Origin of the sequence: Catenulispora sp. EB89, assembly GCF_041261445.1 — a bacterium.
GTDB lineage: Bacteria > Actinomycetota > Actinomycetes > Streptomycetales > Catenulisporaceae > Catenulispora.
In genome coordinates this window covers 57,672-114,534 of sequence record NZ_JBGCCU010000029.1, presented here as the reverse complement: position 1 = coordinate 114,534, position 56,863 = coordinate 57,672, and the positions used below count along the sequence as shown (strand labels likewise).

General features: G+C 71.7%; 51 protein-coding genes (2 of these 51 only partly in view). 18 read left to right on the top strand and 33 right to left on the bottom strand.

The window, feature by feature from the left end:
• Positions 1-32, top strand: the 3' end of a protein-coding gene (locus ABH920_RS41570) for a DUF3060 domain-containing protein (RefSeq protein ID WP_370354818.1). 937 nt of this gene lie to the left of the window's left edge; the window shows 32 of its 969 coding nt (coding positions 938-969); its start codon lies beyond the left edge, outside the window; the stop codon is at positions 30-32.
• 62 nt (positions 33-94) lie between these two features.
• Here ABH920_RS41570 and ABH920_RS41565 read toward each other — a convergent pair whose 3' ends face one another.
• On the bottom strand, positions 95-1,021 hold the full coding sequence (locus tag ABH920_RS41565; protein ID WP_370354817.1) for an alpha/beta hydrolase family protein: 927 nt from the start codon (positions 1,019-1,021) through the stop codon (positions 95-97).
• 29 nt (positions 1,022-1,050) lie between these two features.
• Positions 1,051-1,977 (bottom strand): alpha/beta hydrolase family protein, encoded by a 927-nt coding sequence (locus ABH920_RS41560; protein ID WP_370354816.1) that lies wholly within the window; start codon positions 1,975-1,977, stop codon positions 1,051-1,053.
• 161 nt (positions 1,978-2,138) lie between these two features.
• Between ABH920_RS41560 and ABH920_RS41555 the strand changes: the two genes are divergently transcribed.
• Positions 2,139-2,726, top strand: coding sequence for a TetR/AcrR family transcriptional regulator (locus tag ABH920_RS41555; protein ID WP_370354854.1), 588 nt, complete (start codon positions 2,139-2,141; stop codon positions 2,724-2,726).
• Between the two features lie 19 nt (positions 2,727-2,745).
• Here the strand turns inward: ABH920_RS41555 and ABH920_RS41550 are convergent, their stop codons facing one another.
• From ABH920_RS41550 to ABH920_RS41540, 3 genes are read right to left on the bottom strand one after another with little or no spacing between them, the layout of a single operon-like run.
• The gene (locus ABH920_RS41550; RefSeq protein ID WP_370354815.1) at positions 2,746-3,933 is read right to left on the bottom strand and encodes a glycosyltransferase; all 1,188 of its coding nucleotides are present in this window, start codon (positions 3,931-3,933) and stop codon (positions 2,746-2,748) included.
• Complete coding sequence (locus ABH920_RS41545) at positions 3,930-4,682, bottom strand: DUF2334 domain-containing protein (protein ID WP_370354814.1); 753 nt, start codon at positions 4,680-4,682, stop codon at positions 3,930-3,932. The genes ABH920_RS41550 and ABH920_RS41545 overlap by 4 nt, the downstream gene beginning before the upstream one ends.
• A complete protein-coding gene (locus ABH920_RS41540; RefSeq protein WP_370354813.1) occupies positions 4,683-6,140 on the bottom strand; it encodes a glycosyltransferase family 4 protein in 1,458 nt (485 codons plus the stop codon).
• Between the two features lie 192 nt (positions 6,141-6,332).
• Here ABH920_RS41540 and ABH920_RS41535 point away from each other — a divergent pair, with 192 nt between their 5' ends.
• Together ABH920_RS41535 and ABH920_RS41530 are read left to right on the top strand one after the other, a co-directional pair.
• Positions 6,333-6,680, top strand: coding sequence for a VOC family protein (locus ABH920_RS41535; protein WP_370354812.1), 348 nt, complete (start codon positions 6,333-6,335; stop codon positions 6,678-6,680).
• A gap of 95 nt (positions 6,681-6,775) precedes the next feature.
• The gene (locus ABH920_RS41530; protein ID WP_370354811.1) at positions 6,776-7,603 is read left to right on the top strand and encodes a DsbA family protein; all 828 of its coding nucleotides are present in this window, start codon (positions 6,776-6,778) and stop codon (positions 7,601-7,603) included.
• A gap of 28 nt (positions 7,604-7,631) precedes the next feature.
• On the opposite strand, the gene ABH920_RS41525 is transcribed toward ABH920_RS41530, so the two are convergent.
• Positions 7,632-7,835: a hypothetical protein gene (locus tag ABH920_RS41525; RefSeq protein ID WP_370354810.1), complete on the bottom strand. Its 204-nt coding sequence runs from the start codon at positions 7,833-7,835 to the stop codon at positions 7,632-7,634.
• A gap of 199 nt (positions 7,836-8,034) precedes the next feature.
• Complete coding sequence (locus tag ABH920_RS41520) at positions 8,035-8,514, bottom strand: hypothetical protein (protein WP_370354809.1); 480 nt, start codon at positions 8,512-8,514, stop codon at positions 8,035-8,037.
• Positions 8,515-8,816: 302 nt separating this feature from the next.
• On the opposite strand from ABH920_RS41520, the gene ABH920_RS41515 reads away from it, so the two are divergent.
• A complete protein-coding gene (locus ABH920_RS41515) occupies positions 8,817-13,403 on the top strand; it encodes an HAD-IC family P-type ATPase (RefSeq protein WP_370354808.1) in 4,587 nt (1,528 codons plus the stop codon).
• Between the two features lie 13 nt (positions 13,404-13,416).
• On the opposite strand, the gene ABH920_RS41510 is transcribed toward ABH920_RS41515, so the two are convergent.
• Positions 13,417-14,631 (bottom strand): hypothetical protein, encoded by a 1,215-nt coding sequence (locus tag ABH920_RS41510; protein ID WP_370354807.1) that lies wholly within the window; start codon positions 14,629-14,631, stop codon positions 13,417-13,419.
• A gap of 73 nt (positions 14,632-14,704) precedes the next feature.
• On the opposite strand from ABH920_RS41510, the gene ABH920_RS41505 reads away from it, so the two are divergent.
• The gene (locus tag ABH920_RS41505) at positions 14,705-15,406 is read left to right on the top strand and encodes a flavodoxin family protein (protein ID WP_370354806.1); all 702 of its coding nucleotides are present in this window, start codon (positions 14,705-14,707) and stop codon (positions 15,404-15,406) included.
• Between the two features lie 375 nt (positions 15,407-15,781).
• On the opposite strand, the gene ABH920_RS41500 is transcribed toward ABH920_RS41505, so the two are convergent.
• Entirely contained in the window at positions 15,782-16,039 is a 258-nt protein-coding gene (locus tag ABH920_RS41500) for a hypothetical protein (RefSeq protein WP_370354856.1), read from the bottom strand.
• Here ABH920_RS41500 and ABH920_RS41495 point away from each other — a divergent pair.
• Positions 15,965-17,920, top strand: coding sequence for a protein kinase (locus ABH920_RS41495; protein ID WP_370354853.1), 1,956 nt, complete (start codon positions 15,965-15,967; stop codon positions 17,918-17,920). The two genes, ABH920_RS41500 and ABH920_RS41495, sit on opposite strands and share 75 nt — an antisense overlap.
• Positions 17,921-17,978: 58 nt before the next feature.
• Here ABH920_RS41495 and ABH920_RS41490 read toward each other — a convergent pair whose 3' ends face one another.
• Complete coding sequence (locus tag ABH920_RS41490) at positions 17,979-18,692, bottom strand: TetR/AcrR family transcriptional regulator (protein ID WP_370354805.1); 714 nt, start codon at positions 18,690-18,692, stop codon at positions 17,979-17,981.
• Between the two features lie 108 nt (positions 18,693-18,800).
• On the opposite strand from ABH920_RS41490, the gene ABH920_RS41485 reads away from it, so the two are divergent.
• A complete protein-coding gene (locus tag ABH920_RS41485; RefSeq protein WP_370354804.1) occupies positions 18,801-19,325 on the top strand; it encodes a carbonic anhydrase in 525 nt (174 codons plus the stop codon).
• On the opposite strand, the gene ABH920_RS41480 is transcribed toward ABH920_RS41485, so the two are convergent.
• Positions 19,312-22,356, bottom strand: coding sequence for a hypothetical protein (locus ABH920_RS41480; protein WP_370354803.1), 3,045 nt, complete (start codon positions 22,354-22,356; stop codon positions 19,312-19,314). The two genes, ABH920_RS41485 and ABH920_RS41480, sit on opposite strands and share 14 nt — an antisense overlap.
• A 206-nt stretch (positions 22,357-22,562) precedes the next feature.
• Here ABH920_RS41480 and ABH920_RS41475 point away from each other — a divergent pair, with 206 nt between their 5' ends.
• The 3 genes from ABH920_RS41475 (at position 22,563) to ABH920_RS41465 (ending at position 26,214) form a co-directional block, all read left to right on the top strand.
• Complete coding sequence (locus tag ABH920_RS41475; protein WP_370354802.1) at positions 22,563-22,997, top strand: MarR family winged helix-turn-helix transcriptional regulator; 435 nt, start codon at positions 22,563-22,565, stop codon at positions 22,995-22,997.
• The gene (locus tag ABH920_RS41470) at positions 22,997-24,706 is read left to right on the top strand and encodes an MFS transporter (protein ID WP_370354801.1); all 1,710 of its coding nucleotides are present in this window, start codon (positions 22,997-22,999) and stop codon (positions 24,704-24,706) included. Before ABH920_RS41475 ends, ABH920_RS41470 begins: the two co-directional genes overlap by 1 nt.
• An 83-nt stretch (positions 24,707-24,789) precedes the next feature.
• Positions 24,790-26,214 carry an amino acid permease gene (locus ABH920_RS41465; RefSeq protein ID WP_370354800.1) on the top strand — a complete coding sequence of 475 codons (1,425 nt, stop codon included), beginning with the start codon at positions 24,790-24,792 and terminating at the stop codon, positions 26,212-26,214.
• Positions 26,215-26,243: 29 nt separating this feature from the next.
• Here the strand turns inward: ABH920_RS41465 and ABH920_RS41460 are convergent, their stop codons facing one another.
• The 21 genes from ABH920_RS41460 to ABH920_RS41360 all read right to left on the bottom strand — a co-directional run bounded on the left by ABH920_RS41460 (position 26,244) and on the right by ABH920_RS41360 (position 46,840).
• Positions 26,244-27,191, bottom strand: coding sequence for an alpha/beta hydrolase (locus ABH920_RS41460; RefSeq protein WP_370354799.1), 948 nt, complete (start codon positions 27,189-27,191; stop codon positions 26,244-26,246).
• Positions 27,192-27,300: 109 nt separating this feature from the next.
• Positions 27,301-28,041, bottom strand: coding sequence for an SGNH/GDSL hydrolase family protein (locus ABH920_RS41455; RefSeq protein WP_370354798.1), 741 nt, complete (start codon positions 28,039-28,041; stop codon positions 27,301-27,303).
• The gene (locus tag ABH920_RS41450) at positions 28,029-28,754 is read right to left on the bottom strand and encodes a 4'-phosphopantetheinyl transferase superfamily protein (RefSeq protein ID WP_370354797.1); all 726 of its coding nucleotides are present in this window, start codon (positions 28,752-28,754) and stop codon (positions 28,029-28,031) included. The genes ABH920_RS41455 and ABH920_RS41450 overlap by 13 nt, the downstream gene beginning before the upstream one ends.
• Positions 28,751-30,031 carry a PLP-dependent aminotransferase family protein gene (locus ABH920_RS41445; protein WP_370354796.1) on the bottom strand — a complete coding sequence of 427 codons (1,281 nt, stop codon included), beginning with the start codon at positions 30,029-30,031 and terminating at the stop codon, positions 28,751-28,753. The genes ABH920_RS41450 and ABH920_RS41445 overlap by 4 nt, the downstream gene beginning before the upstream one ends.
• Before the next feature lie 3 nt (positions 30,032-30,034).
• Entirely contained in the window at positions 30,035-32,119 is a 2,085-nt protein-coding gene (locus tag ABH920_RS41440) for an alpha-hydroxy acid oxidase (protein ID WP_370354795.1), read from the bottom strand.
• Positions 32,120-32,132: 13 nt separating this feature from the next.
• The gene (locus ABH920_RS41435; RefSeq protein ID WP_370354794.1) at positions 32,133-32,444 is read right to left on the bottom strand and encodes a phosphopantetheine-binding protein; all 312 of its coding nucleotides are present in this window, start codon (positions 32,442-32,444) and stop codon (positions 32,133-32,135) included.
• Positions 32,445-32,488: 44 nt separating this feature from the next.
• Positions 32,489-33,424: a 3-oxoacyl-[acyl-carrier-protein] synthase III C-terminal domain-containing protein gene (locus ABH920_RS41430; RefSeq protein ID WP_370354793.1), complete on the bottom strand. Its 936-nt coding sequence runs from the start codon at positions 33,422-33,424 to the stop codon at positions 32,489-32,491.
• Positions 33,421-35,148 carry a class I adenylate-forming enzyme family protein gene (locus ABH920_RS41425; protein ID WP_370354792.1) on the bottom strand — a complete coding sequence of 576 codons (1,728 nt, stop codon included), beginning with the start codon at positions 35,146-35,148 and terminating at the stop codon, positions 33,421-33,423. The genes ABH920_RS41430 and ABH920_RS41425 overlap by 4 nt, the downstream gene beginning before the upstream one ends.
• A complete protein-coding gene (locus ABH920_RS41420) occupies positions 35,145-35,960 on the bottom strand; it encodes an SDR family NAD(P)-dependent oxidoreductase (RefSeq protein ID WP_370354791.1) in 816 nt (271 codons plus the stop codon). The genes ABH920_RS41425 and ABH920_RS41420 overlap by 4 nt, the downstream gene beginning before the upstream one ends.
• On the bottom strand, positions 35,957-36,937 hold the full coding sequence (locus ABH920_RS41415; RefSeq protein WP_370354790.1) for an alpha-ketoacid dehydrogenase subunit beta: 981 nt from the start codon (positions 36,935-36,937) through the stop codon (positions 35,957-35,959). The genes ABH920_RS41420 and ABH920_RS41415 overlap by 4 nt, the downstream gene beginning before the upstream one ends.
• Positions 36,937-37,863: a thiamine pyrophosphate-dependent dehydrogenase E1 component subunit alpha gene (locus tag ABH920_RS41410; RefSeq protein ID WP_370354852.1), complete on the bottom strand. Its 927-nt coding sequence runs from the start codon at positions 37,861-37,863 to the stop codon at positions 36,937-36,939. Before ABH920_RS41410 ends, ABH920_RS41415 begins: the two co-directional genes overlap by 1 nt.
• A 271-nt stretch (positions 37,864-38,134) precedes the next feature.
• Positions 38,135-38,959, bottom strand: coding sequence for a DUF3050 domain-containing protein (locus ABH920_RS41405; protein WP_370354789.1), 825 nt, complete (start codon positions 38,957-38,959; stop codon positions 38,135-38,137).
• Entirely contained in the window at positions 38,959-39,876 is a 918-nt protein-coding gene (locus tag ABH920_RS41400) for a phytanoyl-CoA dioxygenase family protein (RefSeq protein ID WP_370354788.1), read from the bottom strand. The genes ABH920_RS41405 and ABH920_RS41400 overlap by 1 nt, the downstream gene beginning before the upstream one ends.
• Positions 39,873-40,967 (bottom strand): 4-hydroxyphenylpyruvate dioxygenase, encoded by a 1,095-nt coding sequence (gene hppD / locus ABH920_RS41395; protein ID WP_370354787.1) that lies wholly within the window; start codon positions 40,965-40,967, stop codon positions 39,873-39,875. Before hppD ends, ABH920_RS41400 begins: the two co-directional genes overlap by 4 nt.
• A 16-nt stretch (positions 40,968-40,983) precedes the next feature.
• On the bottom strand, positions 40,984-42,243 hold the full coding sequence (locus ABH920_RS41390; protein WP_370354786.1) for a beta-ketoacyl synthase: 1,260 nt from the start codon (positions 42,241-42,243) through the stop codon (positions 40,984-40,986).
• Positions 42,240-42,773 (bottom strand): hypothetical protein, encoded by a 534-nt coding sequence (locus ABH920_RS41385; protein WP_370354851.1) that lies wholly within the window; start codon positions 42,771-42,773, stop codon positions 42,240-42,242. The genes ABH920_RS41390 and ABH920_RS41385 overlap by 4 nt, the downstream gene beginning before the upstream one ends.
• A 101-nt stretch (positions 42,774-42,874) precedes the next feature.
• Positions 42,875-43,924: a beta-ketoacyl synthase N-terminal-like domain-containing protein gene (locus ABH920_RS41380; protein ID WP_370354850.1), complete on the bottom strand. Its 1,050-nt coding sequence runs from the start codon at positions 43,922-43,924 to the stop codon at positions 42,875-42,877.
• 626 nt (positions 43,925-44,550) lie between these two features.
• Positions 44,551-44,751 carry a hypothetical protein gene (locus tag ABH920_RS41375; RefSeq protein ID WP_370354849.1) on the bottom strand — a complete coding sequence of 67 codons (201 nt, stop codon included), beginning with the start codon at positions 44,749-44,751 and terminating at the stop codon, positions 44,551-44,553.
• Between the two features lie 54 nt (positions 44,752-44,805).
• The gene (locus tag ABH920_RS41370) at positions 44,806-45,075 is read right to left on the bottom strand and encodes an acyl carrier protein (RefSeq protein ID WP_370354785.1); all 270 of its coding nucleotides are present in this window, start codon (positions 45,073-45,075) and stop codon (positions 44,806-44,808) included.
• A 41-nt stretch (positions 45,076-45,116) separates the two neighbouring features.
• Positions 45,117-46,505: a class I adenylate-forming enzyme family protein gene (locus ABH920_RS41365; RefSeq protein WP_370354784.1), complete on the bottom strand. Its 1,389-nt coding sequence runs from the start codon at positions 46,503-46,505 to the stop codon at positions 45,117-45,119.
• A gap of 116 nt (positions 46,506-46,621) precedes the next feature.
• Positions 46,622-46,840, bottom strand: a complete 219-nt coding sequence (locus ABH920_RS41360) for a hypothetical protein (protein ID WP_370354783.1) — start codon at positions 46,838-46,840, stop codon at positions 46,622-46,624.
• 2 nt (positions 46,841-46,842) lie between these two features.
• Here ABH920_RS41360 and ABH920_RS41355 point away from each other — a divergent pair, with 2 nt between their 5' ends.
• From ABH920_RS41355 to ABH920_RS41325, 7 genes are all read left to right on the top strand, one after another.
• A complete protein-coding gene (locus tag ABH920_RS41355) occupies positions 46,843-47,994 on the top strand; it encodes a methyltransferase domain-containing protein (RefSeq protein WP_370354782.1) in 1,152 nt (383 codons plus the stop codon).
• Positions 47,991-49,181, top strand: a complete 1,191-nt coding sequence (locus ABH920_RS41350; RefSeq protein ID WP_370354781.1) for a glycosyltransferase — start codon at positions 47,991-47,993, stop codon at positions 49,179-49,181. Before ABH920_RS41355 ends, ABH920_RS41350 begins: the two co-directional genes overlap by 4 nt.
• Positions 49,165-49,929 carry an ABC transporter permease gene (locus ABH920_RS41345; protein ID WP_370354780.1) on the top strand — a complete coding sequence of 255 codons (765 nt, stop codon included), beginning with the start codon at positions 49,165-49,167 and terminating at the stop codon, positions 49,927-49,929. The genes ABH920_RS41350 and ABH920_RS41345 overlap by 17 nt, the downstream gene beginning before the upstream one ends.
• 18 nt (positions 49,930-49,947) lie before the next feature.
• Positions 49,948-50,907 carry an ATP-binding cassette domain-containing protein gene (locus ABH920_RS41340; protein ID WP_370354848.1) on the top strand — a complete coding sequence of 320 codons (960 nt, stop codon included), beginning with the start codon at positions 49,948-49,950 and terminating at the stop codon, positions 50,905-50,907.
• 2 nt (positions 50,908-50,909) lie between these two features.
• Entirely contained in the window at positions 50,910-51,929 is a 1,020-nt protein-coding gene (locus ABH920_RS41335; RefSeq protein WP_370354779.1) for a UDP-glucuronic acid decarboxylase family protein, read from the top strand.
• A gap of 5 nt (positions 51,930-51,934) precedes the next feature.
• Positions 51,935-53,293, top strand: coding sequence for a condensation domain-containing protein (locus ABH920_RS41330; protein ID WP_370354778.1), 1,359 nt, complete (start codon positions 51,935-51,937; stop codon positions 53,291-53,293).
• Between the two features lie 85 nt (positions 53,294-53,378).
• The gene (locus ABH920_RS41325) at positions 53,379-54,683 is read left to right on the top strand and encodes a condensation domain-containing protein (RefSeq protein ID WP_370354777.1); all 1,305 of its coding nucleotides are present in this window, start codon (positions 53,379-53,381) and stop codon (positions 54,681-54,683) included.
• Positions 54,684-56,114: 1,431 nt separating this feature from the next.
• On the opposite strand, the gene ABH920_RS41320 is transcribed toward ABH920_RS41325, so the two are convergent.
• On the bottom strand, positions 56,115-56,863 hold the 3' portion of the coding sequence (locus ABH920_RS41320; protein WP_370354776.1) for a hypothetical protein. 454 nt of this gene lie beyond the right edge of the window; only the last 749 of its 1,203 coding nucleotides appear in the window; the start codon falls outside the window, past its right edge; its stop codon occupies positions 56,115-56,117.

Below are 56,863 nucleotides of genomic sequence, written 5' to 3'. Positions count from 1 at the left end.
CCGGATCCGGCAACACCGTCCTCCACAGCTGATTCCGCGCGGGCAACGGTGGCGGGACCGGGTGTGACACCCGGTCCCGCCACCGATTTCACCGCTACTTCGAATCGATTCGCCCGACCGTGTCAGCATCCTGAGCCGCGGCCGTGCGCGCCGCCGCGAAGCTTCCCGCGTCCACGCCGAGCGCCGTGCGCAGGTAGGCGGTCGTCACGCGCTGGATGAGCGCGACGCGCTCGGGGTTCTCGTCGGTGGTCTCGGCCGAGGAGTAGCCGACGATGCCGCCGAGCGAGTGCTCGCCGCCGAACAGTGTGAGCAGGTGCTGCGCGCCGGGGCTCATGAAGTACGCGTCGGTGAACCAGTCCGGGCCGCGCGTGGAGAGCTGGGACTGGTCGTTGTCACCGGTGACGATGAGCGCGGGCGTGGTCAGGCCGCTGAAGTCCGGGCGCATGAAGGAGAAGTTCTCCGCCGCGAACGGGGACAGGCTCTCGCCGGTGCCGGTAAGGGACAGCAGGACGCCGGCCGTCACGCGCTTGTCGGCGAAGTCCTCACCCGGCGTACCCGAGGCGTCGAGGACGCCCGCGCCGAGCAGCGTGCTCGTCGTCTGCGCGCCCCAGGAGTGGCCGGCGACCGCGATGCGCGTGCCGTCGACGCGATCCGCCAGGCCGGGGACAGCGGCGACCAGCGTGTCGAAGTCGTCCAGGACGCGGGTCACGTCAGCGATGCGCAGGCGCCAGATGTTCGGGTAGCGCGGATCGTCCGGGGTGACGGCGAGGGTGCGGGAGTCCAGGTGCGTCGGTTGGAGGACGACGAAGCCGTGCGCGGCCCAGAAGTCCGCCAGCGGTGCGTACTTGTCCAACGAGCCGCCGAAGCCGTGCGAGAAGACCACGACCGGCAGCGCGTTGCCGCTCACCGGCGCGGACACCCGCACTTGCAGGTCGTCGCCGCGCTCCGGCGCGGCGTGGACGACCGGCTTGACCGATACGATCGCGGTCGCGGCGCCTATCGCAGAATCCAGATTCGTCATGATTGTGGTGCAGCCTTATCTCTAGGGAATCACTTACTGTCGACGCGCCCGAACGCGTCCGGCCCGGTGGTCAGCGCCTCTTGCGCCACCCGCCACGCGTCGTCGCCGGGGAACAGCTGCGAACGCAGGTAACCCGCCGTCAGCCGGACGACCGCCGCGACCATCTCAGGGTTCTCATCAGTGGTCTCCGCCGCGTCGTAACCGGCGATGCCGCCGAGGCCGTGCTCCGCGCCGAAGAGCGTAAGCAGGGTCTTGGGGCCGGGTGCCAGCGTGTACGGATCGACGTGCCACTCCGGGCCGATATCCGTGAAGTGCCGCGAGTCGTCCTTGTCCCCGGCGACGACCAGGGCCGGCGTGGTCATCGTCGCGAAGTCGACCGAGCGGAAGATCGGCACGATGGACGCCCGCGGACCGTTCAGCGCGTCGCCGCCACGCCCCGGGGCGGCCAGCAGCACGCCGGCCTTGATCCGCGGCTCGGCGAGATCCACCACTTCCCCGGTGCCGGGATCGACCTGAGCCCCCAACAGCAAACTGGCTGTGAAGCCGCCGAGCGAGTGCCCGGCGACGGCGACCTTCTCCGCGTCGAGCCGCCCGGCCAGCTGGGGCACGGTCTGCTCGATGACGGAGAGCCGGTCGAGGATGTGCGTCATGTCCTCAGCCCGCGACCGCCAGAACAACGGTCCGTCGGGATGGTCGGCGACCCGGTGGCTCAGGGTCCTGGAACTGAGATGCGTGGGTTGGATGACCACGAAGCCCTGCGCCGCCCAGGCGTTGGCGAGCGGCCCGTAGCCGTTGAGCGAGGACAGGTTGTTGGATCCGCCGTGTCCGTGGGACAGCAGGATCACCGGCAGCCCGGTTCCGACGGCGGGCGCCGAGACGCGGAGTTCGAGATCGACCGGGCGGCCGGGGACGGGCAGCACCACCGCGCTGTAGGAGAGGACGGGGAACGCACTCATGAGAAGACTCCCTTCTACGCGCTACCGCTCAGCTCGGCTAAGCTGAAACGGAACACTTCTCCGGTTAGTATCCGGAACCATGTTCCGCTTTGTCAACGCGCGTCGGAAGGAACCCTGTGCCCACTGAGCCCGCTGTGCCCCTTGAGCCCGCTGTGACGCCGGTGACTCCGGCGCCGCCGGCCCAGCCGGAACCCCGCAGCAAGCGCTCCGACGCCGCCCGCAACGAACAGACGCTGCTCGCGGCGGCGGCGGAGGTGTTCGTCGCCTCGGGCGTGGACGCCCCGATCCGGCAGATCGCGGCCAAGGCCGGCGTGGGCGTCGGCACGTTCTACCGGCACTTCCCGACCCGCGCCGACCTGATCACCGCCGTCTACCGGCACCAGATCGAGGAGTGCGCGGCGGCCGGCCCGACCCTGCTGGCCGAGGCCGACTCCCCCTTCGAGGCGCTGCGCCGGTGGATCGACATGTTCACCGACTTCCTGGTCACCAAGCACGGCCTGGCCGACGCCCTGCGCTCGGACGCCGGCACCTTCGCCGCGCTGCACACCTACTTCCTCGACCGCCTCGGACCGGTCGCCGCGTCGCTGGTCGAGGCCGCCGTCGCCGCCGGCGAGATCCGCACGGACATCAGTGCCTACGAGCTGATGCGCGGGGTCGGCAACCTGTGCGTCGGGCGGGATCTCGACCCGCGCTACGAGCCGCGCCGGCTGATTTCGGTGCTGCTGAACGGTTTGCGGACGCCTGTGTAGCTCCAGCGCGAGAACCGCCTCAACCGATCCTGCGCCGTCGCAGCCCCCGGCGCTTCAACCGACTCAGGTTCCGCTCCCGCGCGGCCAGCGACACGTGCACGTCCAGCATCGAGGCGACCGTCGCCGACCACGGGAACTGCTCGGCCCGGCGGCGCGCGGCAGCCCGCCGCTCCGCCTCCGGCCAGGCCAGGATCCCGGCGACGGCGCGGGCCATGTCCTCCCCGGTGCACGCCGCCGTCAGCCCGGCGCCGGCGGCCAGCAGTTCGCCAGCGCCGCCGGTGTCCGCCGTCACGACCGGGGTGCCGCAGGCCAGCGACTCCAGGACCGTCAGGCCGAACGTCTCCGCCGGTCCGGGCGCGATGACGACGTCCGCCGCGGCGATGCGCTCGGCCAGCTCGACGCGGTCGGACATGTGGCCGTGGAACGTGACCGGCAGGTCGGCGGCGAAGCGTTCCAGTTGCTGGCGCTGGGTGCCGGAGCCGTAGATGTCGAGGTGGACCGGGAGGTTGTCGGCGACCAGGGCCTTGACCGCGGCGATGGCCGCGATCGGGTTCTTCTCGATCGACAGCCGTCCGCTGTAGACCAGCTGCCAGGGGTGCTCTCCGGTCCCCCGGGGCACCTCGGAGCGTTCCGGGCTGGGGACCCGGCAGGGCCGGAAGGTGTCCAGATCCACGCCGAGCGGGATCTCGCGCAGCAGTCCGCCGTAGCCGTCGAACTCGCGCCCGGCGAAGGCCGAGGCGACGACGATCGCGTCGAACCGCATCGCCAAGCGCCGCGAGCGCCGGTGCAACGCGGGCTGCAGCGCGCGGTGGCTGGCGGCCCAGGCGTGCGGAAACCGGGCGGCGGCCACCGCGTCCAGCCGCTCGTGCGAGATCAGCACGGCGCCGACGCCGCGCTCGCGGGCCCAGGGGCCGGCGGCGGCGAGCGTCGCCTTGTCCGAGACCTCGACCGAGTCCGGCTGCAGTTCCTCCAGCAGGTCCTTCACCGGCGAGAAGCGGGGGATCATCCGGTACCCGCCGCTGACCGGCAGGCTGGGCAGCGTGACCACGAGCCCTGACTCGCCCTCCTCCCGCGAGTGGCGCTGGCCCGGGATGACCAGCACCCGCTCGTGCCCCGCCGCCATGTACCCCCGGCCCAGCGCGTCGACCACCGTACGCAGGCCGCCCGATGTGGGGCTGTAGGCGTTGGCGAGCTGGACGATCCTCACGGGATCGGAACCGCGGCACCGCGCATCATGAGGCCGGAGTAGGTACCGGCCCGGTAGCCGGCCGCCAGTGCCTCGTCGATGACGGCGAGCGTGGTCGCGCGCAGTCCCGGGTGCAGCAGGTCGTCCGGGTGCAGCGCGACCCGGAACGACCGGCCGCGCCGGGCCATGGCGGCGGCCGACTTGTGCATGAGGCGCGCGGCAAAGACCTCGCCGGTGCCGCCGGGGCGGTGCGAGAGCGCCGGGAGCGTGTATCGCCGTTCGGTGATCAGGTCGCGGACGAACAGGTGCGACGAGGAATACCGCAGCCCGACGCGCCGCAGCGCCTGGTACGCCCCCGGGGAGGCGAGCCAGCCCGGCGGGTGGAAGCCCACCGGTTCGATGTCGAGGGCGGCGAGCTCGGCCAGCCCGGCCGACAGCCGCGCGGTGGCCTCGGCGACGTCCAGCGCCGCGAACTCGGCCGCGCCGCGCGCGAGCAGCTGCGCGGCGGCACGGCGCAGCGGCGGGCCGGTCGGTCCGGCCTTGTGCTCCCAGCCGTGCAGCGCCAGCTCGTGGCCCCGGGACGCGGCGTCGTGCAGCGCGGCGACCAGATCAGGGCTCTGGCTCAGCCGGGAGCCGCGCCACGGTCCCGGGATCACCAGCAGGGTGGCCGGGACGCCGCGGGCGTCGAGGTCGGCCAGCCAGCGCTCGGTGGCCGAAGCGCTGGCCGGGGCGATGTCGTGGATGGAGACGAGTAATTGCGGGCGGGGCATTCACGCCGCCGTTTCGAGGCCGGCCGGCGACGCGGAGTCCTTGGCGGGTTTGGCGGGCTTGGCCGGGGCGCCGGTGCCGGAGCCAGCGCCGGAGCCGTTGCCGGTGCCGACGCCGGCGTTGCTCGCGGCGGTGGCCTTGCCGGGGACGGCCTTGCTTTCCGCGGGCACCATGCCCGCGGCGGCCATACCGGTGGTTGCCATACCCGCGGTTGTCATACCCGCAGCCGCGTTGCTTGCTGCCGCCTTGCCTCTCGCGGCCTTGCCCGCAGCCGCCTTGCCGGTCGCCGCCTTGCCCGCAGCGGCGTTGGCCTCGACGGTGGTGGTGATCATGGCGGCCTCGGCGGACGCCGCGACCCGGCCGCGACCGCTGACCACCGCGTCCAGGTGCGCCATCAGCTGGTCGCTGACGGTGTCCCAGGTGCGGGACTCGACCTCGGCGCGGGCGTTGGCCCCGTACTCGTTCCGCAGCTCGTGGTTCGCGGCCAGCCGCATCACGGCGGCCCGCAGCTCGGAGACCGAATCAGGGTCGTACAACACTCCGGTGCGGCCCGGGGTGACCAGGTCCAGCGGCCCGCCGGCGGCCGGTGCCACCACCGGGACCCCGCTGGCCATCGCCTCCTGCACCGACTGGCAGAAGGTCTCGTCGGCGCCGGTGTGGATGAAAACGTCCAGGCTGGCGTAGGCGCGGGACAGCTCGTGGCCGTCCAGGAACCCGGTGAACGTCGCGGTCGGCAGCGCCTCGCGCAGCCTGCCCTCGGCCGGGCCGTCGCCGACGACCAGCAGCCGCACGCCGGGCAGCCCGCTGAGGTTCGCCAGCAGCTCGACCCGCTTCTCCGGGGCCAGCCGGCCGACGTACCCGACGACGGTCTCCCGGTTCGGCGCGACCTCGTGCCGCAGCATCTCGTCCCGGTAGCGCGGGTGGAAGCGCTCGGCGTCGACCCCGCGCCGCCACAGCGCCAGGCGCGGGATCCCGTGCTCGTCCAACGCCTTCAGTGTCGCTGTCGACGGCACGAGGGTGAGGTCGGCCTGCGAGTGGATCCGCCGCAGCCACGACCAGATCACCTTGTCGGTGCCGCGCAGGCCGTAGCGCTTGACGAAACCCGCGATGTCGGTCTGGAACACCGCGACGCACGGAATGCCCAGCTTGCGCGCGGCGGTGGCGCCGGCCGACCCGAGGCTGAACGGAGAGGCGAGGTAGACGACGTCGGGCTGGAACTCGCGCAGCTTGCCGACCAGCCGCGCCATCGGCATCCCGACGACGAACGACCGGTATCCCGGCAGCGCGAACCCCCCGACGGAGACGACCTCGTGCCCGGCGTACCGCTCTGGCCCCGGCTTGGCCGCGATGACGAGCGCTTCGTGCCCTCGTGCGGCGAACTGCTCCAGGACGCGGCAGACCGAGTTCGTGACCCCGTTCACCCGGGGCAGAAACGATTCGGTGATGACGGCTATACGCACGCTGCTCACGATGAGGGCGCCAGATGGAACGCGGATATTAATAACACGAGGACACGCACAACCTGAGGTGAAAGATAGGGGCCGCGATCAGCCGCCCGGCCCGCTGTCACATCCGCGCGGCCCCGGGCGTCAGTGTGGCAGCGGCCCGAACCGGGCGCCGAACACACGGGAACACAGCGACAAGGAATCACCATGAAGCTCGCCAGCATCTCCGGCCTCACCTGCCAGTCCGCCGACCTGGACCGCACCGTCGCCTTCTACGAGAGCCTCGGATTCCGCGTCGGCAAGCGCGAGAACGACCAGGTGACGCTGTATGTGAACTGGTTCTGGATGACGTTCGTGGCCACCGACGGCCCGGTCGAGCCGGGCACGGCGTCGGCGGTCCACATCAAGGTCGACGACATCCAGGAGGCCTACGCGGAGGTCGTCGCGGCCGGGTACAAGCCGGCTGGCGAGCCGGCCAAGCGGGCCGGGGGCGGCTTGGAGTTCGAGCTGGCCGACCCGGACGGGTACCGGCTGGTGCTGTTCTACAAAAAGTGAGCGGGATCCGATCGCGGCATGCAACCTCCTGAGCCGAACCGTGGGTTCTGTCGTTGTGTGAGGTGTTTCGTGCCGCGATCGGAACAGGGTGGGCAATGAGTCAGAGGAACGCAGCCAAGAAGCAGTCCGCGCGCGAGCGCGTAGCCGCCGAACAGGAGGCCCAGCGCCAGCGCGTACGCCAACGCCGCCGCCTCGGCGTCCTGGCGGCGGTGCTGGTCGTCCTCGGCGTCGCCACCGGCGTCGGGGTCGCGGTGAGTGCGTCGTCGAGCAAGCCGCAGGCGTACAGCGTGCCGTCGAATGGGACCGTTGTCGTCGACACGTTCGCCGATCCGTCCAAGAAGCCGACGGCGCTGGCGTACGGCCCGGCCTCCGCGCCGCACACGCTGACCATCTATGAGGACTTCCGGTGTCCCTATTGCAAGGGGCTGGAAACGGATTCGTCATCGGTCTACAAGGCGTACGCCGCCGCCGGCACCCTGCGCGTCCTGTTCCATCCCGTCACGCTCATCGACTCCAACGACGCCGGCAGCGGCTCGTTGTGGTCCGGTGCGGCCTCGGTGTGCGCGGCGACCGTCGGGAAGTTCGACGAGTACCACGACGCGCTCTACGCCAACCAGCCCGACGAGACGGATGACGCCTACAACAACACCGCGAAGCTGATCGCCGTCGCGAAACAGGTACCGGGGTTGGACAGCCCGGCGTTCGAGTCCTGCGTCACGTCCGGTACGTACAAGGGTCTGGTCCAGCAGAACATGGCGGACTTCAATACCCTGCGACTCGGCGGGACCCCGACCTTGATGCTCGACGGCAAGCAGTTGAACCTGCCGGCGTCGCTGTACAAGGTCTCCGCTGACGGCAAGCAGGTGGTCGGGTCCAATCCCGCGGTGCTGAAGCAGGTGCTTCAGGCGGCGGGGCTGCCGTAGAAAAGAGCTGCCGTAGAAAAGAGACGGGTCAGCCGAACGAGATGCGCATCTCGCCTTCGCGCATCTCGACATCCACGCCGCGCGCCACCCGGACCGCGCCCGCGACCAGCACCTGCGCCAGCGGGCCGGCACCGGCCAGGGCCGCCGCCGCGACCAGACAGGGTTCGGCCAGGGCGGAGACGAGACGGGTCGCGTCACCGATCGTGGCCGGAAAGGTGAATGTGATCGACATGCGTCCTCTCCGCTTCGCTGTTCTACGAAGCAGTACAGACGCACCGGCGCGTGGCGGCCACCAGCTGCGGGTGAACGTTGGTGGGCCAGATCTCCAGCGCCGACCGACCAAATCGACATCGCCGACGAAGTTTGATGTCGGAAACGGCGATGACATCAATGATTAGTCGCTTCCGCCGTGGGGGTGCGGAAGCGGCGGACTAAGCGCTCTTTTTCGACGCCGGCTTCGATTCCTGCTTCGATTCCGGCTCCTGTGCCGGCTTCAGCGGACCCCACCGCCGCAGAGCCGCCAGGCTCAGCCCGCCGACCGCCGCGACCGGCCACTCCACGGCGCCGATGACCGCCAGGCCGCCGACGGCGACGTAGGCCGGGATGCCGTTCCTGTTCTGTGCGACCTTCTTGACCGCGGTGACCGGCAGCGTCGCGGCCTTGACCGCCAGGCCGAGGGCGGCGGAGTCCAGCGGGATCGTCACCGAGATGCGGTTCCCGGGCTCTTCGGTCTTCTGGTCCGTCTTCTGGCCGGTCTTCTGGTCGGTCTTCTGGGTGGACTGCACCGGCTTCTCGGCCTCCGCCTTTGTCGTGTCGCTCGTGGTGGCCTCGCTGGCCGTGTCGTTCTTGCTGGCCGTGTCGCTGTTGCTGGCCCTGTCGCTCTTGGCACTCGCGCTAGTGGTCTTCGACACGGTAGCCGTCGCAGCCGTCCTGACCGCCGGCTTCGGAGCACTTGTCGCCTTTGCCCCGTTCGCCGCGGCCACCGGCGTCTCAACGGCCTGCGTCTCGCCCTCAACCGCCGCACCGCTGGTCGGCGCAGCCGTTTTGGCCGTTCGGGTGCGCGGCTTGGCCGCTGTCGTCTTCTTCGCCACCGCCATTGCTTTCACCCCTTCTCAGTCGGGCTCCGGTAGAGCCGTAGACTCACCAAGTTATAGGCACTTCGTACGAGGCCCAACGTTAGGGTGAAAACCGTGTGACGAAAAAGGGAGTTGAGATGTTCTTCGGAATGGGCCGGGTCGCCGTGGGCGCCGCCCGCATCGCTGCCGCCTCCACTATGGGCGCGGTCGACGCGGTCGGGTCCCTGGCCGGCGGATCGCGCGGGGCGGTCGAGGCCGTCCGCGGGATGGCCGAGACCGGTCCGCGCCGCGCGCGCCGCCGCGTCTGGGCCGAAGACGGCCGGGCCCACATCGAAGTCAAGGGCCTGACCGGCGCCGGAGACCGGCACCACAGGCTGCGCGAACATCTCACCGGGACCCTGCGGGAGCTCAAGGGCGTGCGCTGGGCCGAGATCAACGCGGTGACCCAGCACATCCTGATCGACTTCGACGCGCAGGAGCTCGACGTCGAGGGCATCATCGAGGTCATCGAGGCGGCCGAGGAGGCGCACGAGACCGACGAGGAGACCTTCTCCCGCACCAAGCCCGAGCACCCCTCGGCCGACGCGCCGGTCAACCTCGCGATCATCTCCCTGGCCGCGGACGCCGTGGGCCTGAGCGTCGCGGTCGCCGGCCGCGTCATGCGCCTGCCGGCCGTCCCGCAGGCGCTGCGCGTGCCGCTGCTCATCGCCGAGACCACGCCGCGCATCCGGCACGTCGTCGAGGAGCGCATCGGCCGCACCCACACCGAAGCCCTGTTCGCGGTCAGCAACAGCACCCTCAACGCGCTGGCTCAGGGCCCTGAGCCGATCCTGATAGACAGCACGCACCACGCCCTGCGCTTCGCCGAAGCCCGCGCCCGACAGGCGGTCTGGCGCCGCCGCGAGCGCGAACTCGTCGGCGACGGCTCCGGCCTGCCGACCGAGGTCCGGCGCCGCTCCGAACGTCCCGCGCCCTATCCGGAAGGCCCCGTCGAAAAGCTCGGCGACCGCGCGGCCCTGGCCTCGCTGATGGGGGCCGCCGGCGTCCTGGCCGCCACCCGCGACCCGGGACGCGCCGGGGACCTGATGCTGGCCACGATGCCGAAGGCGGCCCGCCTGGGCCGCGAGGCGTTCGCCTCGATGCTGGACTGGGAGCTGTCGCGGCACGGCGTGGTCCCGATGGACGTCTCCAGCCTGCGCCGCCTGGACCGGATCTCGTTGGTGGCCGTCGATTCCTCGGCCCTGTGCACCGACCGCCCGCGCATCCTGAGCGCCGTGGCGACCGACCCGGCGACCACCGACCGGCAGATCTGGGCCGCGGCCGAACAGGCGCTCACCTCGCCCGACTTCACCGCCGCCGACCTCACCGCCCGCGCCGCGCCGCGCTTCACCGGCGCGGGCCCGTGGAGCATCGGCGAGTGGCGCTTCGAGAAGCCGCACGACGCGCTCGACGGCGCCATCGGCGGCCCGGTCGCGCTGACCCTGGACGTGTTGACTCCCGACGGCGAGCGCCGCGGCCGGGTCCGCGTCGGCGTCGAGACCGACCCGCTCGCCGACGCGCTGCTGGCCGCCGCGCGGGACGCGGCCGCGCACGTGGTCCTCACCGAGCACGACAGCGTCGGGGACCTGCTGCCCTGGGCCGACGAGGTGGTGGCGCCCGGTGCGCCGCTGGTGGACTACATCCGGCTGATGCAGCTCGGCGGCAGCGGCGTGCTGGTCATATCAGGGCACGATGACGACGCGTTGCACGCCGCCGACATCGGCGTCGCGGTGGTCGCCGAGGGCCGGCCGGTGTGCTGGTCGGCGGAGTTGTTGTGCGGACCGGGTCTGAGTCAGCCGTGGCGCGTGCTGCGGTCGGTGCAGACCGCGCGGCAGGTCAGCGAGCGCTCGGCGCGGCTGGCGGTCGGCGGGTCCGCGCTCGGCGCGCTGCTGGCGGTGACCGGACGACGCCGCCCGACACGTCCGCTGACGCTGAGCCCGGTGCACAGCGCGATGGCGGCGGCGATATTCGGCGGGACGTTGAGCGCGCTGCGCGTGGCGCGGCAGTCGCCGCCGGAGCCGTCGGTGCGCGGGAACTGGCACGATCTGACGGCGCGCGAGGCGTTCGAGCGCATAGAGCTGGCCCGATCACAGCAGTCGGTGGAGATCGCGCCACGCGGACGCGTCACCGCGCTCACCGACGCCGGACGCGAAACGGTGCGGCTGTTCACCGGTCTCCCGCTGGCATCGCAGACCACTCAGTTGGTCGGCGCGGTCGCCGAGGAGTTGCGCGATCCGCTGACTCCGGTGCTGGCGCTGGGCGCCGCGGCCTCGGCGATAGTCGGGTCCGGCGTGGACGCGCTGTTGGTGACCGGCGTGATGGCCGGCAACGCGGTGATCAGCGGGGCGCAGCGGATGCGTGCCGAGCAGGCGCTGCGGCGGCTGTTGATGGGTGAGCAGATCGTGGCGCACCGCGTCGAGTGGCAGCCTTCTGATATCGCTGTGCACGGCTCCGGCGACGCCTGGCTCGCAGGGCTCGACGACGCTCCGATCCTCGACGTGCCGGCCGACGGGCTCCGGGTCGGCGACGTCATCCGGCTCGGCCCGACCGACGTGGTGCCGGCCGACGTGCGCCTGCTGACGGCCCAGGACCTGGAGGCCGACGAGTCCAGCCTCAACGGCGAGTCGCTGCCGGTGGCCAAGCTCCCGGCCGCGACGCCGGGCGCGGACCTCGACGAGCGCGCGTGCATGCTCTACGAGGGCTGCACGATCCTGGCCGGCAGCTGCTTCGCGCTGGTCGTGGCGGTGGGTCAGGACACTGAGGCGGGACGCGCGGCGGCGGTCGCGGGCTCGGCCCCACCGCCGGCCGGCATCCAGGCCCGGCTGGCCGAGCTGACGCGGATCGCGTTGCCGGCGGCCGGGATCGGCGGGATCGCGGTGACCGGGCTGTCCGCGCTGCGCGGCGTGCCGCTGCCGCGCGCCGTGGCGTCCGGGGTGGCCGTGGCGGTCGCGGCGGTGCCCGAGGGGCTGCCGCTGGTGGCGACGGTGGCGCAGCTGGCCGCCGCGCGCCGGCTGTCGCAGCGCGGGGTGCTGGTGCGCTCGTCGCGCACGCTGGAGGCGCTGGGCCGCGTGGACACGGTCTGCTTCGACAAGACCGGGACTCTGACGCAGGGCCGGCTGTCGGTGACACGGCTCGCGGACCTCGACGGCGACCTGCCGCTGGACGGCGAGGAGGGCGGCCGGCTGCTGCGCTACGCGGCGCGGGCCTGCCCGGCGGTCGAGGAGGGGGCGGCGCGCCGGCTCGCGCACGCCACCGACGGCGCGGTCGTGGAGGCCGCGCACATGTACATCGGCCGGGACGAGCAGTGGAACCTCATCTCGGAGCTGCCGTTCGAGACCACGCGCGGCTACGCGGCGTCGGTCGGGACCAACAGCACGCGGCTGACGCTGGCGGTCAAGGGCGCGCCAGAGACGATCATGGACGTGTGCACGCAGCTGCGCTCGCGGGACGGCGGTGTCAGTCCCCTGACTGCCGCGCGCCGTCGCGACGCGGTGGCGGCGACGGCCCGGCTGACCGGCAAGGGCCTGCGCGTGCTGGCCATCGCCGAAGCCCACCCGGTGGTCGAGGACCTGGCCGAGCTCGACGTGGCCGCGCTGGTCACCGAGCTGACGCTGATCGGCTTCGTGGCCATCGCCGACACCCCGCGCCCCACCTCCGCGCGGGCGATCACGGACCTGACCGCGGCCGGCGTACGCATCACCATGATCACCGGCGACCACCCGAACACCGCGACCGCCATCGCCGAGCAGCTGGGCATCCCGGAGGCGCACCTGGTCCTCACCGGCCCGGAGTTCGACCGGCTGAGCAAGCGCGAACGCGCCGAGCGCGTCACGCACACCACGGTGTTCGCCCGGGTGTCGCCGGAGCAGAAGGTGCGCGTCGTCCAGGCGCTGCGCGAGGCCGGGCGCATCGTGGCGATGACCGGCGACGGCGCCAACGACGCCGCGGCGATCCGGCTGGCCGACGTCGGCATCGCGATCGCGGGCCACGGCTCGGCCGCCGCGCGCGCCGCCGCCGACCTGGTCCTGGCCGAACCGGACCCGGCGCGCATCACCGACGCCCTGCGCGAGGGGCGCACGCTGTGGGGGAACGTGCGCGACGCGGCGTCGATCCTGGTCGGCGGCAACGCCGGCGAGGTGGCGTTCACCGTCCTGGGCACCGCGATCTCGGGCCGCGCGCCGCTGGGCACCAGGCAGCTGCTGCTGGTCAACATGCTGACGGACATGCTCCCGGCCCTCGCGGTCGCCTTGGCCCCCGCACGCCCGAACAGCGGCGAGGACCCGCTGGCCTCCGGCCCGGTGGGCAACCTGTGGGACTCGGAGTTCCAGCGCACGCTAGCCGTCCGCGGCGGCGCGACAGCCCTCGGCGCGGGCCTGGCCTGGGGCATCGGCCGCGCATCGGGGCGCCCGCGCCGCGCGGAGACGATGGGGCTCGGCGCGCTGGTCGGCACGCAGCTGGGGCAGACGCTGCTGGCGGCCCGGCACAGCCCGCTGGTGATCGCCACGGCGGCGGTATCGGCGGTGGCGCTGATCGCGGTGGTGGAGACGCCGGGCGTGAGCCAGTTCTTCGGCTGCACGCCGCTGGGGCCGGTGGCTTGGGGGACGGTGCTGGCTTCGGCGGCCACCGCCACGGCGGCCGGTGTCGTGGCGCCTCGGGTGCTGGAGCGGGTGGGGTGGAAGGCGTAGCGCGAGCGGAAAGCTAGTCCTGCCAATAGAACAGCAGCTCAGCCACTGTCAGATCGCTCCGATGGCCGAAGTGGTACACGCACAGGTCGGTGACCCGGATCGCTGCGACATCCGCGTCGATCCATTGGAAGCCCGCGGTCTCCAGAGCTGTCCGGGCCGCGGGATCGGGATCGCCGGAGTACTCGGTCGCGTAGCGTCCCAGGGTGCTGACGGCCAGGTTGCCGCTTCCGACGGTGACGACGTGGTACGTCCCGTCGCCCTGGTGGTGGTGCTGACCGGCGCTGACCGGCGGCTGCGGCTCGAGCCCGGCCGCGGTCAGCGCCGCGAGAGCGTGGTTCAGCTCCGCGGCTTCCGCGGCCTCGTCGCGCTCCGGCGGCGCCTCGGTGCAGATCAGCTCGATCCGCCAGCGCGGGTCGGTCCGGCGCTGGGAGCAGCCGGCGTACTCGCGCACGATCACGCGGCGCATGTCCTCGTCCAGCCCCGGAACCTCGATGCGGGGACGGCCCAGTTCCTCGTACGTGGCGCGGGCCTCGTCCTGATCTTCCGTCAGCTGGTAGAGGCGGTAGGCGGCCCAGAGCTTCGCTTCGTCCGTCGGCGCCTCGTCGCGGTAGGCGCGGAGCCGGGCGACGTCCTCGACCAAGGCCTGGGCCGTGTACGCGACAGCGCGGTCCTCGTCCGCCAGCGCATAACTGACGTCCAGCCCGCCGGCGGCCTGCAAGCGCACCTGAGCGATGCGCGCCTCAGGACTCTGCCCACCGATGTCGGCGAGGATCGTCTCCAGGCCGTAGCGCTCCACCAGCGCGTCCACGCCGGCGCGACCGAGCCGGCCCTCGTGAGCCCACGGCGAGGCGGCGAGGAACACCAGCTGGGGGACGGCAGTCCGATCGCCGAGCCGGCCGCGCGCCTGAAGGACCGAGGGCTTGGAGGCCTGCGACAGCTTCCCGGCCTCGTCCCGCAGCCAGGGCAGCAGTTCCTCCCGGTCGGCCAGCGCCTCCAGGAGCGCGGCACGGACCTCATTGACCTCACCGAAATCGCGGACCCGTGCGATCAGGTCGCCGACGTAGTCCTCCGGCACCCGGCCGACCAGGGCCAGCGCGCACAGCTGCCGCTTCCACCAGCCGTTGGACGCGTCGGCGGCGTACCGCGCGAGCTCGGTCGCGTCCAGTTCGAGCAGGCCGGAGTAGTCGCGGATCGACGCATCCGCGAGAGCTTCCTCGATATTCCGCACCAGCAGATGGTATGTGCCCGGTGATCGAGAAGGTCTCGTGTAACGCCAGGCGGGCACGCCGACACCGAACCGCATGCGATTCGACGACCTCCGGGCCCTGTTCATCAACTGCACGCTCAAGCGCTCCCCCGAGCTCAGCCACACGCAGGGGCTGATCGACGTCAGCGCGCGCATCATGGCGAAGCACGGTGTGACCGTCTCGCACGTGCGCGCCGTCGACCACGACATCGCCACCGGTGTGTGGCCCGACATGACGGAGCACGGCTGGGCGTCCGACGCCTGGCCGGGCATCCAGGAGCAGGTGATGGCCACCGACATTCTGGTGCTCGCGGGTCCGATCTGGCTCGGCGACAACAGCTCGGTGACCAAGCGCGTCATCGAGCGTCTTTACGGCAGTTCCGGGATCCTCAACCCCGCCGGGCAGTATGCGTATTACGGACGCGTCGGGGGCTGCCTGATCACCGGCAACGAGGACGGCGTCAAGCACTGCGCCATGAACATCCTCTACAGCCTGCAACACCTCGGCTACGCCATCCCTCCGCAGGCCGACGCCGGCTGGATCGGGGAGGCCGGTCCCGGGCCCTCCTACCTGGACCAGGGCTCCGGCGGGCCGCAGAACGACTTCACGAACCGGAACACCACGTTCATGACGTGGAACCTGATGCACCTGGCGCGGATGCTGAAGGACGCCGGCGGGGTCCCGGCATACGGGAACCAGCGCTCGGCGTGGGACGCCGGGTCACGGTTCGACTTCGAGAACCCCGAGTACCGGTAGGACGCGACGCGGTCGGCGGGGCGCCCGGCGCGTAAACGCACCGCGAACCCGAAACACCCCGATGGGCGATAGGGTTGGAGGGCCATGAGCTCAGATCCGCTCCGATCTGTTCGCGTCGACCATGTGCCCGTGTGCGGCGGGGGAAGTAAGGGACCTGTTATGAACGCCGACCCCGAGCCGGGGCAGCCGACGACCGTGCCCGATCCGACCGCGTCTGAGAAGACCCCGCCTGAGAAGACCCCGCCCGAGGCGGCTGAGTCTGAAACCACAGAGTCGACTGAGCCAGAGTCAGTCGACTCTGAAACGACGGAGCCCGAGGCGGCGGCGGAGACATCGGAGACGGAATCGGATACGGAACCGGAGCCGGAGCGCGAGTCAGCGTCGGAGCCTCTTGACCTCGAAGAGCCTGAGCTTGTCGAGTTCGAACCGGAACCGGAACCGGAACCGGAACCCGAGCTCGAATTCGAACCCGAACCCGCGATCCCCACCCCCCGCGCCGCCTCCACCCCCCTCGTCGCCGGCCGCTACCGCCTGGTCGCCGAGATCGGCGGCGGCGCCATGGGCGTCGTCTGGCGGGCCCGCGACGAGGTCCTGGGACGTGATGTCGCCGTCAAGGAGTTGCGGCCCGACCATGGCATGAGCGGCGCGCAGGTCCGCACTTCGCATCAGCGCGCCCGGCGCGAGGGCCGCATCGCCGCGCGCCTCCAGCATCCGAACGCCGTCGTCATCTACGACGTGGCCGAGCACGACGGCCGACCCTACCTGATCATGGAGTACGTCCCCTCGCAGAGCCTCGGGGACATCCTCGCGACCGGCGCGGTGCTCACGCCGACCGAGGTGACCAGCATCGGCGCGCAGCTGGCCTCGGCATTGACCGCCGCGCACGAGCGGGGCATCGTGCACCGGGACATCAAGCCCGGCAATGTGCTGATGACCACCGACGGCACCGTGAAGCTCACCGACTTCGGCATCTCCCGGGCCGCCGGCGACGCGACCGTCACCGCGACCGGGGAGATCCTGGGCACCCCCGCGTACACCGCGCCGGAGGTCGCGCAGGGGCATCCGGTCGCGTTCCCGGCCGACGTGTTCTCGCTCGGCGCCACCCTGTACGCCGCGGTCGAGGGCACCCCGCCGTTCGGCGAGGACCACAACGCCATGGCCACGCTGCTGCGCGTGGTCCGCAACGAGATCCGGCTCCCGAAGCGCTCCGGGCCGCTGACCGACACGATCATGCGGATGCTGAGCCCGGAGCCGGTGGACCGGCCGACGATGAAGCAGGTCTGGCAGGGACTGGACGCGCAGTCGTTCAAGCCGCTGCCGGTCGCCGACATCCGGGTTTCGGCCCCGGTGACGAAGGCGTTCGAGGCGCCGTCGCCGACGCTCGTGGTGACGGATCCGTTGTCCGCGAAGCGCATGGCGGCCTCGTCCGAGACGGCCTCGAAGGCGCCGTCCGCCGGCGCGGCGCCGGTACCGACACCAGTGCCGATCCTGGAGCCGCTGCCGACTCCCACGCCGACCCCGAGCTCGATATCGTCCCGGGTCACGGCGCCGAACGCGCCCTCGGACCCGACCGAGGACCCGACCTCAGCCTCGGCCCCGGCCGCGGCGTCGACCGCCCCGCCGACCTCGGCCCCGTCGACGTCCACGACGCCGACCACCTCGTCGGCCAAGCCCTCGGCCACGTCGTCGTCGGCGGCCGTCCAGGGCGCCACACCGACCTCGGCCATGACCGCGCCGCCGACCCGGAACACCGCGAAGTCGGCGCCGGCACCCACCCCGGCGCTCACCGGCGCGGAGTCCGCCGCGAACACCCCGCCGCCCCCGACCTCCGACCACCCGGCCGTGAGCCCGACGTCGCCGCCGCCCGAGGGCCGCTCGCGCAGCCGGATGCCGCTCGCGATCGCGATCTGCGTCGTCGGCACGGCGGTCTTGATCGTGGCCATCGTCGTCGCGATGAACTCCGGCGGCGACTCCTCGCAGAACCAGCCGGTCGCGCACGGCGCGACCACGTCGAAGCCGTCGAGCCCGACCAAGCCGACGACGAGCTCGGGCCAGGCCGCGGCGCCGTCCGGCACCCCGTCGGGCCCGCCGACCTCGGGCTCGACCGCCGGCTCGACCTCGGCCTCGACGTCCGGCTCCGCGACCACGTCGTCGTCGACCCCCACGTCCTCCGCCTCCACCCCGTCGACCGCGCCCACCGACGTCGCGACCCAGCTGAGCCAGTTCGTCACGAACTACTACGGCCTGCTCCCGGGCAACCTCAACGCGGCCTGGCCGCAGATGACAGCCGCCTACCAGACGAACGTGGCCCGGGGCTTCGGCAACTACCAGTCCTTCTGGAACGGCTACCAGCAGGTCACGATCTCGGATGTGGTGGCCACGCCGCCGTCCACGGTCGTCGCGACCATCCACTACGTCTCGAAGGACGGCACGCACAGCGACGAGCGCACGTCCTTCGGCCTGGTCAAGGACGGCACCAGCTGGAAGATCGACACCAGCCACGTCATCGGCTAGCCGATCAGGCGCCTGACCCGCAACCGGTCAGGCGCCTGATTCGCAGGCGACAGGACCGTCAGGCGCCTGCTTCAGGAACCCCCGCCAGCAGGCTCTCGGCGATGAACCCGAGCACCTTGTCGGTCAGCAGCCGAACGTCCTCCTCCGGCGCCACCCGCAGCGGCCCCTGCTCGATCAGCACCGCCAGCCCGTGCACCGTCGACCAGACCGGGAACTCGACGCCCTCCCGCCGCCGCGGGTCGAGCAGGCCGGCCTCGACCAGTTCGTCCAGCACGTCCCGCAACTGGCCCAGCGGCGTCCGGTCCGAACCCGCCGCGTTCTCCGGGACGAAATAAGGGTGCTGCTCCGGCACGGCGAAGGCCGTGGCGAACAGCTTCGGCTCCTCGCGCGCGAACGCCAGATACGCCGTGCCGACCGCCGCCATCCGCCCGAACGCGGCATCGGCGTCGCCGCGCTCCCCCGGCACGGCGGCCACCGCCGCGGCCATCCGCGCGCCGAGCTCGGCCATCGCCGCCGCGCACACCGCCGCCAGCAGCTCGTCGCGGTCGGCGAAGTGCCGGTAGGCGGCGTTCGGCACGACCCCGACGATGCGGGTCGCCTCGCGCAGCACCACGGCGTCCGGGCCGCCGGCCCGGGCCAGCTCCAGGCCGGCGGCGATCAGGCCCTCGCGGACCGCGCCGCGCGGGCGCCGCGCCGTGGTCCGGGGTCCGGGGGCAGTCCGGGAACCGGCCGTCGAGCTGGGGTTCTCGGCGGCTGATCGCTCGGTGCTCATGCGCTCACGATATCAATGTGGACAGCGTCCACCTCACCGAGTTAACGTGGACAGTGTCCACAACAGGCTCGCCCCGACTCCGACCGAACGGAGATCACCGTGTCCAGAATGGCTCCCCTCCTGGAGAACAACGAATGGTCCGCGCACGGCTTCACCCCGGTGCCGCTCAGCCCGCCGGCCGCCCAGGTCATCGTCGTGACCTGCCTGGACCACCGGCTGGACCCGGCCCGGATCCTGGGCCTGAACCCCGGTGACGCCCCGGTCATCCGCAACGCCGGCGGACGCGTCACCGAGTCCGTCATCGCCGACGTCGCCTACCTCGGCTTCCTGGCCCGGCAGGTGTTCGGCGTCGAAGGCCCGCTGTTCGAGATCGCGATCATCCACCACACCCAGTGCGGCACCGGCTTCCTGGCCGATCCCGGCTTCCGCGACCAGGCCGCCGAGGCCACCGGCGTGCCCGCGCCGACGCTGGCCGCCAGCACCGTCGACGACCCGTCCGTGACGGTGAAGGAGGACGTCGAGCGTCTGCTCGGCTCACCCCTGCTCCCGCTCGGGACCACCGTCTCAGGGCACGTCTACGACGTGGACACCGGACGGGTCGCCATGGTGCTCGACACGCCTACCGGAACGTGAACCGGTCGACGAGCAGGTACGTCCCGCTCTGCTTGACCAGCCGGATGGTGTGCACGCCGGGCGTCAGGCCGTCGAGGTGGTAGACGACCTGCTGGACCTGCCGCGTCGGGTTGGCGCCGCTGACGGTCTGCCGGAGCTGGCCGTCCACGTACACCGCGATGTCCCCTTCATCAGCGTTCTTCTCCGTCACGACGTCGACGCCGGTCCCGGACCACGTCGCGGTGACCGAATCCCCGTTGCCGGCCGTGTAGTGCACGCCGTCACCGTAGTCCCCGACACCGCGTCCGCCGCTCACCGCCCACGTTCCGCAGTAGTGCAGCGAGACGTCGGTGTCATCGATCGTCTTGTCCAGCTCGTAGCCGTCGATGGTGGCGTAGCTGCCGGACTGCTTGGTGAGCACGACGGTGTGAGCGCCGTAGGGCAGGTTCGACACCTGATACACCGGCTGCTGGACCTGGCGCGCGCCGGTGGTCGAGGTGTCGACGGTGCCGGCGGCGGTGCCGTCCAGGGTCACGCCGAGCGTGCCCTGGTCGTTGTTCCGTTCGCCGAGGACGCGGATGCCGGTTCCGGTGAAGGAGAAGGTGGCGCTGTCCCCGTTGGCGGTGGCGGCGTGCACGTCTTCGCCGAGGTCGCCGTAGTCGCGTCCGCCGTAGGACTGCCACGAGCTGCCGGTGTAGGTGATCGTGCCGGGCGCCAGCAGCGAACCGACGGCGCCGTCGTTGACCAGGTCGGCCTCGGGGATGGCGAGGTTCTTGTACGCGGGCTCCAGTCCGGCCGCGGCGGCGATGCTCTGCGCGCCGGCGGGCCATGCGCCGTTGGTCACGTAGGTCATGGTGGTGATGGGGACGTTGGTCCCGTTGTTATAGAGACGGGTGACATCGCTGTAGTTGTCGTGCAGGGAGTCGTCGTGGATCGTCGGGGTCCACATGTTGGCCCAGTTCCCGGCGGGCTGGCTCACCACGTTGCCGCCGACGTCCCACCAGGAACTGCCCTCGTCCAGATAGATGCCGTGGCAGCCGGCGCTGGTCGCGGTGCAGGTGCTGAGGACGTTGCCGCTGAAGGTGGAGTGGACGCTGCCGTCGCCCTGGCCGCCGAGGGTGTAGACGAGGCCGCCGTCGTTGAGCACCTGCATGACGTCGTGGACGTAGTTGCCGGTGATGGCGTTGCCCTGGGAGTAGATGGTGCCGTGGCGGTCGCCGCCGTTGGTCGAGGCCCAACCCCAGCCCCAGCCCAGGGAGATGCCGGAGTAGGGGGTGTGGCCGATGTCGTTGTGCGCGAGGGTGACGGCGCGGCCGTTGCCGACGAGGATGCCGACGCAGTCCTGGTATTCCTGGCCGACGTAAGAGATCGCGTTGTCGGAGACGGTGTCGCCGGAGGTCATGAGCGCCGGGTCGGCGAGGTAGAAGTCGTCGAACTCGCCGACGCTGACGCCGCTGCCTGAGGTGTCGTAGATCCGGTTGCCGGTGACGGTGCTGTCCTGGGTGCCGTTGGCGAGGTCGACAGCGGTGCCGCCGAGGTGGGAGAAGGTGCCGCCGGATATCTCGATCCGCTGGCCCCGGCTGACCTGCACGGCGGCGCCGACACGGCCGGCCACCGCCGGGGTGCCGGTCCAGGTGACGCCGGCCTGGTTGTCGCGGTAGCCGTCCGGGCCGCTGGCGCCGAGCCAGGTGGCGTAGGAGAAGGTGATGCCGCGCAGAGCGATGTCGTGGACCGGGGCGATGGCGGCGGTGATCGGGACGTAGCCGTCGATCAGGAGGTAGGTGCCGTCCTTCTTGACCAGCCGCACGGTGTGCGCGCCCTGCGACAGGCCGGTCTTGGAGTAGACGACCTGCTGCGCGAGGCGTTCGGCGGTGCGGTTGGCGGTGACGGTGCGGTCCAGGACGCCGTCCACGTAGACATCGATGTCGCCTTCGTCGTTGTTGGCCTCGGACAGGACGTTGATCCCGGTGCCGGTGAAGGTGATCGTCGCGGAGTCACCGTTGGCGGTGGCGTAGTGGACGTCGTCACCGAGGTCGCCGTAGGTACGGCCGCCGCTGGTGCCCCAACTACTGCCGGTGTAGGCGATGCTGGGGTCGGTGTCGTCGACCGGGGTCAGGTGCCCGGGGGTGCCGGCCAGGGAGACCAGGGTCTGGGCGGTCGGCAGCTCGACGTCGGCACTCGCCAGGTTCTCACCGGCGCGCGGGATGTAGTACACGTATCCAGCTGCGGAATCGAGGTAGAACTGGCCGGGCGCGGACAGCAGCGCGTAGTTGTTCTCGATCCAGCTGATCGAGTCCAGGCCCGGAGATCCGCCGCCGTTGTAGGGGAAGTAGCCCGAGGGGTACGGCGGGGCGCCGGCGTTACCGAAGCAGGGCTGCGCGAGCGTGAACGCCGAGCCGCCGCCGGCCGCCGGGGTAATCGCGGTGACCGGGCACCGCAGCTCCTTCCAGGCGTTGAGGTGGACGATCTCGACGCCGGCCGGGTTGGACCAGCTGAGGTACTGCGGATCGGCGGTGGTGAAGCCGGTCGCGGTGACCGTGAACCCGGCGGGGTTCACCGCCCCACGGGCGCGTTCGGCACGGACGCCGTTGACGAACAGCTGGCGCGACTGTGTCCCGGCCGGGACCACGGCGCGGTAGACGCCCTTGCCCGAGTCAAAGAGCTGCCACCCGGAGACCTTCCGGCCGCCGGAGAACACCGGCTTCTCCCCCGGATACGCCTGCCAGACGACGGTGTGGCCGTTGGCGCCGGAGTCCGCCGGGGTGAACGACAGCGGGGAGGACAGCTGGTAGGTACCACCGCGCAGGTCCACGGTGATGTCGCCGGTCATGGCCGGCACCAGGGTCCGCACCGTCTGCTGAACCTTGGCGAGCGAGCACGGGTTGTCGAGCGTGCACGAGGCGCCGTTGCCGCCGGGGCTGGCGTAGAGGGTGGTGGCGGCGGCCCTGGCCTTGGCCGCCGCCGCAGTGGCCTGATGTGCGCCGACGGGCACCAGAGCCGCGGCGACGAGCGCCGCGCCGGTCCAACTGAGCAGTATTCGTCGCAAAGACATCCGATGACACTCTCCCGGAACGTGGGGTTTTGGCGGAACTGTGCGCGATCAGGGTGCGTATTCATTGGATGTTTTAGCAACACGTTCGCAACCTGGCAATCCCCTGCGGCCTCTCACCTCCGCCCGACCCGGTACTTCGACTACTGGGGGATCACAGACCCGCAACCGAGATTGCCAATCCAGATTTATCAATCTAGATTGTCCATATGGACTCCCCCCGTGTGGACGACCTGTCCACCGCGCTGTTCAGCGCGATCAGCCTCGTCGTGCGCCGCTTGCGCCAGACCGCCGCGCCCGGCGAGCCATCGCTCCCGGAGCGCTCGGCGCTCGCCCGGCTGGACCGGAACGGCCCGGCCACCGCTGCCGACCTGGCGCGGGTCGAGCAGATCAGTCCGCAGGCGATGGGCATCACGCTGGCCGCGCTGGAGGAGCGCGGGCTGGTCGAGCGGCGGCGGGACGAGGAGGACCGGCGGCGCTCGGTGACCGTCGTGACCGAGGCCGGGCGGGAGGCGCTGCGGCTCAAGCGCGGTGCGCGGGCCGCGGCCATTGCGGCCGGGCTGGCCGATGGGTTCACCGATGAGGAGCTGCGGATTCTGGCCGACGCGGCGCCCCTGATACAGCGCCTCGCGGAGAAGATCTGATGGCGGTCGCCACGGCTGCGGTGCCGACCACCGACAAGCGCTACCAGTGGGTCGCGCTGACCAACACCACCGCGGCGATGTTCATGTCCGCCCTCGACGGCTCGATCGTGCTGATCGCGCTGCCGCCGATCTTCCGCGGCATCCACCTGGATCCGCTGGCGCCGGGGAACATCGTCTACCTGCTGTGGATGATCATGGGGTACCGGCTGGTGCAGGCGGTGTTCGTGGTCACGCTCGGGCGGCTCGGCGACATGTTCGGGCGCGTGCGCACGTACAACGCCGGGTTCATGGTGTTCACCATCGCCTCGGTGTTGTTGTCCTTCGATCCCTTCGACGGGACGCACGGCGCGATGTGGCTGATCGGCTGGCGGCTGCTGCAAGCTGTCGGCGGCTCGATGCTGACGGCCAACTCCGCCGCCATCCTCACCGACGCTTTCCCGCCCGAGCGGCGCGGGTTCGCGCTCGGTATCAACCAGGTCGCAGCGCTGGCCGGGATGTTCATCGGGCTGGTGGCCGGCGGGCTGCTGTCGGCGTGGGACTGGCGTGCGGTGTTCTGGGTGAACGTGCCGGTCGGGGTGTTCGGCACGTACTGGGCCTACCGGCGGCTGCGCGAGACCAGCCGGGCCACCGGCGGGCGGATCGACTGGTGGGGCAACGTCACCTTCGCCGTCGGGCTCGGCTCGGTGCTGATCGGCGTCACGCAGGGCCTGCAGCCGTACCACGGCAGTGCGATGGGCTGGGCGAACCCGACCGTGATCGCGCTGCTGAGCGTGGGTGTCGGGAGCCTGATCGCGTTCTACTTCATCGAGTCGCGGATCGCCGAGCCGATGTTCGACCTCTCACTGTTCAAGATCCACGACTTCACCGTCGGCAACGCCGCCTCGCTGGCGATCTCGGTGGCGCGCGGCGGGCTGCAGTTCGTGCTGGTGATCTGGCTGCAGGGCATATGGCTGCCGCTGCACGGCTACGACTACAGCGACACCCCGTTGTGGGCCGGCATCTTCCTGCTCCCGATGACCGTCGGCTTCCTGATATCCGGGCCGGTGTCCGGCTACCTGTCCGACCGCTTCGGCTCGCGCGGGCTGTCCACCGCCGGCGCGGCCGTGTTCGGCTCCAGCTTCATCGGCCTGATGCTGCTCCCGGTCCAGTTCCCGTACTGGGCCTTCGCGTCTCTGATCGCGCTGAACGGCATCGGCAGCGGCATGTTCGGCGCCCCGAACACGTCGTCCATCATGAGCAGCGTCCCGGCCAGCAAGCGCGGCGCCGCCTCCGGGATGCGCGCCACGTTCCAGAACTCCGGCACCGCGGTGTCCATCGGCGTCTTCTTCTCGCTGATGATCGCCGGCCTGGCCGCCCGGCTGCCGCACACGCTCACCACCAGCCTGCAGGCGCAGGGGGTGTCGGCGCACGCCGCGACGCAGATCGGGCACCTGCCGCCGGTGTCCTCGCTGTTCGCCGCGATGCTCGGCGTCAACCCGGTCGAACACCTCCTGGCCGGCGCCAACGCCCTGAACTCGCTGACCCCGGCCGCGCACGCAACCCTCACCGGCCGCGAGTTCTTCCCGAACCTGCTGTCAGGCCCCTTCCACCAGGGGCTGATCGTGGTGTTCTCGGTCGCCACGGGACTGTCCGTGCTGGCGGTGATCGCGTGCCTGCGCCGGGGGAAGGGGCTGAACGTCAAGGAGGAAATCGCCGACAGCGACGCGTGATCCGCTCCCGTTCGGACCAATGCCCGTCCTCCTTCCGCGTGGCAGGTGGTTGACACCCGGCGGCGCCGGATACACCGGGGAGCATGACGAACCCGCCCTCGACGCTGACCACCGACCGCGCCGAGGAGGAGCCGACCGGCAGCGACGCGGGGTATCAGAAGACGCTGGCGAACTTCCAGATCCAGATGATCGCCTTCGGCGGGGCGATCGGGGTCGGGCTCTTCCTCGGCTCGGCGGGGGCGCTGCACCGGTCCGGTCCGGGACTGGTGCTCGCCTACGCACTGGCCGGGGTCTCGGCGTTCTTCGTGATGCGCGCGCTCGGGGAGCTGGTGCTGTACCGGCCCACGTCCGGGAGCTTCGTGGTGTACGCCAGGGAGTTCATCGGGCCGTGGGCCGGCTACGCCTGCGGGTGGATGTACTGGCTGAACTGGGCCATGACCGGCGTCGCGGAGCTCACGGCCGTCGGGATCTACATGCACTACTGGTTCCCGGCGCTGCCGCAGTGGCTCTCGGCGCTGGCCGCGCTCGGCGTGCTGCTCGCGGCGAACCTGGTGTCGGTGAAGGTCTTCGGCGACCTGGAGACCTGGTTCGCGCTGTGCAAGATCCTCGCGATCCTGGTCTTCCTGGTGGTCGCGGTCGCGCTGCTGCTCACCCACGCCGGGATCGGCACCCACCACGCGGGCTGGGCCAACGTCTCCGCCCACGGGGGGATGTTCCCCAAGGGGACGTGGGCGGTGCTGGTCAGCCTGCAGTCGGTGGTCTTCGCGTACGCCGCGATCGAGCTGGTCGGCATCACCGCCGGGGAGACCGCGGAGCCGCGCAAGGTCGTGCCGAAGGCGGTGCGCGCGGTGGTCTGGCGCATCGCCGTGTTCTACGTCGGGTCGATCGGGCTGCTGGTCCTGGTGCTGCCGTGGACGGTGTACCACGAGGGCGAGAGCCCGTTCGTGACGGTGTTCTCGATGCTCGGGGTGCCGGGCGTGGGCGGCGTGATGAACTTCGTGGTGCTGACCGCCGCGCTGTCGTCGACCAACTCGGGGCTGTACTCCACCGGGCGGATCCTGCGCGCGCTGGCGGAACGCCACGAGGCCCCGCAGTACGTCTCGCGGATGAACAGCCGCGGCGTGCCGCACGGCGGCATCATGCTGACCGCGGCGGTGTACCTGGCCGGCGTGCTGCTGAACCTCGTGGTGCCCTCGCGCGCGTTCGACATCGCGACGTCCACGGCGTCGCTGGGGGTGCTGACGACCTGGGCGACGATCCTGGTGTGCCAGGCCCGGCTCAAGGCCGCCTCGGAGCTGCCGGGCAGCCCCGTGCACCGGCCGGGGTTCCGGATGCCGGGGTCGCCGTGGACGAACTACGCGGTGCTGGTGTTCCTGGCCGGGGTGCTGGTGTTGATGGGAGACAGCTCGGACGAGCGGCCGGTGCTGGCTTCGGTGCCGGTGATCGTGCTGGTGCTGTGGGCGGGGTGGCGGGCGATCAAGCGGCGGTTCCCGGTGGATGTGGGGTAGGGCTCAGGGGTAGGGCTCAGAGGTAGGACTCAGGACGCGACGGTGTTCATCGCGAACCACCCCCGCAGCGCCCCGGCAGCCTGATCCACCGCGTGCCGGGCCGCGTCGACCGCCCCGGTCATCGTGAAGAAGCCGTGCACCATCCCCTCGTACCGCGTGAGCTCCACGCTGACCCCGGCCGCCGCCAGCCGCCGCGCGTACGCCTCCCCCTGGTCGCGCAGCGGGTCGTACTCGGCGGTGATGATCAGCGCCGGCGGCAGACCCGACAGGTCCGGCGCGAGCAGCGGCGAGGCCAGCGGGTTGAGCGCGTCGGCGTCGTCGGCCAGGTAGTGCTTGCGGTACCAGGACACCGAGCGGTGGTTGAACAGCCACGGGTCGACGTTCTCGTACATCGAGCCCTCGGCCGCGAGCTGGTCGGTGTTGGGGTAGACGAGCAGCTGCCCGGCCAGCTCCAGCTTGTCGTCGCGGGCCAGCAGCGCGGCGACCGCGGCCAGGTTGCCGCCCGCGCTGTCGCCGGCGACGGCCAGGGCGCCGGCGTTCGTACCGAACTCGTCCGGGTGCGCGGCGATGTGGCGCAGCGCGTCGTGGCAGTCGTTCACGGCGGCCGGGAAGCGGTGCTCGGGCGCCAGCCGGTAGCCGACCGCGACGACCTGGACCCCGGCCAGGTTGGCGAGCGAGCGGCACACGCCGTCGCTGGTGTCCAGGCCCCCGAGCGTCCAGCCGCCGCCGAAGAAGTACAGCAGCGTCGGCAGCACCGCCTCGGCGCTCGGGCGGTACACCCGCACCGGGATGTCGCGCCCCTCCGCCGGCACCATCCGGTCGACCACCTCGTGCACCTGCTCCGGCTCGTGCGCCTCGGCCTGGATCGACGCGAGGTCGGCGGCCCGCGCCTCGGCGAGGCTGAGGGTGTAGAGCGGGGGCGCGGCGGCCTGGACTCGGCGCTCGCGCATGGCCTGGATCTGGGGATCGAGGGGCATCAGGGTTCCTCTTCGGGTGGAGCCGGAGCGGCTGATGGCTGATGGGGTGTGGTGCGGTGTGCCATCGTGCGGTCGAGCTGGCGGGCGGCTTTACGGTCTTGCGGCCGGGCTAGTGGGCGCTCACGCCGTCCACGTGGTCTGGCTGACGGATAGGTGGATGCGGCGGACGGAGGAACCTCCCGAGCGCACGGATCGTCTCGGTCGCGGCGACGGTCTGCGCCCGCGCGTTGCCGTGCAGGCCGTCGGCGCTGGTGGAGTCCATGGCGGTGGCGATCGGGTGGCCGGCGAGGTCGATGTGGAGGGTGCCGGCGGCGGCCGCGACGGCGTTCGTGCGGGCGCCGAGCGCGGCCATGCGCTCGGTACCGGTCGGGCGCAGCCAGGAAGGCAGGCTCGGGTAAGCCGGGCGCACGAATATCGAGACCGTGATGACCATCGCTCCACACTCTTGCAGAGCCCTGATAATCTCCGCCAGCTCTCCGTCCACTGCGTCCGCACGCGCTTCATAGCCGGGACGTAGCGCGTCGTTGGCGCCACAGGCGACCAGCGCCAGATCCGGGGCGAACGCCAGCGCCGGTTCCACCTGCCCCTCGCGCACCTCGTGCGCCCGCAGGCCGCGCTGTCCCAGGTTCAGGTAGGCGAGCCCGGGCCGGGCGCTCGCGAGCTCGGCGGCGACCCGGTCGGCGTACGGCATCGTGCTATAGCCGGGCACCGTGTCCGCGACGCCCTCGGCGATGCTGTCGCCGAGCACTGCGAAACGCCGCCACGGATGCCCTGCGAGCAGCGCCCCGGCCTCGCCGACACGCAGGCAGTACGGATCAGCGGCCTCGGTGAGAACCGTCACGGCAGCCACTCGTTCACCTCGACCCGGAACTCATCGGCGCCGGCCAGCGCGACAGCGGCCCGGAAGCCGGCCGGCACCTCGACGTCCGCCACCCGATACGCCGCCGAAGCGAGCTCGACGGTCCCGCCCGGCGGCGTCAGCAGCGGCAGGACCTGCGTGAGACGCCCGCCGGCGGCCTTGGTGACGGCCTCCTTGCGGGCCCACAGCCGCGCGAACGCGTCGGCGGGATCGGCGGCATCGGCGACGTCCCGCGCCTCAGACGCCGGAAAGTACCGTCGCGCCATGCCGAGCACATCCAGACCGGGAACGAGCCGCTGGATGTCGGCACCGACCGCGCGCTCGCGACAGACGGCGATCAGGCACCGGCCGCCGGAGTGCGAGAGGTTGGCATGGATCCCGGTCCACGGCCCGACCAGCTCCGGCTTGCCCTGCGGACCGACCCGCCACTGGAGCTCGGCGGGCGGCGCGCCGAGGCATTCGCCGACGATCCGCCGAGTGGCGCCGTGCGCGATCACGAACCGGCGGCGCGCCTCGGCTGTCGAGAAGCGGACCGCCCGGCGGCGCTCCTCGGCGTCGAGGGTGGCCAGCAGCTCCGCCGCCGCTGATGAGGGGACGTCGCCGACCAGCCACGCCGAGGCCACCTCGCCGCTCACGGCAAACCCGGCCGCCGGGTCGACCCCGGCTACCGGCCCGGCTACCGGCCCGCCCCCCACCCCGATCACAGCACCCGATCCCGCACAAGCTTCCCCAACCGCCGCACGCCCTCCTCGATCCGAGGCGGCTCCAGCGCACTGCACGACAACCGGATCGCCCGCTCGCCCCCGCCGCCCGCGTAGAAGAACCCCATCGGCGTCCACAACACGCCGTAGTCCCGCGCCGAGACCTCCACCAGCGCCTCGTCCGCCGCGAAGGGCACGTTCAGCACCGCGAAGAAGCCGCCGCTCGGGGTGTTCCACGTCATCCGCGGGTCACCCTCGAACTCCAGCTCCAGAGCCGCGAGCAGGGCCCGCATGTTGCGGCGGTAGAACTCCGTCTTGGCCCGGTTCGCCGACCGCAGGCTGTACTCCGACTCCACCAGCACGCCGCCGACCACCGCCTGGGCGATCGGCGCGGTGTTCACCGTCAGCATGCTCTTGACCGTCGACAGCTCCTCGGCGAGCAGCGAGCGGCGACCAGAACCGTCCTCCACCACCTGGTCGGCGACCAGGAATCCCACGCGCGCGCCGGGGAAGACCGACTTCGCGAACGACCCCAGGTACATCACCGACTGCTCGCGGTCCAGCGACTTCAGCGTCGGCCGGGGTTCGTCGTCGAGCCCGAACAGGCCGTAGGGATCGTCCTCCACGATCAGCAGCTCCGCCTCGGCGGCCACCTCCAGCAGCCGCCGGCGCACCGCCACCGGCATCGACACGCCCGAGGGGTTGGCGAAGTTCGGCACCACGTACAGCCCGCGCGGCCGCCGTCCCGACTCCCGCACGTCGCGCGCCACGCGCAGCACCGCGTCGGGGTCCAGGCCGTCGGCCGCCTCCGGCACCGGGACGACCTCGATCCCGAGGATCCGCGCGGCCCCGGTGAAGCCCACGTAGCAGGGCTCGACGGCGAGCACCACGTCCTCGGGCCCGGCGCACAGCCCGCGCAGCGCGATGATCATCGCCTCCTGACACCCGGCGGTGACCATCACCGCCTCGGCCGGCACGTCGATCCCCTCGTCGACGGCCAGCGTCCGGGCGATCAGGTCCCCGATCACGCCGTTGGTCCGGCCGTACTGCAGCAGCGTCCGGTCGATCGCCGAGCCGGACAGCCCGGTGCTCGCCAGATGGTCGCGGTAAACCTGCAGATACCGCTCGATGTCGTCGGCCACGTAGAACCCGTCGTACGGCCGCCCGGCCGCCAGCGACACGGCGTCCGGGAACCGGGCCGCGACCTCGTTGAGGAAGTTCATCGAGGCCGCGGCCGGGTCCCGCACCGCCACGTGCAGCTCTTCACGCCGCCACTGCATGCTCTACAGCTCCGTCCGCGCGTCGAATCCGAACCGCACCGCGCTGCGGTCGATGACCTCCAGCGACGGCCGACCGGTCAGCGCCATCGTGTGCGCCAACTCCCCGGTCGCCAGGTCCAGGAGCCCTGCGACCCCGGCCGCGCCGCCGACCGCCAGCCCCCACAGCACCGGACGTCCCAGGAACACCGCGGCCGCGCCGAGCGCCAGCGCGGCGAAGGCGTCGCCGCCGCTGCGCACCCCGCCGTCGAACATCACCGGGCACGCCCCGGCCACCGCCCCGACCACCTCCGGCAGCGCCACCAGGCTCGGCACCGCGCCGTCCAGCTGGCGTCCGCCGTGGTTGGAGACGATGATCGCGTCCGCGCCGTGCGAGACCGCGAGCCGGGCGTCCTCGGCGGTGAGGATCCCCTTGAGCACGATCGGCAGCTCGCTGCGCTCCCGCAGCCAGGCCAGATCGGCCCACGTCACCGACGGGTCGATGGCCTGCGCGGTGTGCACGGCCAGCGCCGACGTCCCCGCGCCCCGCAGGTGCGCCGAGGCCATCAGCGCCGCGTCGAGGTTCACCGCCGCGCAGTCGGGGCCGACGGCGAAGCCGTTGCGCATGTCGCGCAGCCGCCGCCCCATCCGCGGGATGTCGACGGTCAGCACCAGGGCGCGGTAGCCGGCCGTGGCGGCGCGGTCGATCAGTCCGACCAGCGCTTCCCGCTGGCGCAGCCAGTACAGCTGGAGCCACAGCGGGCCGGAGGCGGAGTGCGCGATGTCCTCCAACGTGCGGCTGGCGAAAATGCTCACCACGTACAGCGCGTCGGCCGCCCCGGCACCCTGAGCCGTCGCAACCTCGCCGTCGGGATGCACCAGCCGGTGGTAGGCCGTGGGCGCGATGGCCAGCGGCGTGCCGACCGTCGAGCCGAGGATCGCGGTCCGGGTGTCGCAGACCTCTGTGTCGACCAGGGCTCGCGGCCGCAGATCGACGCGGGTGAAGGCGTCCCGGTTGGCCGTGACGGTCCGCTCGGAATCGGCGCCGCCGTCGATGAAGTCCCAGATTTCGGGCGAGACCCGGGACTTCGCAGCCTGGAGGTAGTCGGTGAAGCACAGCAAAGGATCCGTGGTTTCGGGACCCGCACCGCTCCGCCGCCCTCGGACGTCGATCGCCGCCGTACACAGGAACCCGAGATCGGGATCGGAGTCGGCGAGCACGATGCGACGCTCCCCCGGCTCGGCCTCCAGCGCCGCGACCAGTTCCCACCAGACCCCGGTGTAGGGACGGCCCGGCGAGGCCAGCACCACGTCGGCGTGCCCGGCGAGCGCGTCGGCCTCGGCCTTGAGCACCGCGCCGAGGATCACCGTGCGCGCCTCGCCGAGCTCTTCGATCTCAGCACCCGGAGATCCCTCGCGCGCGCCGGCCCGCACCCGGACCGGTCCGAGCATCGCCACCGGCTCCGACGCGCTCGACCCGCCGGCCAGGCCGGACACCGATACCGACACCGGCACGCCGGCCTCGCCGACCAGCTCGTCGACACCGTCCTCGCCGCCGTCCCCGAACAGCAGCGCGACCCCGCTGTGGCCGGACGGCATCGCGGCCGGCACGCCGGGGTCGTAGGCGAGCCACGCCTGTTCGACCACCACGAGCAGCGCCCGCCGGTAGTCGCCGCTGCGCGCGTACTCGCGGATCAGCCGCAGTCCGGTGAACCCGGCCGCGGTGCCCTCGTCGCTGACCGCGAAGGCCATCGGCCGGCCGGGGCAGACGTGGCTCAGGTAAGTGGTGGTGGCCCGGCCCGGCGTGATGTCAGGGATCGCATACGCCATCACCAGCAGGTCCACGCCCTCCCCCGCGGGCACCGCCAGCTCGATCAGCGCCTCGGCCATCTCCCCGTAGGACTGCCCGCGCGGGGCCAGCGCCCCGGGGTTCAGCGCCAGGCCGTGCGGTTGCAGCAGATCGGTCAGGTAGACGTCGAGACGGGCCGTGTGCGCCTGGTCCTGGGCCAGGCTCGACGGCCCCGGGAACGCCAGCCGCACCGCGCGGCGGATCCCCCACCGGTCGACCGGCTCGGCGCGGCTGCCGGCTCCGCGTGGAACGGTTGTGTGCATTCCTGCTCACACCTCAGTCTTCGGGGATCACGTTGCCGGCGACATAATCCGCCAGCGTTCCGACGGTTTCGAAGTGCTCGCGGCCCAGATCCTCGACGCTGATCTCGACCTCCAGGTTCTCCTCCAACAGCAGCACGATCTCCAGCGCCCCGGTGGAGCTCATGCCGAGGTCCTCCATCAGGGTGGTGTTCTCCCCGGCGCCCTCGACCTCCCGCTTGAGGACGTCGGGCAGCAGACCGCAGACGGTGTCCACGATCCGGGCGCGGAAGACCGGATCGGCTTCCGCGATGGCGCCGATGTGCAGATCCAGACTCTGCTCCGTCATGACGGTCCTTTCCCAAAGGGCTGATGTGCCCGGCAGTCGCAGTCTCAGTGTTCGAAAACCATGGCCGAGAACGTCGCGCCCCGGCCGGCGCCGGCCGCCGCGACGACGTAGCGCTCCCCCGGATGCAGCAGGCCGCGGCGGCTGGCGGTGCGGTAGTTCAGGAAGGCGTCGGCGCAGAACACGTGGCCGTCGGTGGCGACGTTGTCCAGCACGACCTTCGCCAGCGGGAAGCCGATCCGCTTGCAGACCCGCTGCCACGCCACGACGTTGACGTTGTGCGGCAGCACCAGCGCGATCTCCGCGATCGTCAGCCCGGCACCCTCGACGGCGGCCAGGATCGCCTCGCCGAGCGAGTCGGAGTACACCCGCTGGAACTCCAGGGCCTGCTCCATCGAGTCGCCGTCGAACTCGCCGCGCAGGTCGGCGCTGTAGGAGAGCAGGCGGTCGTGCTCCCCGGAAGCGCTGACCAGGCACGCCGAGGCGCCCTCGCCGAAGAACGAGGTCTCCGGCACCATCTGCGCCTCGCCGGTGAACGCCTTCTCCCCGGCCAGGATCAGCGCCAGCGCGTCCGGGTGCGCGGCCGCGTCGGCGGCCAGCAAGCGGCCCGCGACGTCGATCGCCAGCAGGCCGGAGGCACAGGCGTGGTGCCCGACTGCGAAGGTCTCGGCGTGGTCCATCCCGCGTTCCCGGCACAGCTCGCGCAGCGGGTTCAGCGGGTACGGCGTGACCGTCGGGAACGTGCGCGCGTGGATGACGTAGCGGACCCGGTGCTCGTTGCCGGCCAGGCCGTCGAGGTCGTCCAGGGCGCCGCGCAGCAGATCGGTCAGCGTGCCGCCGGCGTCCCGGCTGACCTCGCCGAGCTTGTGATAGCGCCGGAACACCTTGGTCTGCATGGCGGTCAGCCCGAACCGCTCGGCCAGGTCCTCGATCGGCACGCGCTCGTCCGGCAGGTAGGTGCCGATCGCGGTCAGTGCGGTCACAGTGCCCCGCTTTCCTGCGCGACCGGAGTTGCGACCTGGGTTGCGGCCGAGTTCGCAGCCGCGGCTGCGACCGGGGTCGCGGCTGCCGCGGCCGCGGCGGCGTGCCGCTGGCGCATCAGGAACTTGCGAACCTTGCCGGTCGGCCCGACGACCAGCTGGTCCTCGCCGATCACCAGGACCCTGCGAAGGGTCGCCCCGGCCGCCGCGCTGAGCGAACCGCGCACCGCCGGCTCCCAGTCGGCGTCCGGATCGGCCCACGGATGCAGCGTGAGCAGCACGTCGGTCACCACGCCGTCGTCGGTGGGCACCGCCACGACCGTGCAGTCCAGGATGTCCGGGCAGTCCTTGAGGATCCGCTCCTCCGACATCGCCGTGTACAGCCACCGCCCGCCGCCGAGGTCGACCGCGTCGACCATGCGGTCCACGTGGTAGAAGTAGCCCTCCTCGTCGCGGTAGAGCAGGTCGCCGGTGAGGTAGTAGCCGTTGCGCCGGTTGCGGTAGGTGTTCAGCGAGTCGTTCCAGTAGCCCGGCGACAGCGACGCCGACTTCATCCCGCACAGTCCCACCTCGCCGACCGGGACCTCGTCGCCGGTCTGCGGGTCGAGCAGCTTGATCTCCACGAAGTCGTGGGTCTGGCCGACGCAGCGGCCGTAGCGCTCGGTGTCCGGGGTGTGGGTGATGTGGAACGCCGAGTGGCCCATCTCGCTGGAGCCCAGGCCGTCCACGAACATCGATCCGGGCACCCGCTGCACGCCCTCCCGCGTGACCGTCTCGTGCGAGCCGACGGCGACCAGGTGCCGGATGTGCGGCTCGTGCGCGCAGTCGCCGGTGTTGTACCAGAGCGACACCGAGTCCACCGCGCGCGAGGCCAGGTCGATGCGCGCCAGCTCGGCCCAGGTCACCGCGAAGCCGAAGACGCCGGTCGGGCGCCAGCGCTCGATCGCGTCCACCACCGCCGCGCCGTCGTCCGGCCGGGACAGGTACAGCAGATCACTGCGATTGCACAGCGCGTGGTTGATGGCCATGATCCCGGCGGCGTGCGGCGCCGGCAGGACGCTGAGAATCCGGTCGGTGCCGCGGGCCTTGGGCTTGCGCAGCCGCTGCAGCCGCGTGCCGACGAACAGGTTCCCGTGGGTCTGCGTCACCGCGGCCGGCATCCGGGTGGTGCCCGAGGAGTGGGTGATCGCGATCGGGTCGTCGTCGGCGTGCCGGTACGGCGCGGGTGCGGCGGCCGGGTCGCCGGCCGGGGTCTGCGTCACGTCGTAGACCGCGTCGATCCGGAACCCCAGTTCCAGACCGCGGTCCGACCGGGCGAGCAGCCGCCGGTGCTCCGCGTCTGTGAGCAGCCCGACGGCCCGCAGACGGCGGATGTACTCGGCGGCCACGTCGCCCGGCAGATTGGGGTTCATCAGCGCGGGGATGGCGCCGAGCCAGTTCAGGGCCATGAAGTGCAGGAAGCAGTCGGCGGCGGTGGTGACGTATACGGCCACCGGGTCGCGCGGGCCGACGCCCTGTGCGCTGAGCCAGGCGGCGCGCGCCGCGACCGCGTCCCGCAGCTCGCCCAGGGTCAGGGCGTGCCCGGCGGGGTGGTCGTCGACGGCGGTGTCGAACGTCATGCCGGGGCCGTCCAGCGGCGCGCCGTGCTCGATCAGCTTGTGCAGCACGTTGCCGGCGCCGAGGCCGGGGTCGGCGGCGAGCGCGGCCCGGATGCCGGGGGCGGTCATGGCGTGTCCTCCTTCTTGGCGGACCGGCTGAAAAGCGGCCGGAACCGGGCTTGCGAGCCGTCGGGCATGAGGGTGGTGGGCAGCGGCGGGAAGGCGAAGGGCTGCGGGGCGCGGCCGGCGACCACGGTCCAGGCCTGCCCGGTGCCGGGCTCGGCCAGGACGGTCAGCGCGGCGTCGGCGACGTCGTCGGGGCTCAGCAGCGGGAAGCCCTGCTTGCGGATCAGGCGGCGGGTGATGCCCAGGATCGCGGTGTCGGTGAAGCCGGGACACAGGGCATTGATACGGATGTCGCGCTGCTCCAGGGAGTCCGCGATGGCGCGGACGTAGCCGATCGCGGCGCTCTTCGTCAGCGCGTACAAGGGGTTCGCCTGGTCCGGGCCGAGGCCCGCGAGCGAGGCGGTGACCAGGATCCGGCCGGCGTGCCGCGCGAGTTCGGGGACGGTCGCATCGATCCCGAACGCCAGGCCGTCGACGTTCACGCCGAGCACGCGGCGGTAGCGCTCGACGTCCAGCGGGAGGTCCGGAGGCTGGTCGGAGCTGACGCCGGCGTTGAGGACCGCGATGTCCAGGCGGCCGAAGCGCTCGATGGCGTGCGCAACCATCGCACGGTTCTGATCCAGGTCGGAGACGTCGGCCGGGAACACGGCGCCGCCGCAGGATTCGGCGGACTTCGCCGTGGCTTCGGGGTCGATGTCGACGACGACCACGCGGTGGCCGGCGGCGGCGAGTTTGGCGCACAGCGCGGCGCCGATGCCGTTGCCGGCCCCGGTGACCAGCGCGACCGGGGCTTCGGATGTTTCTGTTTCGCTCATCGCGCACTCCCTGTCTTCGCCACAGCCTGGATCGCGTGGCGCAACTGCTCCCGCGACGGCTGCAGCGCACGGTCCAGTCCCTCGGCGAACGGCAGCACCGCGCCGTCCGGCCGGGTGATCCGCTTCGGCGGGGCGACCAGCCGCATCTGTTCGGCGGCGGTGGCCAGGATCTCGCCGCCGATCCCGCAGGACCGGTTGCTGTCGTCGATGACCACCAGGCGTCCGGTGCGCTCCAGCGACTCGGCCAGGCCCTGCCAGTCGAACGGGTGCAGGCTGCGCGGGTCGAAGACCTCGACGTCGATGGTGTCGGCCAGCTCCTCGGCGACCTCCAGCGCGGTGTGCACGAGGTGCCCGACCGCCACGACCGTCACGTCCGTGCCCGGGCGGTGGATCCGGCCGAGGCCCAGCGGGACCGGCGCGAGCTGCGCGAGGTCCACGTCCTGGCGCCGTCCCATCGCGCCGGCCGGGGCGAACACCACCACCGGGTCGTCGTCGCGGATCGCGGTGACCAGCAGGCCGTAGGCGTCGGCCGGGGTGGCCGGGACCACGGTCTTCACCCCGACGTGCGCGAACAGGCTGTAGGGATGATCAGAGTGCTGACCCGCCCAGCCGTCCCGGGAGCCGGAGCTGGGGATCAGGTACGTCACCGGCACGTGCGTCTGCCCGCCGGTCATCAGCGAGAACTTGTGGGCCTGGTTGACGATCTGCTCGAACGCGATGAACAGCAGCGCCGGAATCTGGTACTCGATCACCGGACGGCGCCCGGCCATCGCCGCGCCGGTCGCGATGCCGGTGAAGGCCTGCTCGGAGATCGGCATGTCCAGCACGCGTCCGTCGCCGAACCGCTTGACCAGGCCGGCGGTGACGTTCGTGACGGCGACGCGGACGTCCTCGCCGAACACGCACACCGCCTCGTCGCGCGCCATCTCGTCGGAGATCGCGCGGTTCAGGGCCTTGAGATAGGACAGGATCGTCATCAGATCGCTCCGGCCCGGGCAGTGGTGCCGTCGGCGTAGAGGTGGTCCAGCGCCGTGGCCGGATCAGGGTGCGGACTCTCCAGGGCGAAGCGCACAGCTTCTTCGAGCAGCGCCTCGATGTCCGCGTCGATCCGCGCGCGCAGGTCGGGGTCGATGCGCGCGCCCTGGATGTCCAGCGGGTCGATGGAGCTGCCGAGCTGCACTTCCTCCGCAGTGCGGTAGCGGGGTCGCGCGGCGTGCTCCCAGGTGTGGTGCGCGTCGAAGCGGTAGGTGACGCACTCCAACAGCGTCGGACCCTCTTCGCGCCGGGCCCGCGCGACGGCCCGGGAAGTCGCGGCGAACACCTCCTCGGCGTCCCTGCCGTCCACCCGCTCGGCGGGGATACCGAAGGCCTCGGCCCGGCCGGTGATCGAGCCGGCGACGGCGTCGGCGGTGCGGGTCGTGGTCGCGAAGCCGTTGTTCTCGCACACGAAGACCACCGGCGCGCGCCACAGCGCGGCCATGTTGAACGTCTCCAGCACCACGCCCTGGCTGACCGCGCCGTCGCCGAAGTAGGTCACGACCACACGGTCCGAACCGGCACACCGGGCCGCCCACGCGGCGCCGGTGGCGATCGGCGCAGCGGCGCCGACGATGGCGTTCGCGCCGAGGATGCCGATGCCGAAGTCGGCGGCGTGCATCGAGCCGCCACGGCCGGCGTTCAGGCCGGTGGAGCGGCCGGCGATCTCGGCCATCATCCGCGCCGGGTCCGCACCCTTGGCCAGCACGTGCCCGTGGCCGCGGTGGGTGCTGGTGATGAGGTCGTCCGCGCGCAGCGCGGCGCAGGTGCCGGCGGCGACGGCCTCCTGGCCGATGTAGGGGTGGATGCCGCCGAAGATGTGGCCGGCGTGGACCAGCTCGATGGCGCGCTCCTCGAAGCGGCGGATGAGGCGGACGGTGCGGTAGAGCGCGGCGGAGTCGGGCTTCGCCGGGCCGGCCGGTTCCGGCGCACGGTCTGCCGAGGTGGCCGACGTCGCCGAGACCGCCGAGACCGAGCCGGGCGCCGTATCAGAGCTCGGCGAACCGACCGCGGCCGAGCTCGGCGCGCCGGAGTCGGGCTTCGCCGGGCCCGGCAGCGCCGCGTCGGGCGCCGCCGGGCCCTGCGAAGCCGCAGAGGGCGCGGCCGGGTCGACCGGAGTCGAACCGGCCGCTGCCAGGTCAGCCATCGCTGCTTCCGACCAGCGTCGTCTCGCGCTCTCCGATGGCCAGCAGGATCCCGTCCCACAGCTTGGCGCGGGCGGCCAGCGCGCGCTTGACCGTGGCGGCGCACTCCGCCCACTTGGTGTCGTCGTCGCCGCACAGGTCGGCCAGCATCTGCATGGCCATCGGCGTGTGCTCCTCGCCGTCGACCTCGATGTGGCGCGCCAGGTAGTCCACGAAGGTGTCCAGCCCGCCGACGGTCTCGTTGACCGTGACCACCTGCTGGAACATGTCCGGGATCAGGTCCTCGCGGCCGAAGGCGAAGGCCGCGGCCTGGCAGTGGACCGGCGCCGAGACGACGATGTCCCAGGTGAGCGCCACGAACGCGGCCGCCGGGGCCGGGACCTCGGCCTCGGCGAGCGCCGCCTCGACCGTCGCGCCGGAGCGCAGCAGGGCGATGAACGCCTCGATGGTCGAGGTGTCGGCGCCGGCCTCGGCCATCCCGGCGACGTAGAGCTCGAAGTGGCTGATGAAGCCGCCGCGCAGCTCGTCGCTCTCCTCGACCAGCACGATGTCGTTGATCAGCCGGCGGCTGCCGGTCGGGCCGGTCGGCACCCACGGAACCGCCACGCAGGTCAGGTTGCGCTGGAGCGACTTGAGCAGGGACATGAAGTCCCAGACCGCGAAGACGTGGTGCTCCAGGAAGGTGCGGATCGCTTCGGTGTCGCGCAGCCGCGCGTAGAGCGCGTGGCCGACGACCTCGTTGCGGGCCGGCGTGATTTCCGTTTCGAGGCGGTCGATACCGGGGTGCCGCTGGCCCCAGTCGTAACGGGTGGCAGCCATCAGTTCCTCCAGAGCACGGGGCAGTAGTCGGGGTCTGCGTAGTCGGGACGGCCGTCGGCGAGCCGGCGGACCAGGACGTCGTGGTTGTAGGCGGCGAAGGTGCCGTCGCCGAGCGCGAACCGCTGGTTCTGGTTCGCGCCGTCCTGCAGGTGGAACGAGATCGCGCGGCGGGGCCGCGAGCTCAGGTTCGGGCCGCTGCCGTGATAGGTCCGGCAGTGGTGGAAACTCATGTGGCCCTTGGGGATGTCCATCGGGATCTTGCGGATCTCGGCGCCGTTGTACGCGGCGTTCTCGGCCAGGACCCGCTCCAGGTCGGCCTTGTCGCGCTCGGCGAAGTGCCGGACCATCGAGTCCTCGCGGCCGATCTCGGTCCAGCGGTGGCTGCCGTCGACCATGGTGATGGTGCCCATCTCCGGGCCGCAGTCGTGGAACGGGATGAACGCCGTGAGCATGCTCTCGGAGGTGCACGAGGCCCAGTAGTGGCGGTCGAAGTGCCAGGGCACGACGTTGCTCGGCTCGCCGGCGATCGGCGGCTTGTAGATCAGCGTGGACTGGAAGACGCGGATCTCGTCGGCCCGTGCCAGCCGGGCGGCGACCGCGCCGATCAGCGGCTTGCACAGGATCTTGGCGATCGCGTCGCTCTCGTAGTGCACGTAGTCGTTGTGCCGCTGCACCGGTCCGTCGGACGGCTGCCAGGCGGCCAGCTTGGCGGGGCGGACCGGCAGCTCGCGGCTGCGCTCGCCGTCGTAGTAGCGGTCCGTGGCCTCGACCAGCGCGTCGACCTCGTCGTCGGTGAAGAGCTTGGCGCTGAGGAACCAGCCGCGCTCCTGGTACGCCTGGACCTGCGCGTCGGTCGGCAGGAGCGCCGCCTCGTCGTCGGTCAGGACGAACTGCTTCTGAACAGATTCCGCTGTCATGGTTGTCCCGCCGCTCCTATTTCCAGGGAATCCCGCACACCGGCGAGCTCCCGTTCCTTGGCCGCATACAGTGCGGGGATGTTGCTGGTGCCGAAGGTCTTGGCGCCGTGCCGCTCGATGAGCTCCCAGAAGAAGGTCCGGCGGATGTGCATCGACTTGGCGAAGATCTGGTACATCTGGCCCCAGTGGTCGCGGTCGACCAGGATGCCCAGCGGACGCAGCCGGTCCACCGGCAGGTCGATCTCGCCGAGGCGCTCGTTAAGCACGTCGTAGTACGTGCCGGGGGTCTCGGCGAAGCCCGCTCCGTTGGCGGCGAAGCTCTGGACCGTGGCCACGATGTCGTCGGTGCTCAGTGCCAGGTGCTGCACGCCGGCGCCGCCGTGCCAGGCCAGGAAGTCGTCGATCTGGCCGCTCTGCCGGCTCATGTCGGGCTGGATGATGGTGAACGTCGCGCCGCCGGACGGGCTCTGGACCACCTGGGAGTACATCCCCTGGGCGCCGACCTCGATGTACTCCTCGAAGATCAGCTTGAAGCCGAAGACCCGCTGGTAGAACTCGATGGTCGGCTCCAGCTCCCCGGCCGGGACCAGCACCGCGGCGTGGTCGATGGCGCGGACCAGCTCGGGCTCGGTGCGCGGCGGGGCCGGCTGGGCCTCGATCGCGCCGGGCCAGAACGCGGCGCCGTGCCGTTCGACGAAGCGGTGCACGACGTCGCCGAAGCCGCCGACGCTCGCGGTGGTCACGGACTCGCCGCCGGCCTGGTAGGTGCGGGGCGCCTCGACGGAGGTCGCGCCGGCGGCCACCGCTTCCTCGTAGGCGCCGGTCGCGTCGCCGGTGCCGAAGGCGATGACGCCGACGCCGTCGCCGTGCCGGGAGACGTAGCCGTCGGCCGGGTGCCCGGCGGCCAGGGCGGAGGTCAGCAGGACCCGGCTGTCGCCGTGCGCCAGCAGCAGGCTGCGCTGGCGGGGCAGCTCGGTCTCCGGCCCGCCGTGCCCGGCGACGTGGAAACCGAACGCCGTGCAGAGGAAGAACGCGGCTTGTCGCGCGTCTCCCACGTAGAACTCGACATGATCGATGCCGAGGATGTCCATTCCCTATCGCCTTCCGCTATGCCGTACGGGACCGCTGCGTGCTGGGGCGGCCGTACACGACGCTGACGTTGTGGCCTCCGAACCCGAACGAGTTGGACATGACGTGCTCGACCTGCACCGGCCGCGGAATCTTGCGGAGGTGGTCGAGATCGCAGTCGGGATCGGGGTCGTCGAGGTTGTGGGTGGGGGGCAGCAGACCCGTCTGCAGGGCCCGGATCGACACCGCGGACTCGACCACCCCGGAGGCGCCGAGCATGTGGCCGGTCACGGCCTTGGTCGAGCTGACCGGCGGGGCGTCGGCACCGAACGTGGTGCTGATCGCCAGCGCCTCGGCGAGGTCGCCGAGCTTGGTGCTGGTGCCGTGCGCGTTCAGGTAGCCGATGTCCCGTGGTTCCAGGCGGGCGTCGCGCAGGGCGCGTTTCATGCACTCCCTGGCGCCTTCGCCGTCCGGCCGCGGGGTGGTCGGGTGGTGGGCGTCGTTGGTGACGCCCCAGCCGAGGACGTCGGCGTGGGCCGCGGCGCCGCGGGCGTCGGCGAAATCCTTGCGCTCCAGGACGAACACGCCAGCGCCCTCGCCGAGGACCAGGCCGTTGCGGCGGCGGTCGAAGGGGCGGCTGGCGCCCTCGGGGTCCTCGGCCCAGCCGCGCGCCAGGGCGCGGGCGTTGCCGAAGGTGTCGGCCAGCGTCGGGAAGAGCGGGGCCTCGCTGCATCCGGCGAGGACGACGTCCGCCTCGTCGGCGCGCAGCAGGCGCATCGCCTCGCCGATCGCCTGGCCGCCGGCCGCGCAGGCGGTGCCGCTGGAAGAGACGTAGCCGCGGATGCCGTACTTGATGGCGATGCGCGCGGCGCCCATGTTGGGGAGCATGCCGGGCAGCAGATAGGGGCTGACGCCGACGCGGCCCTTCTGCGTGCGCAGGACCACCTGGGCTTCGAGCGTGGCCAGGCCGCCGGTGCCGGACAGGATCACGGCGACGCGGTAGGGGTCGGCGTCACGGCCGACTTCGAAGTCGGCGTCGGCCAGGGCGTCGGCGGCGGCTTTCAGCGCCATGACGATATAGCGGTCGACGACGCGCGCCTCGGTGGCGGGCAGGACGCTGGCCGGGTCGATCGGCGGCGCGAAGGCTCCGACCTCCAGGGCGGTGCCGACCTGGTGGCCCTCGGGCGGGCGGCGCAGGCCCGAGCGGCCCTCGCCCATGGCGGCGTGGACTTCGGCGGCGGTGGTACCGACCGGGGTGACCATGCCCATGCCGGTGACGACCACTTCGGGGCGGGTCATGGGCGCTCTCCTGGGGCTGCTCGGAGGAGGACTGCGTGGGCTTGGTCGTGATCGCCTTGCTCGATGCGGACCAGGAGGACCTCGTCGGCGTCGCCGTCCTCGATGAGCAGCGCGGCGGTTTCGAGCGCCGAGGCCGGGTCGGCGAGGCAGACCACGGGGCCGGTCAGGTGCCAGCGGGCGGCGATGTGGCCGGCGACGGCGTTCGGGACCGACTGGAAGAACAGCAGGGGGCCGAGCAGGCCGGCGTCGGCGACGGTGCGCGCGACGTGCGCGGCGCTTTCCCGGTCGCCTCGGGCGGTGGTGATGAGGACGGCGGTGTTGCTCGCGGCGATGCCTGTGGTGATGCCTTCGGTCGCCGGGCGGCGGCTGAGGCACCGCGCGGCCGTCTCGGCGGCGATCGGGCTGAAGCTGGAGACGATGAAGCCGGGCAGCGAGGGCGGCGTGTGGTCGTGCACTGATTCCGGCCAGTGCGCCTCGGCCTGGATGACGAGCCCGGCGGCGGCTGCCTGGCGCGGAGTGGTCGCGGTGATGGCGCGGCCATACGCGGCAGTCAGATCGGTCGGCAGGTTCTGCGGCGCCCCGGCGGGGCCCTTCTGCTCGGGAACGAACGCGAAGGCTTCTGTGGTGTGGCTCACGGCGCACCGACCAGCAGGGCGGTGTTGGCGCCGCCGAACGCGACGTTGAGCGTGAGCGCGTATTCGAGGTCTGCGACGGCCGGTTCCAGCACCAGGGCCAGCGGGCAGTCGTCGTCGGGGCCGAGGTAGCCGGCATTGAGCGGAAGCCGCCCGGCGCCGAGCGCGGCGATGGTGAGGATGAGCTCCAGCAGCGCGCCGGCTTCGAGCGCCTGGCCGTGGATGGACTTGGTCGAGCTCACGGGGACTTTGGCGGCGGCCGCGCCGCCGAGGGCCACGCGCAGGGCGGCGGATTCGGCGACGTCGCTCTGCTTGGTGCCGGAGCCGTGCGCGTTGACGTAGCCGACGTCCGCGGCCGCGACGCCGCCGCGCTGGAGCGCGTCGGTGATGGCCCGGGCCAGGCCGAGGCCGTCGGGGCGGGGCTTGATGACGTGGTAGGCGTCACCGCTGCGCCCCCACCCGGCGAGGCGCGCCAGGGGCGCGGCGTCACCGGCGGCCTCCAGCACGAGCGCGCCGACCGCGTCGCCGAGCAGCAGGCCACTGCGACCCGCGCTGAACGGACGCACGCGACCGTCGAGCGCGAGGGCACGGCCGGCGTCGAAGAGCGCGTACTGATCGGCGTCGACGAGATACCCCGCCGCGACGACGACCCGCTCGGCCCGACCGCGCGCAATCTGTGCGGCGGCATCAGCGACCGCAGTACTGGCCGCGACGCACGCGGAGGTGTAGGCCCGGGCACCGCCGAAGCCGCACGCGGCGGCGATGCCGGCGGCGAAGGCATCCGCGCCACCATCAGGCTGACCATGGATGGCGAGGTAGAGCTGGCACCCGGCGCGAGCCGCACGCCCGAGCCCGGCACCATCGCAGGCATCATCGACAGCCCGAATCAGCTCCCGCACAAGCTCCGGCGACCCCGGCGCCACCGCCGCGACCTTCGCCCGCCGAGCACCCACATCGAACCGCTCGACCGGCACGAAGCCAGAGGCACCCTCGACCGCGGCACGCAGCAGAGGCTCGACACCCGAGCCGAACGCACTGAAGACGGACATCCCGGTGACGACGACCTCGGTCGACCCACGGCGCGCTCGGGGAGCAGCGGCAGCAGGCAACTCGCCGAGCTCAGTCCCCGAAGCCCCCGCCGCAACGCCGACCCGCGCCAGAACGAGCTCGGCGACCGCGCGCACCTCGGCTGGTTCGGCGCTGGAACGCACCTCGCCAGCAGCTGCTCGCGTGTCGCAGTCAGCGCCAGCCGGCCTCGCTATCAGCTCGCTGCCGACCTGCGGCTCAGCGACCGCGCGCGCCTCGCCAACCGCGTGCATCGCACGGACAGCAGCCCGCGCACCGCGCTCAGCTCCAGCCCGCGCCGCGCCAGCTGCGGCAAGCCTGCCGCCCGCGCGCACCTCGCCGCCGCGAGCCGCGTCGCTCGCAGTCCGCGCCGTGCCCGCCGCCGCCAGCTCGCCAGTCGCGTGCATCGCACGGACAGCCGCCCGCGCACCGCGCTCAGCTCCAGCCCGCGCCGCACCAGCCGCAGCAAGCCTGCTGCCCGCGCGCGTCTCGCCCGCGCCAGCGGCGCCGCCCGCAGCCCGCGCCGCGCCGGCCGCGGCAAGCCTGCCGCCCGCGCGCGCCTCGGCCACGCCAGCCGCGCCGCCCGCGCTCGCGGCGCGCGCCACGCCACTCACCCCGGGCCCCCGAAGCCCAGCTCCCCGAGCACCTCCACCACCGCGCCGACCGTCGTCATGCGCGCCAGGGCGTCGTCGTCGGCGTCGAAGGGGCGGCCGTAGCGCTGCTCGACCTGGTGGATCAGCCATGCCAGTTCCAGCGAGTCCACGGTTTCGGGGACTTCGTCGGGGGTGCGCTCGCCGTAGGTCGCCAGCATGGCCACCACCTCGTCGCGGTGCTCTGTCACCGTGGGCTCAGCGTCCGTCACGGGTCAGGCCGAGGTGGCGGGGGTCGCCAGGCGGGTCTCGACGGCGGCGCAGAACTCGTCGATGGTCAGCGACGCCAGCTCGTCGAGTTCGTCGTCGCTGAAGCGGAGGCCGAAGCGCTCCTCGACGCGGACGCCGAGTTCGGCCAGGGCCAGCGATTCCAGGTCCACGCCGGCCGGGCCGAGCTGGGTGTCGCCGTCGAAGTCGGCGGTGTCGTAGTTCATCTCGCCGAGGGCTTCGAAGGCGAACTTCTTGATCTCGTCGTGCGACGTCATGGGCTTCTCGGTTCCTTCCGGTTGGGGATGCTCAGAAGAGCTCAGCGCGCGTTGGAGAGCACGCTCTGGTCGCGGACGAGCTTTCCCGTCGCAGTGCGCGGCAGCTGGTCGACGACGTGCCAGGCTCGCGGCCGCTTGTAGGCCGCGACGCGTTCGGACAGGCCGGCCTGGACGTCCTCCAGTCGGGCCGCCGGCGCCAGGACCACGTAGGCCTCGATCGCCTTGCCGTACACCACCACCGCGGCTTCGACGCCGGGCAGGCCGGCCAGGGTGTGCTCGACCTCGCTGAGGTCGACCTTCAGGCCGCCGATCGAGACCTGCGAGTCGCGGCGGCCGCGGACCCGCACCAGGCCGGTGTCGGGGTCGACGGTGCCGGCGTCCTTGGTGTGCAGCCAGCCGTCGGACCAGCGGGTGGGATCCACGAGGCCGACGTACGGCGAGTTCTCCATCGCGATGTGGAGCTCGCCGTCGGTGTCGCGGATCTCGATGCCGGGCGCGGGCATGATGGCGGGGCGGTGCGTCCCGAACAGGTCGGTCGCGATGACGCCGAGCTCTGTCATCCCGTACATGTTCCCGAGCCGGATCCCGTACCGGTCGGCGAACGCGTCGTGCACCTGCGCCCGCACCAGTTCGCCGCCGGTGGTCATGCCGGTCAGCTGCGGCAGCCGCGGCGGTTCGGCGACGGCGGCCAGCAGCTCGATGTGGAACGGCACGCCCAGCAGCGTCGTCGGCTCCGGCCCGGCGCCGACGGCCTCCAGGATGGCGTCGGCGGTCATCCGCCCCGGCAGCACCAGCTGCACGCCGGCGTGCAGGCCGTACAGCAGCCCGCCGACCAGCCCGAGCACGTGCACCATCGACGCCAGCGAGACGATCCGCTCGCCGGGCTGCGGCACGCCGTCGCCGATCGCGGTGTACCGGTCGATCTCGGCGATCAGGTCGGACGCGGTCCGGCCGATCGACTTCGACGGCCCGGTCGATCCCGAGCTCAGCTGCACCAGCGCGTGCGAGGTGTCAGAGGGCTGACCTCCGGGGTGCGCGACGATCTTCTCCTGCACCTCCTGGAACGCCCGCAGCGCACCGCCGCTGGACTTCTCCACGCCCACCACGAACTGCGGCGCGAGCCGGGTGACCGCCTGCTCCACCTCGAACGCGGTCAGCCGGTGGTCCAGCAGCGCGGCGCGGGCGCCGATCCGCCAGGCGGCCAACAGGTTCGTGATGAACGTCAGCGACGGCGGCAGGCACAGCGCCACCGATCCGCCGGCCCGCAGGCCCGCGGCGGTCAGCTGCTCCTGCCGCGAGGCCACCAGGGCTCGCAGGGTCGAGCGGTCGACCGGCGCGCCGAGCACCAGGCACACCTGGTCGTCCCGGCCGGCCAACAACACCTCGTCGACCCATTCCGGGTCCGTGGGAATGTCGATTCCCGCAGCCATCACCGACACCTCCGCCCACGCCGAATTGAAAATCTCGAAAAAGGGGAAAAAGAAACCATCCGGAAGACTGCGGCACGGACCTGCCACAACCGTTCGGCGACGGCGCAAGCTTTGGCTCAAGTGGACCTCAACGTCAAGCGTTCGCCCATGTTCGAGTAAAGTTCGCAGGTCAGAGCCCTGGAATAAAGCCATTGCGCCGTGCAAATTTTCACCGTTGACCGTGCGGCGGCCAGCGGGCTAGCGTCATCGCCGGTCGTACACAAGTAGAGTTCGTGCATTTTCTTGCCCGTGCCGGCAATCTCCTCGCCTTCTTTTCCCGCCTGCAAATGGAGCATCGGTGAACGCTGACATGAACACGGCGGTCGAGCGGTACTACGACACGACCCTCGATCTGTACGAGGAACTGTGGGGCGAGCACGTCCACCACGGCTTCTGGGACGAGGGCGAGCGCCCGGACGCGGACGGCGCGGACCGGCACACCGCCACCGACCGCCTGGTGCACGAACTCGTCTCCTACGCCGGCGTGCCGGCCGAGGCCCGCGTCCTGGACGTCGGCTGCGGCATCGGCGGCCCGGCGCTGTACCTGGCCGGCGCGCTGCGCTGCTCGGTCGTCGGGGTGACGCTCAGCGCGCAGCAGGCCGCCCGCGCCGGCGAGAAGGCCGCGGAAGCGGGCCTGGCCGAGCGTGCGGAGTTCCACCAGCTGGACGCCCTGAGCACCGGCTTCCCCGACGCGTCCTTCGACGTCCTGTGGGCCGTCGAGAGCCTGATGCACATCGCGGACCGCGAGGCGTTCTTCGCCGAGGCGATGCGCCTGCTGCGCCCCGGCGGCCGGCTGGCGATCGCCACCTGGTCGGTGCGCGACGGAGCCTTGGCAGAAGACGAACAGGACCTGGTCGACCAGATCCTCAAGCACCAGGTGATGCCGAGCTTCTCCTCGCTGGAGGAGCACGAGCGCATGGCCTCCGCGGCCGGCTTCACCGAGGTCGCCTCGGTCGACTGGAGCCGCGCCGTGGCCAACTCCTGGGACCCGGAGTTCGCGCTCATCAAGAAGCCCGAGCACGGCCGCGCGACGATGGTCTCGCTGGCCCGCGAGCGCGGCGCCGACGTCCTCGGGTTCTTCTACGCCGGGCCGTTGATGAAGAAGGGCTTCGACACCGGCGTCATGACGTACGGCGCGATCCGCGCGGTCAAGCCGGTGACACAGAACGCTGAGACCTACGGCGAGGTCGTCGAGCTGCTCGGCGTGGTGCTCGACGAGGACGACGCCTGGCGCACGACCGTGACCCCCGCCACGACGCTGGACGGCGACCTGGAGCTGGAGAGCATAGAGCTGACGGCCCTGAGCGAGGCGCTGCAAGCCCGCTACGGCGCGACCGTCGACCTGGCTACGCACGTCGCAGGGCTCGATGTCGACGAGATCATCGCGTTCACCGTCGGCGACCTCGCCGCCTTCGTCAGCTCAAACGCCGCGCAGGCCGACGGCGCATGAGCCGGTTCCTGTTCGTCAGCCTCCCGCTGACCGGCCACGTGAACCCGATGGCGGCGGTCGCGAAAACGCTGACCGCGCAAGGGCACGACGTGGCGTGGGCCGGCTCGGAGTCGTATCTGCGGCCCCTGGTCGGCCCGGACGCGGCGATCCAGCAGATCCCGCTGCGTCCGCACCGCCGCCAGGCCGACCGCGGGATGGCGGCGGCGAAGACGCGGTGGGAGGAGTACATCGTCCCGCACTGCAAGGTGTCGCTGAAGGGCGTCGACAAGGCCGTCCGAGCCTTCCAGCCGGACGTGGTCGCGGTGGACCAGCACGCCGTCGCCGGTGCGCTGGTCGCCCACCGGTACGGCCTCCCCTGGGCGTCGCTGGCGCCCACCACGATGGAGCTGACCCGGCCCTACCGCGCGCTGCCGAAGGTCGAGGCCTGGATCCACGGCCACCTGGCGGCCCTGTGGACCGGCGCGGGCCTGCCCGGCAAGCCGCCGCACGACCTGCGCTTCTCCCCGCATCTGCTGATCGCCTTCACCGGCGCGGCGCTGACCGGTCCGCTGTCCTGGCCAAACAACGCGGCCCTGGTCGGTCCGGCGCTCGCCGAGCGGCCCGCCGACCAGGACTTCCCGCACGACTGGCTCGATCCGGCGAAGAAGCACGTCCTGATCTCGATGGGCACGCTGACGTTCGGGACGTCGCAGAACTTCTACGAGCGGGCCGTGGAAGCCGTCCGGCCGCTGGGCGAGCGCGTCCAGGCCATCGTGACCGCGCCGCCGGAGAGCATCGCCGACCCGCCGGACCACGTCCTGGTCCGCGCGCGCGTCCCGGTCCTGGAGCTGATGCCGAAGCTGGACGCGGTGGTGTCCCACGGCGGCCTGAACACGGTCTGCGAATCCCTGGCCCACGGCGTCCCGCTGGTCGTCGCGCCGATCAAGGGCGACCAGCCGATCAACGCCGCGCAGGTCGCGGCGGCCGGGGCGGGGGTGCGCGTCAGCTTCGGCCGGGTCCGGCCCGAGGCGTTGCGCACCGCGATCACGGCAGTGCTCGAAGACCCGTCCATCCGCGCGTCGGCGAAGGCCGTCCGCGACTCGTTCGCCGCGGCCGGCGGCGCCGCCGCGGCCGCCGAGCAGCTGGCGGCGTTGTCCGACACGCCCTTCGGCGAGAAAGAGAGGGATTCCCTTGAAAATCCTGCGTGACACCTGGCTGATCTTCCAACGCAATCTCCAGTTGATGCTGCGCTCGCCGATGTGGGTGGTGCTCGGCGTGGCCCAGCCGGTGGTGTACCTGCTGCTGTTCGCGCCGCTGCTCAAGCCGGCGCTGGCCACGATGGGCGCGCACTCCCAGGCCGAGGCCTACCGCATCTACGTCCCGGGCATGCTGGTCGCCCTGGCGCTGGCCGGCGGCCTGTACGCGGGCTTCGACCTGCTGCAGGAGCTGGCCGCGGGCATCGTCGAGCGGGCCCGGGTGACCCCGGTGAGCCGGCTGGCGCTGCTGCTGGGCCGGGCCTTCCGCGACGTGGTGGTGCTGGTGGTCCAGGCGGCCATCATCATCGTGCTCTCGTTGCTGTTCGGCCTGACCGTCGGGATCCCGAACCTGCTGATCGGCTACGCCATCCTGGCCCTGATCAACCTGACCAGCGCGTCGTTCTCCTACGGCATAGCGATGAAGATCAAGAAGCCGGCGGTGCTCGGTCAGCTGATCAACAACGTGGCCCAGCCGCTGATGCTGCTGTCCGGCACGCTGCTGCCGATCGCGCTGGCGCCGCTGTGGCTGCGCGACACCGCCAACGGCAACCCGTTCAACTGGGCCGTCACCGGGATGCGCGAGCTGTTCACCGGCAACCCGGACCACTCGGCGGTGTGGAAGAGCTTCGCCATGCTCGGCGCGCTCGCGGTCATCGTCATCGCCTGGTCGGGCCGCAAGTTCGCCAAGTCGGTCCGGTAAGGGGAGAAGAAGATGGGCATCATCGAGATCAAGGGTCTGGCCAAGAGCTTCGAGACCCGCTCCAAGCGCAAGACCACCAAGGTGGACGCGGTGGTCGGGGTCGACCTGGACGTCGCCGAGGGCGAGATCTTCGGCTTCCTCGGCCCGAACGGCGCCGGGAAGACCACCACGCTGCGGATGCTGGCCACGCTGATCGTCCCGGACGCCGGCGAGGCCACGATCGCCGGCGCGGACCTGCGCACCCAGCAGGCCCGGGTGCGCGAGGCCATCGGCTACATCTCGCAGGGCGGCGCCACCTACGACGACGCCACGGCGCGCGAGGAGCTGGTCCTGCAGGCCCGCATGCACGGCATCAGCAAGGCCGAGGCGCAGCGCCGGGCGGTCACCGCGCTGGCCGCGTTCGACCTCACCGAGTACGCCGACCGGCAGTGCAAGACCTACTCCGGCGGCCAGCGCCGGCGCGTGGACATCGCGATGGGCATCATCCACGAGCCGAAGATCGTCTTCCTCGACGAGCCGACCAGCGGACTGGACCCGCAGAGCCGCGCGCACATGTGGGACGAGGTGCGGCGCCTGCGCTCGGAGGGCATGACGGTCTTCCTCACCACGCACTACCTGGAAGAGGCCGACCAGCTCTGCGACCGCGTCGCGATCATCGACGGCGGCACCATCGTGGCCGAGGGCACACCCGACGCGCTCAAGCGTGAGATCTCCGGCGACATCGTCACGGTCGGCGTCGGCGAGGACTTCGCCGAGAAGGCCTCCGAGGTGCTGACCGGCCAGGACTACCTGACCGGGGTCGAGGTCCGCGACGGCGGCCGGCTGCGGCTGGCGGTCGAGGCCGGCGAGACCGCGGTGCCGCTGGTGATGCGGACGCTGGAGGACGCCGGGATCGCCACCGCCACGATCGAGGTGCACCGGCCGACGCTGGACGACGTGTTCCTGACCAAGACCGGCCGCTCGCTGCGGGAGTCGTGACCGTGGGCGAGACCCAGGCCGGGGAGCACCGGACCGAGGGCACGGCACGGGAGATCCACCGCGCCGTGGTGACCGGCGGAGCCGGCTTCGTCGGCTCCCACCTGTGCGACCGGCTGCGCGACTCCGGCGCGGCCGTGGTGTGCGTCGACAACTTCCTCACCGGCTCGCCGGACAACGTCGCGCACCTCGCCGGCGACCCCGGGTTCGAGCTGATCGAGCACGACGTCACAGCGCCCTTCGACGTCGAGGGCCCGGTGGACGCGGTCTTCCACCTCGCCTCCCCGGCCTCGCCGCACGACTACGCGCGCCATCCGCTGGCCACGCTGAAGGCCGGCTCGCACGGCACGCTGCACGCGCTGGAGCTGGCCGGCCGCAAGGGTGCGCGGTTCCTGCTGGCGTCCACGTCCGAGGTCTACGGCGACCCGCTGGTGCACCCGCAGGTCGAGTCGTACTGGGGCAACGTCAACCCGATCGGGCCGCGCAGCCAGTACGACGAGGCGAAGCGGTTCGCCGAGGCGCTGACCGCGACGCACCGCACGCATCTGGGGTTCGACACGACGATCGTGCGGCTGTTCAACACCTACGGGCCGCGCATGCGGCCGCTGGACGGCCGCGCGGTGCCGACGTTCGTCAGCCAGGCCCTGGCCGGACGGGAGATCACGGTCGCCGGGGACGGCACGCAGACCAGGTCGCTGTGCTTCGTCGACGACACCGTCGCCGGGATCCTGGCCGCGGCGCGCGCCGGGCTCCCCGGGCCGGTCAACATCGGCAACCCGGCCGAGCTGACCATCCTGGAACTGGCCGACCGGGTGCGGGAGCTGTGCGGATCGGGCGCGCCGACGGTGTTCGTGCCCCGGCCGGGCGACGACCCGGACCTGCGGCGGCCGGACATCACGCTGGCGGTCTCGGCGCTGGGCTGGGCGCCGGTGGTGGACCTGGACAAGGGGCTGACCGCGACCATCGACTGGTTCGCCGCGCGGCTCGCGGGACGGGACGGCGCTCCGTCCGAGCGCGGGCGGTGACCTCGATGCGGCAGCACACGATCATGGTGCCGTTCCAGGGCGAGGGCTCCGGGACCGAGGAGCTGACCTGGGGCCAGTGGACCGTCTGGCGCATGATGACCGGCTTCGACGGGGTGTTCCTGGTCGGCGGAGCGATGCGGCTGGAAGAGGGCACGACCCTGGACCACCTCAAGCATCTGCTGGCGTTCATCATGAAGCGGCACGAGTCGCTGCGCACCCGGATCCGGACCGAGCCCGACGGCTCGCCCCGGCAGGTGCTCTCCGAATCCGGCGAGGTCGGGATCGAGATCGTCGACGTCGCGGACGGCGAGGACCCGGCCGAGGTCGCCGAGGCGATCCGGGTGCGGTACGAGTTCGAGCCCTTCGACATCGCGAACGACTGGCCGGTGCGGATGGCCGTCGTGCGGAAGGACGGCGTGCCGGACCACTTCGTGGCGATGTACCCGCACATGGTGATCGACGCCTACGGCTTCGACGCGCTGGTCGGGGACCTGGCGAACCTGGACCGCGAGACCGGCGCGGAGCTGGCTCCGCGGGCCGGCATCCAGCCCCGGGACCTGGTGCGCAAGCAGCGCGAGTCGGCGGCCGAGCGGCAGTGCCAGGCCTCGCTGCGGTACTGGGAGCGGTGGCTGCGGGAGATCCCGGCGCGGCGGTTCAACGGGCCCTACAAGGGCAGCGACCCGCGCTGGTGGGACTGCACGTACGACTCGCGCGCGGCGTTCCTGGCGGTCGGCGCGATCAGCGCGCGCACCGGTCTGCACAGCGGACCGGTGCTGCTGGCCGCGTACGCGGTGGCGCTGGAGCGGGTCACCAAGGCCGGGCCGAGCGCGATCCGGATGGTGGTGAGCAACCGGTTCCGGCCGGACTTCGCGGCCTCGGTCAGCGCGGTGGCGCAGCCGGGGCTGTGCGTGTTCGACGTCCGCGGCTGCTCCTTCGACGAGGCGGTGGTGCGCGCCTGGCACGCGCAGATCGCCACCGGCAAGAACGCGTACTACGACCCGCGGCGGCTGGTGGAGCTCCGCCTGCGGATCGAGCAGGAGCGCGGCGAAGAGCTGGACCTGATGCTCTACTTCAACGACCGGCGCAAGACACTGGCGCAGCCGGTGGCCGAACCCGAAGCGGTGGCGGACGCCGAGCAGATCTGGGACGCGGTACCGCTGTCCCGCATGACCTGGGGGATCCGGTCGAACTCGCCGGACGTCAAGGCCTACCTGGACGTCAACGGCAGCCCGGACACGCTGAACGTGACGCTGCGCGCGGACACGCAGGCCCTGACACCGGGCGAGCAGGTGACGGTCCTGCGCTCGATGGAGGAGGTCCTGCTGGCCGCCGCGTTCGACCCGGGATACCCGACCGGGGTCTGAATCGACGAGCGCGGTGTTTCGGCGGCTCCCTCCCTCAGGAGCACGAATCAGCCCTCAAGCACGAGCACGAGTAAGGAGTCCGGTGATGGAGACGACGACGAGTCAGACCACGAGTCCGACGGTGAGTCCGACGACATACCCGATGACGATCGGCCAGCTGTCCGTGCACCGCGACGTGGAGCGCATCCCGGCCGACCGGCTGTGGGAGGCGAACCTGCAGCCGGTGGTGTGGGACGTGCGCACGCCGTGCACGGTGGAGGACGTGTGGCAGGCGCTCGGCGCGCTGGCCGAGCGGCACGAGTCGCTGCGCACGAACTACCTGTTCGAGGCGGACGGCTCCCCGCGCCAGTTCCTCGGCGCCCAGGACGCCGCGGAGGTCCTGGCCCGCGTGGACCGCGGCGTCGCCGACATCGAGGAGCTGCCGGCGCTCCTGGCGAGCAAGTACCAGGAAGTGCTCGACATCTACCACGGGATCCCGTGGCGCGCGTGGGTCATCACCACGGACGGGGTCCCGACGAAGGTCCTGTACGTGGTGCACCACATAGCCGCCGACGGCGCGGCGACCCTGATCATGCAGGACGACTTCCACGCCCTGCTCGCCGGCGAACCACTGGACCCGCCGGCCGGCCAGCCCATCGCGATGGCCCTGGACCAGCAAGGCGCTGGCGCCTTCCGACTGCGCGCCGCGGAGCGGTACTGGCGCCGCACGCTGGAGGCGGCCCCGCGCCTGCCGGAGGTCGCGACCCCGAACACCCAGATGCTCGGCGCCGCCCTGCACACCGGCATCCCCCTGGAAGTGGCACACGCCGGGGCGGAGAAGCTGGACGTGAGCATGGCCTCGATCGTGCTGGCGGCGTACTACCACGCGCTGCGCACAGCCCTGGGCCGCTCGGCGGTGCTGCTGACGGCGATCTCGGCCAACCGCTTCGACCCGAGCATGGCCGGCGTGGTGACGTCGCTGACCCAGTGGGCCCCGATGGTCCTGGACTTCCACGGCGGCGAGCAGTTCGCGGAGCTGGCGGCCAAGGTCCACGGCAAGGCCCTGAACGCCTTCAAGAACAGCATCTGCGACCCCGACTACGTGGTCGACATCCGCGAGGAGTACTTCGAGAAGACCGACCCGCCGGTCGACAAAGGCTTCAGCACCAACGTGATCCTCGCCCCACCCGGCTTCGCCCCGGCAGTGGAACAGGAACCCCGCACAGTGGACTTCGCACCCCCGGCCCGCTCCTTCGGCCCAGGCTTCTACTTCATCGTCAGCGGCCTCGAGCGCATCGACGTGGCCGTCCGCAGCAACCGACCCGACGTCGACCAGCAGAAGCTGGCGACGATCCTCGACGTGTTCCACGAGACCCTGCTGGAGGTCGCCGGCCTGCCGGCGATGGGGTGACGGGGCCGCTGCGGCCCGGGCGCCCACGGGCTGGTGGCGCCCGGGCCGAGGCGGAGTTCTGAGGGACTCTGAGGGGAGTTCTCAGGGAGCGACAAAGACGACCGACCGCGACGATGCCTGAGCCGGAACCCGCACCCGGCTTGGGCGACGCTGCGGTCGGTTTTTTGGGCGCCGCTGGCCTATGTGTGGGTGCTGGTGGTTGCGGGTGGGTGTCGCGGGTGCGGTTTGTTTGTGGGTTGACAATCAAGGGCTTTTTTGACGGCTTCGCAGGGTTTTAAGAAGGATCCGCTGGGTGGCGCAGTTCGGTGGTGTGCCTGGGGACGCGTTGGCGGCTGGCGGCCGGGCTGGGCACGACCACGCACAGGTCCGAGTCACTGCGCATGCGTTGCGTAGGCGGCGATCGTCGGGCGTGGTGGGTGCCTAAGATCAAAGGCAGGCGCCTCCGGCGGGGGCACTCGAGACTCTGAGGGATCCCCAACCCCCCGCCTCGGCGGCGGTCCGAGTGTTGGTCGCCTTGTCCCGGATCCCTCGTCGCTGACGTCGCCCTAAAGGGAACCATCCCGGCCTGGCGGGGTAAAGCCGCATCACACGCTGCTGTGGTCCGGTTTCGTCCGGCTTTACCCCGCCAGGCCGGGATGGTTGTGCAAGCACCGCCGACAGCGACGAGGGATCCGGGACAACCCCACCTGTGGGAAAGATTCCCACCCCTTGGACACGCCACGTCACCACCCGCAGGTGTACGAACCCGAGTGGACCATGTCCACACCACAGGCCGGGGTTGTCCCGGGTTCCCCGTCGCGTCGGCGGGCGTAGCCAAGCTGACCGGGCCGGTGGTGTCAAGTCGCACGAAACCCCACCACAGCAGCAAGGGTCCGACTTGATACCACCGGACCGGTCTGCTTCCGTCAGGCGACGACGCGACGGGGAACCCGGGACAAGGCGACCACAAGCAACGACCGGCGCCCAACAGCGCGACCCCCCCCTCCCCGGAGCGAGGCCGCTCGCCGCGCAGGCGCCGCCGGAGGCCCTGCCCTTGACTTTCAGGTGCCCACCACACGCGGCCGCCGCCCGCCCACCTGACGTATGCGCAGCGACTCGGACCCGTGCGCGGTCGTGCACACGGACAACCGCCGGCCGCCAACGCGTCCCCAGGCACACCACCGAACTGCGTCCCCCAGCGAGGTCACCAAACCTTAGGCGAAGCCGTAAAAAGCTCTTAAAACCCACCAACAAACCGCACCCACACATCAAGCAGGGGCGCCGTTTTTGGGTGGGTGCGCTAGTGCGCGGGTGCTGGTGCTAGTGCCGGTGCGCTGATGCGGGTGCTGGTGCGCGAGCGGTTGCCGGAGCAGCACCGATCCGGGATGCATTCTCCCCCGCATCCCGGATCGGCAGTCTTCGCAGGCCGCTGTGCTGCGTCTCCCCCTCAGCTCAGCCGTGCGTCGTCGTGACGGCGAGGGTCCGCGACCCGGGGTTGCCCTGCTGCAGGCTGCTCCAGGAACCCACCGCGGTGAGGTTGCCGGGGCCGGTGGCCACGACCGAGAACAGGGTGTTGGAGTTGTCGCCCTGGGGGTCCTCGTTCGCGCCGGGCACGATGCTCCAGGCGGTGCCGTTCCAGTGCTCGGTCATGGTTTGGTTGACGCCGGCTGAGCCGGTGGCTCCGCCGACCGCCCAGACGTCGTTGGCGGAGAGGGATGTGACGCTTTCGAGGAAGTTGGCGCCCTGGTTGGGGGTGTCGACGTTCGGGATGGGCACCGAGGTCCACGCGGTGCCGTTCCAGTGCAGTGCGAGGTTGGTGGAGTCGCCGCCGGTGTCGCCGAGGCTTGTTCCCACGGCCCAGACGTCGTTCGCGGAGATGGCGTGTACTGACTGGAGTGTGACCTGGCCGATGGGCAGGATCGGTTGGTCGGTCCAGCGGGTGCCGTCCCAGTGCAGGATCAGGTCGTCGTTGTGGCCGCTCGAGTCGTCGACCTGGTAGCCGACGGCCCAGATGTTGGTCGGGGACACCGCGTTGATCGACCTGACGAAGTTGACCGACGAGTCCACGGCCGGGACCGGCACGACGCTCCACGCGGTGCCGTTCCAGTGCTCGAACAGTGGCAGGATCTGTTCCCCGCCGCCGGTCGTGAAGTAGCCCGCCGCCCACACGTCGGTGGCGGAGGTCGCGGTGACGCTGGTGA

Bases quoted from the DNA above. Each gene is read 5' to 3' on its own strand.
- ABH920_RS41565 (WP_370354817.1), bottom strand. From the start codon at position 1,021: ATGACGAATCTGGATTCTGCGATAGGCGCCGCGACCGCGATCGTATCG.
- ABH920_RS41560 (WP_370354816.1), bottom strand. From the start codon at position 1,977: ATGAGTGCGTTCCCCGTCCTCTCCTACAGCGCGGTGGTGCTGCCCGTC.
- ABH920_RS41545 (WP_370354814.1), bottom strand. From the start codon at position 4,682: ATGCCCCGCCCGCAATTACTCGTCTCCATCCACGACATCGCCCCGGCC.
- ABH920_RS41535 (WP_370354812.1), top strand. From the start codon at position 6,333: ATGAAGCTCGCCAGCATCTCCGGCCTCACCTGCCAGTCCGCCGACCTG.
- ABH920_RS41530 (WP_370354811.1), top strand. From the start codon at position 6,776: ATGAGTCAGAGGAACGCAGCCAAGAAGCAGTCCGCGCGCGAGCGCGTA.
- ABH920_RS41525 (WP_370354810.1), bottom strand. From the start codon at position 7,835: ATGTCGATCACATTCACCTTTCCGGCCACGATCGGTGACGCGACCCGT.
- ABH920_RS41515 (WP_370354808.1), top strand. From the start codon at position 8,817: ATGTTCTTCGGAATGGGCCGGGTCGCCGTGGGCGCCGCCCGCATCGCT.
- ABH920_RS41505 (WP_370354806.1), top strand. From the start codon at position 14,705: ATGCGATTCGACGACCTCCGGGCCCTGTTCATCAACTGCACGCTCAAG.
- ABH920_RS41495 (WP_370354853.1), top strand. From the start codon at position 15,965: ATGGGCGTCGTCTGGCGGGCCCGCGACGAGGTCCTGGGACGTGATGTC.
- ABH920_RS41500 (WP_370354856.1), bottom strand. From the start codon at position 16,039: ATGGTCGGGCCGCAACTCCTTGACGGCGACATCACGTCCCAGGACCTC.
- ABH920_RS41490 (WP_370354805.1), bottom strand. From the start codon at position 18,692: ATGAGCACCGAGCGATCAGCCGCCGAGAACCCCAGCTCGACGGCCGGT.
- ABH920_RS41485 (WP_370354804.1), top strand. From the start codon at position 18,801: ATGGCTCCCCTCCTGGAGAACAACGAATGGTCCGCGCACGGCTTCACC.
- ABH920_RS41480 (WP_370354803.1), bottom strand. From the start codon at position 22,356: ATGTCTTTGCGACGAATACTGCTCAGTTGGACCGGCGCGGCGCTCGTC.
- ABH920_RS41475 (WP_370354802.1), top strand. From the start codon at position 22,563: ATGGACTCCCCCCGTGTGGACGACCTGTCCACCGCGCTGTTCAGCGCG.
- ABH920_RS41470 (WP_370354801.1), top strand. From the start codon at position 22,997: ATGGCGGTCGCCACGGCTGCGGTGCCGACCACCGACAAGCGCTACCAG.
- ABH920_RS41465 (WP_370354800.1), top strand. From the start codon at position 24,790: ATGACGAACCCGCCCTCGACGCTGACCACCGACCGCGCCGAGGAGGAG.
- ABH920_RS41460 (WP_370354799.1), bottom strand. From the start codon at position 27,191: ATGCCCCTCGATCCCCAGATCCAGGCCATGCGCGAGCGCCGAGTCCAG.
- ABH920_RS41445 (WP_370354796.1), bottom strand. From the start codon at position 30,031: ATGCAGTGGCGGCGTGAAGAGCTGCACGTGGCGGTGCGGGACCCGGCC.
- ABH920_RS41440 (WP_370354795.1), bottom strand. From the start codon at position 32,119: ATGCACACAACCGTTCCACGCGGAGCCGGCAGCCGCGCCGAGCCGGTC.
- ABH920_RS41435 (WP_370354794.1), bottom strand. From the start codon at position 32,444: ATGACGGAGCAGAGTCTGGATCTGCACATCGGCGCCATCGCGGAAGCC.
- ABH920_RS41425 (WP_370354792.1), bottom strand. From the start codon at position 35,148: ATGACCGCCCCCGGCATCCGGGCCGCGCTCGCCGCCGACCCCGGCCTC.
- ABH920_RS41420 (WP_370354791.1), bottom strand. From the start codon at position 35,960: ATGAGCGAAACAGAAACATCCGAAGCCCCGGTCGCGCTGGTCACCGGG.
- ABH920_RS41415 (WP_370354790.1), bottom strand. From the start codon at position 36,937: ATGACGATCCTGTCCTATCTCAAGGCCCTGAACCGCGCGATCTCCGAC.
- ABH920_RS41405 (WP_370354789.1), bottom strand. From the start codon at position 38,959: ATGGCTGCCACCCGTTACGACTGGGGCCAGCGGCACCCCGGTATCGAC.
- ABH920_RS41400 (WP_370354788.1), bottom strand. From the start codon at position 39,876: ATGACAGCGGAATCTGTTCAGAAGCAGTTCGTCCTGACCGACGACGAG.
- hppD (WP_370354787.1), bottom strand. From the start codon at position 40,967: ATGGACATCCTCGGCATCGATCATGTCGAGTTCTACGTGGGAGACGCG.
- ABH920_RS41390 (WP_370354786.1), bottom strand. From the start codon at position 42,243: ATGACCCGCCCCGAAGTGGTCGTCACCGGCATGGGCATGGTCACCCCG.
- ABH920_RS41380 (WP_370354850.1), bottom strand. From the start codon at position 43,924: ATGTCCGTCTTCAGTGCGTTCGGCTCGGGTGTCGAGCCTCTGCTGCGT.
- ABH920_RS41375 (WP_370354849.1), bottom strand. From the start codon at position 44,751: ATGCTGGCGACCTACGGCGAGCGCACCCCCGACGAAGTCCCCGAAACC.
- ABH920_RS41370 (WP_370354785.1), bottom strand. From the start codon at position 45,075: ATGACGTCGCACGACGAGATCAAGAAGTTCGCCTTCGAAGCCCTCGGC.
- ABH920_RS41365 (WP_370354784.1), bottom strand. From the start codon at position 46,505: ATGGCTGCGGGAATCGACATTCCCACGGACCCGGAATGGGTCGACGAG.
- ABH920_RS41360 (WP_370354783.1), bottom strand. From the start codon at position 46,840: ATGCTCCATTTGCAGGCGGGAAAAGAAGGCGAGGAGATTGCCGGCACG.
- ABH920_RS41350 (WP_370354781.1), top strand. From the start codon at position 47,991: ATGAGCCGGTTCCTGTTCGTCAGCCTCCCGCTGACCGGCCACGTGAAC.
- ABH920_RS41330 (WP_370354778.1), top strand. From the start codon at position 51,935: ATGCGGCAGCACACGATCATGGTGCCGTTCCAGGGCGAGGGCTCCGGG.
- ABH920_RS41325 (WP_370354777.1), top strand. From the start codon at position 53,379: ATGGAGACGACGACGAGTCAGACCACGAGTCCGACGGTGAGTCCGACG.